The organism is Clostridium sp. AF27-5AA, from assembly GCF_003478415.1.
GTDB lineage: Bacteria > Bacillota > Clostridia > Lachnospirales > Lachnospiraceae > Otoolea > Otoolea fessa.
In genome coordinates, this window is record NZ_QUFH01000003.1 from 1 (window position 1) to 57671 (window position 57671).

Below are 57671 nucleotides of genomic sequence, written 5' to 3' on the forward strand. Positions count from 1 at the left end.
GCTTGTGGTGGTCTTATTTTAGTGCCTAATTTTAACCATGTAAAATTTTATATTTTTTTTCCCATTAAGTCTTGACTTTTTATTTGCAGGCTAAAGTAATGAGAATGCGGTGTGCCGTTTTTCAATCAAATTAAAAAGAGACACGGCATAAATTATTCTGATAGATTTTACATCAGATTGCTTTATGCCGTGCCTTTTATGTTATCATAATGATTGCTACATACATATAGCAGGCTTCACCCTCCGTTATACACCGGATTCGCATTGATTTTCGGTACGAAGGCAACAGCCGTTCCGCAATTTTCACCATCCTCCCCATACTTCTTCATAGATCTGTCCGGCAGAAAATACCCAGGATGGATGTTTTGCCAAGTATACCAATGTTGCAAATTCCCGACGAGTCATAGAAATCAACTCACCGTTTCGGTATGCTGTTCTCTCCTTCAGCCGAAGCTCCAAGCCCGGAAAAACAAGAGTGTTGCAAGGATGGGATGTCACAATATGGTCAAATCCTGGCTCGACCGCAATAATCTCCATAATTCTACTGAGTATATATTCTTCATGGTCGGTAAGCGACAGTACCAGAAACTTGCCCATATTGTTCACATCCCTCTTTATTGATATTATTTTTGCATTACATTACGGGTTCATTTTTCATCTGTCGGATGCGGTATTCACCGCCATCGTCCCGTCTGCATAGAAGTAGTACCACTTACCATCAATCTGCTTCCAGCCTCCGGCAAACATCATTCCGGTGACCTTGTCCAGCCAGTACCACTTCTGATCCTCGGAGAGCCAGCCCTTCACTGACTCCCCGTTTCTGTAATAGTTCCACTGTCCGCTGTCATTCTGCTGCCAGCCGTTTGCGGCCTGCGGGTCAATGACGATTTCCACAAACCGCCGCAAAACCGTGGCGACCTCAGCGCGGGTGGCGGTTCCCTTGGGGTCAAACTTATTTTCATTCTTCCCGGTCAGGATGCCCGCCTGCTGCATGGACTTGACCGCATCCTTCGCCCAGCTGCTGATCTGTGTGTTGTCCGCAAAGGTCACAGCCTTCAAGGTCTGGGGCAGGTCATAGCCCAGCTTTGCAGCGTAATTTTTCATAATCACCGCCATCTGTTCCCGGTTGATGTTGGTGTCCGGTGCAAAGGTGGTGGCGGTAACGCCCTCCACAATGCCGGTCTGCGCCGCCCAGTTCACATAGGGGGCATAGTAAGCGTCGGCTTTCACATCGGTGAATTTCCCGGTCTGGTAACTGTCCGGGTTGATGCCCGCCAACCGCCCCAGAGCTGTCACAAACATTCCTCTGGTCATGCCGGTGTCCGGGCTAAAGGTGGTGTCGCTGGTGCCGGAGAGCAGTCCCCGGCTGGCTGCAAAGAGGATGTTATCTGCTGCCCAGTGGCCGGTAATATCGGTAAAGGCCGGGGCAGGGTTCTTGTAGCCCACGCCGTAAACGCTGAAATGACCGGTTTCAAAAACCACCGCTTTCAGGCTGGCATTGTAACTGGATTTGGTGATCCATTCCACCTTGCCAGCGTCATCTACATAGACTGCATAGAGATTACCTGTCTGCTCACCCTTTGCCGGTGTGTAGGGCAAACGCACCGATATAGTGTGACCATTTAAGTTGGCAATCGGTGTTTCTTTGCCGCCGGAGAGGTAGACCAGCGACAGGTCATAGGTCGGTCTTGTGCCGATGGTGGCTTTGGCCTCAGTGGAACGCAGTGCATCCACCTTATCTGCCCGGAGAATGATGTCCCCGCCAGCGGAGGCGGTATCCAGCTGCTTCAGAGTATCCAGGCCGATATTAACCGAAACCAGATGGTCTGTTGCTACGGTAAACTGCCGGACGTTTTCTTTAACCAGCAGATCCAGTGTCTGCGCCTTGATGGTCACGTTAAAAGAGGTCTGGCCTGCCGCCGGGGTGATGGGAACCGTAACGCCAATCCCTTTCTCTGTGGTGCCGTTCTTTTTCGCATCCTGTTTGGCCTTGTCGATGGCGGACTGGACAGAGCTGTTATCCACTGCCGCATTGCCGTTTTTATCCGGCTGTATGGGTTTGGTTTCACCGGTGACAGGGGCTTGAGGCTTGTCCTCCGGCTGGTTGGTGTTATCATTGCTTCCGGAACCGTTAGAACCGCCGGAGGATGAGCCTCCACCGCTGCCCGAACCACCAGAGGAGGAACCGCCGTCGCTGGAAGATTGCTTGGAAACAGTCAACGTTCCAGAAACATAGGTGATCGCATAATTGTCATTTGACAGCGTACCAGTAATGTTGATCGCAGTTTTGCCGGTTTTGCTCATATCCGGTGTCTGTGCGTAGTCCAGCGTTACCGTGCCGCTCAGGGTATCTGCACCAACCAGACCTTCCACCTTGTAATCCTTATCTGCTTCCGGGCTGCTCAGATCGGGCGCGGCGCTGCCGGTGTAGGCGCTCTTATCAAGCGCCGTAACGGTAACTGACTTTTTCGCTACGGTCACAGTCACGTTCTGTTCTGCCACATCTGCGTACTCTGCGTTTCCCTGAACCTTATACCAAACAGTGTATTCCCCGGCATTTTTCGCTGTGGGGAGCTGCTCACTCCACTCAGAATCGCCAAGCCGGTAGAGCATTGTGCCGCCAGTGGTCTTGCCCGCTGTAACCAGAGCCTGTTCTGCACCATTGTAGGTCAGTGTATTGACCGTAGGTGCCGTAACAGTGGGGACAAGCTTGTTGGTCGCATTAACATTGACGGTCAGCGTGATGTCCTTATAGTTCGTGCTCTTGATCACTACGGTCACTGTGCCCACAGAGCCGGTGGTTTCCACGTCATTTTTCTGAATCGGCAGGGTCAGCTTGCCGTTTTCCACCTTCGCGCCGCTGGTGTAGTAGCCGTCATTGAGTTTGATTTCGACGATCTCATAGGTGGGTGCACCGTACTCTTTGGGCGTTTCCAGCTTGGGCAGGGCGGGGAGCGTCACAGTGTAGGTCTTTTCGTGGCCGTTTACAATGGTCAGCGCGGTTTCCTTGGTGAAGTCAGGCGCAGCGGCCTTGATGATGCTGCCAGTCGTAGGGAAGCTGCTCTGCTCCAGGGCGTAATTCTTCGCGGCCTGCCCCGTCAAGGTCACTGTGGCAGTGACGTTCTTGCCGTTGCCCACACTGGCATCGTCAAAGCTGGCGGTCACGGTGTAGTCTGTGCCTCGGTTCAAGTTCATGCCGTCGAAGGTTACGCTGGTAATGCCTGCGTCTGTCGTGCCATCATAGGGCTTGGACACAGCCGTTACCCCGCTGATCGTCAGCGGTTTCTTTCCAATGCTGACCTCCACGCTGGCGGGTGCGGTATCATTGTGGTTTGCATCGCCAATCACCCGATACCACACGGTATACGTTCCGGCATCGGTGCCGGCAGGGATGACCTGGCTGTATGTACCGTTCTCGGTCAGGCTGTACTGCATAGTGCCATACTTCGTCACGCTACCTGCGGTAATCAGCGCCTGCTCCTGGCCGGTATAGGTCAGGTTTTCCTGCGCTATGGGCGGCGTGATGAGGCTTGCGCTGATGTTGGCCTTTTGTACCGTCACAGCAATATCCTCGCTCATCTTCTCGTAGCCGTCGCAGGTGGCCAAAAAGCGGAAGGTGTGCTGGCCTGCGGACAGCTTTAGCGCAGAAAGATCAAATTGATTCCTTGTTGTCGCACTGCCGACCACTGTGGCCTTGCCGTCCTCCACCTTGTACCACTGGAAGCTTACAGCGCCTGTGCCGGTTTCCTTCGTTACATTGACAAGAAGTGTCCCCGCACCGCCATAAGTCATGCTCATCTCGGTGGGATAGTTCATGCTCTTGATGGGGATCTTGGCCATAGAAACATTGGTCAGCTCCGTACTGCTAAGGTCGCTGATCCAGGTACTGCCGCTCTTAAACACGTAACCCTCCGGCAGCAGGGATGCCAGCGTGACATCTCCGGTGACGGTCAGTTTTGCCGCCGTCTTACCGTTCAGATCCAGCTTGAGCGGGCTGCCGATGGTGATCTCGCCTGCATTTGCCAGCAGCTTCACCGTACCGCCGCCGGCTGCGGCGATGGCGTCATCTGCCGTCAGATGGTAGGAAATGCTGCCGTCCGGCTTTGTCACCTCAGCGGCACAGCCGCAGTAGGGGCAAACCTTCCCGCCGGAAGGGTCATCCGGGTGGCTGCACTTCACAACGGTTACGGCGGTATTCTCCTTCATCTCCGACAGCTTGAGCAATGCGCCGCCTTGCTTCTGATAGGCATAGCCCCCTGCCAGCAGGGACTGGTAATCTGCGTCATTCCCGATTTGGATGCTGTCAAAGGAGCCGCCGGACAGGGTCACTGAAATATTGTCAAGAAGTCCCAATTCCAGCTGAGCCGCGCTGCCGCCGGACATGGTCAGCGCTCCCTCCGTGTAGATGCCGCCGATGACCTTGCCGCTCATTACCACGGCTTCGTTCCCGGTACAAATGAAAAGCCCATGTCCACGGGAACCAGTTCCGCCGTCCATACTGCCCTTCAGAATGACATTGTCCAGCGTCAGCTTTGCGCCTGTCTGTTTAAGTTTTCCAACCTCCACCGCATGATGGGGTTTGTTGGGATAGGTGTTTTGCACTGTGCCGTTCGCTATGACTACATTGGAGCCGAGGATACAAAGAAGCGCCTCCTCACGGGATTTGCTCAGGGTGTGTCCATTCAGGTTCAGTATAATATTTTTGCTGACCTCGATGGGGTCTGCGTTCTCGATGTCCAAAGGCCCCCGCAGCGTGATAGTGTCACCGTTCTGCGCGGCAGCCAGCGCGTTTTCCAGACTGGTGTATCGTGTGCCGCCGGTTTCAAATGCCTCCACCAGCATCTGGCAGCGGGTGCAGTAACCGGCGCTGTCCACCTTGCCCGCATGGTCGCAGATTCTGCCGCAGGCGCATTTGCCGTTATGATATTGGTCGGTATGCGCGACCACCTTGACCATTCTATCCGGAATATCTACATGGGAAACGTTCAAAATTTCGTCGCTATCAGCGTCTGCAAAGGCATATCCGTCCGCCAGCAGAGCCAGGGCCTCCTCACCAAGTGCTACATTGATTCCACCTTGGAACGTGCCGCCCTGGAGCTGGGTTTTCCCGAGGAAATTCACCTGACGCTCAAACACGCAGTTGCCCTTTACCGTCAGGGTAACCAGGTTACTAACGACATTCCCGTATGTTGTTGTAACGCTGTCTAATATCAATACCGTGGGGCCTTTGGTGGTAATGACCTCTCCTCTGCTCTCTATCGTGCCGTTTTTGATGGTGACGCTGTTGTACGGGCAATTTTGCAAATCCAGCGCCTTGACCTTGTGGCCCTGCAGGTCCAGCGTAAGGTCCTTTTTGTTCGTCCCATCGTCTCCCGTTGTCCCCGCTCTCAAGATTACGTCAGTATCCCGCACAAAATAAAAGGTTCCGCCGGAGACCAGAATGCCCCCAACCTGAGAGCCATCGTTATTGCGTTCAAACGAATAGGGGATACCATCTTCGTCAATAAAGAGCACATCCTCGCTACACGGTTCGCCGCACCGTTGGCATTTGCCGTCGTGGGTGTATCTTTCATGGGGGCAGGTGTTAAAGGTAACGGCGACCGTGTCTGTCTTTACGGTATAGCTCTGATAGGACAGCTTGCAGTAGACCTGGCCGCTGTACTCCCAGTCCTTGCTCTCCGTTGTGGCCAGGTCGGATTGGGTCAGGGTGATTCTATTGCTGCCGCTGCCTGTGCCTTTAAATTCCTTTCCGTTCACATACCACTGATAGGTGATATTACCATTCGTACCGCGGTCCAGCTGGGCCCTTACCCAGACATCCGCCTTAAATTGCCCATCGCCTTTCTTATAGCTGACCTGCGGCTGCGTTCTTATGGTAATGGGGTTTTTGGGCGCGGCGGCGACGGTGACCGTTGCGGTGGCGGTCGCCTTGTTAGGATTGGTTCCTTCTACGCCGTCTGCGGTCAGCTTCAGCTTATAGCGGCCCTCCTTGACGGTGTTGTCGGCGGTAACGGTGATGGTCGCGCCGTTATCGGACTTTTGGAACGCCAGACCGGTGTGCTCGCCCACCCATTCCACGTTCAGGGTATTCATCTGGACCTTGCTGCCGGTCACGGAGAAGGTCGCCGTCTGACGGCCTAAGCTTTCCTGTATGGTTCCCTGCTGCGCGCCGACGGTCAGGCTTGCTCGGGGCGCCATCTTGGCGATGTAGATGGTCTTGACGTCCCCTTCTCTTGTCGTATCGGCCGCTGTGCCGACCGACATATCGTCTGTGTTTGCATTCTGTTTGTCCGAATACAGAACGGTCAGGTTGCTGTCAATGTTTCGGGTCTTTCCATGTGGACTATTCGAAATCGCACCATATTTTCCGGTGGCGTAAAGGGTTCCTCCGCTCATGGTCAGGGATTCAGTGTCAATACCGTAACCGGAATTTTTTAGATTCAGCGTTCCATTCTCAATCACGATGGTTTTAGCGCTCAAGCCGAACGAACCGCCGTTGGTGGTTATCTTTGCCCCGCCTTTTATGGTAAGCGTCCCGCCGGCGGTGTCGCCGTAATTGCTATCCGCAATACCATATTTCCCTTTAGGAACAATGACCGTCAGACTGCCGCTTCCCTGAATGGTCAGACTACGATAATTCATTTCCAGAGCGGAGACCTCAGCAGTATCGGAAATTGTAATGGAATTCTCGCCTCTCAGCGTGATTGTTGTGTCGCCCTTCAACGTCACCGGGGTAGTTATGGTCCGGTTGTCCCAGGTAACATTGCCGGAGATGGTTCCATCGTCTGCCGCAGCTGCCATCAGGGGCGTTGCCTGCTCTGTTCCCTTGCAGGCAGAGAGATCCGCATCTTCCGCAGAGCAGACCGGACAGTCGGAATTGACCGCCTCTTTCTCACAGCGGATTTCGCAGATGCACTCCGCCGGAGCATTCCCGGACACGCCGGGAACAAGCCCACTGTCCTGAGAATTACACTGCTCACAGATATACCCGCAAGGCGTCCCCTCTGTGGCCGGGATGTAGCCGCAGCTTTCGTCATGCTCATGGGGACAGCTTAATTTTTTTGTGATACAGCCGCTTTCCTCACTGCATTTATGGGTACACTCGGTCGGCTGGACCTCCTCTACTTCAGATGAGGTCGCCGTATTTTCTGATACGCTGCCTTCCAAAACAGGGTAACAGCTTTCGTCATGTTTATGGATACACTTCTCCACAAGGGTGTAGCAATCCTCAGTATGCTCATGTTTACAGGCTGCCCCTTCGGTTCCTTCCGTATATCCGCAGTCCTCTGTATGTTCCGGGTGATGCTTGCACAACCCCGTATGGACGGCGGATACACCCGCTTCCACCGCAGATGCCGGAACTCCCGGCATCGTAAAAATCATTGCCGCCGCCAGTAAAAATGCGGCCGGCCGTTTCCATTTCCATATCATTTATTCATCCTCCTCACGCGGTTCGTTCCTTCTCGTTGTTTTCTGAAGCAGCTGGGATACCGCCTCCCGCAGCTGATATTCTGTCACAGGCTTTACCAAAAAGGTGTCCGCCTGCATCCTGCGGCTTTGGGGTTCAAATTCTGCCTGGTCGCTGATCCACAGGAGCGGGACATCCTTGCTGTACCCTCGTATGCTCATGCAGAAATTCATTCCCCTGGCTCCGTCCTCCATGACCACCACAGCATCATAAGGTCCATCCCGCTGCATGGCATAGACGCAGAATACGCCATTGTCAAAGCGGTCTACTTTGCCAAGCTTCATCAGTAACGCCGTTTCTTTCTCCTTCTGACTATAACTGCACAGCGCAATTCGCATTTTCGCACCTCCATTTTGTGATGGGTTTTATCGCCTCATATAGCTCCTGATCGGAGCAGTCTGCCGAAAGGAACGCAGGGATACGCAGGTGATATGCGATCAGGGCGAAGTTTTTATCATCGCTCCACCAGACAAGCGGTATTTCCGGTGCCAGCTGCTTTGCCTGAATGGCAGCCTCCAATCCCCTTGCCCCGGTCATGGCGATGACAACCGCATGATATCGGCTCCGCCGCAGTGCCTGAGATAGCTGCTTCTCATTCCATAGCTCGTCGATGACAAGCTGTCCGTCCCCAGCAAAAAGGGAGCGCAGCCTGCTCTCAAACCATTCTGCATTCCTTAATTCCGTACAAAGTGCGATTTTCATGCTGAGCCTCCTTTCCTGAAAAGAAAAACAAGAAAGAATGTGCCTTGGCACATTCTCGCGCCGAGCGCGGTCGCTTGCGACATGTTTCTTCTTCGCGCGAGTGCGCATCCCGCGGAGCGTTTTTATGTCATAGGACGTTCCTATGACATAAAAAAACCAGACCTTCTCATCGGAAAGTCTGGTAGTATAATTAGAGTAGCATCTTGTCAAGGGAAATGCAACCGACTTTGTTTAAGACGCAGGTTTCCTGTTTAAGACGCAAGTTTTTTCCTGCGGTTTTATGTTATACTAATATTGGATTATTGTGCAAAGGAGATGGCACGATGCAGATTGCGATTGTGGATGACAGAGCAGAGGACAGAGAAGAACTGTCTGTCTGCCTGGAAAATTATATGAAAAAGCATCAGCTGGACTATACGCTGACAGAATTTGAGGACGGAGAGAATTTTCTGAAAGCTGCCGCCCAGGTCAATTTTCAGCTTGTCTTTATGGACATCTATATGGAGAACATGGATGGAATAGAGGCCGCCAGAAGGCTGCGCCAGAAAAACAGGCTTTGTAAGATTGTTTTTCTGACCATTACAGAAGATTATGCCCGGATGGGGTACAGCCTGTCCGCCAGCTATTATCTGCTGAAGCCGCTTTCGCTCCATCAGGCAGATTTTGAAGAAGCGATGGAGCTGTGCCAGCTAAAACCGCCCTATGAAGTGATGACACTTTCGGTTATGGCTGACCGTCAAAAGCTGGAACTTCCCACAGAGAAGATTCTATACATAGATTATCAAAACCGTATGACACGGATTCATACGGCAGAACGCGTGATACCGGTAAGCGGAGGCTTTCAGGAGGTTACTGCCGCATTGCAGAAGGACAAGCGTTTTTTGCCCTGCTACCGGGGCATTTTAATCAACATGGATTACATCAGCCAGGTTGACAGTCAGACCTTCCGTTTGATAAACGGGGAGGAACTTCCGATTGCCCTCCGCAATGGAAAACAGCTGCGGGAAACCTACCGTCAATATGTTTTCTCTGGAATGGGGGGTATCGTATGAGAATGAAGCAAATGCACAGGCGTATTCTGGAGGGCTGTCTGGCCTGTCTCCTCTGCTTCACCTGCAGTATCCCAGCATTTGCCGCCGAAACTGCAACCCCATCCAATGCCGATGAAAGAAGGGAGATTTTGCCGGATTTAGAAAGCGAGACTCCAGGGACACTGGAGAGCAAAACCCCGGAAGCATCGGAAGAAGTATTCCTCGTCCTTGTCACAGAAATACAAAAGGAAGACGAACTGCTCTCCCTGCCAGATTTCACCCTGCCCCTTAGAACCACACCGTCTGATGATGACCTGGAGGAAATTTATCAGCTGGCCCTTCGGTATCAAACCGTCCGCGCCACGGTAACAGCAGGTGAAGAAATCCGGCAGGAAACATTTTCTGTCGCATGGGATTTTTCGGACATTGACCAGACCACTCCAGGCAAATATACCGCAGCAGGCCGGATTGAACTGCCGGAGGGGTATGCCTTTGGTGAAGCTGTCTTGCAGGAGCTTCAGATTTCCGTCCGGGTGAAAGAAATGTCGCCTGCTGTCATCACCTCCATAGAGCAATGGTATCCTTATACGGACGCGTTTGCGGTTCAAGAGGGCAGCGAAACCGAAACGCTGGAAAATTTGTTTGCCTTTTCCCCTTACTATCTGGAATGCTATGCGGAAAATGGAACCAGCTACACCGCTGTGGTGGAATGGGATTTTTCTGGTATTGATTTGAATACTGTGGGACTGTACCATGCAGCAGGAAGGCTGACTGCACCGGAAAATACCATATTTGCGGATCGTGTCGATTTCCCTGAAATTTCAATTCCTGTTTCTGTTCAGGCTCCGGGCAGCCCAGACATCAACTGCTTCCTGGTTCGCAGAGGAAGCCTTTATTTTCCCTGGGTTACACCTCCGGGGAATCTGGACAAGGTCAGTATATGGCTGTCCGAAAACAGCGGTTCATGGAACCGTCTGGAAAGTGGCGTTTATGTGGGTCAGGAAATGCTCTCGATTGCTACCCGTCTGCTGATGCCGGGCAGCAGTTACCGCCTTCAGGTGGATTATGACGGCGGACAGACCGGCATCCTGTCCTTTACCTACGCAGATGGAATTGTCCTTGAAGGGTATCATGAAGGCGACCGGGATGGAGGGGATGCAGGCGGAAATCCTCCCGATACCATCATTCAACCGCCTCCTGAAGATACCGACGATCAGGATGACGGTTTCGCAGACAGGCCCTCCACAAAGCCTCCAAAACCGCCTGCAACAAATGGCGGCAGAGTGGATTCCAACGATTCTGAAAAAACACCACCTGTCAGTGAAGAAAATGATCCTGCGGATCATGAACCATCCCACAAGTCTTCCGAGCCATCCTGGGAGGGAAAGGATGATTCCATAGATATAGATAAAGACGATTTCCCATCGGAACAGGCAAACGGTGATACAGAGGAAGATGCGGATTCCAAAAGCCCTGATTTTTCAGAGTTCTTCGATGAAACCACCGACCGGATTTCCGGCACGCGCTTTTTGATGATGCTGCAAACAGGGGAGCAAAGAGCCGTCTTTTCCAAACAGGGAATCACTATCAACATACCAAAAGACGCCTTGCCGGAGGGCATCCAAAACGAAGATCAGATTGAAGTCATCATCCAAAAGGATACGGACGGCGGTTTTTCTTTTTCGTTTTCCATCAATGGAACTGCGCTCAGCTCCCTGCCGGATGTTTCTGTCATGCTGCCCTGTCCAAATGACCCGGCAGCCGGCACATGGTTCCTCTGTGATGAAAGCGGCGTGGAAATTCCCATGACCGGTTATGACGATGCGGCAAAAGCCGTCTCCTTTCAGATCAGCCATACAGGGGCATACACCATTGTGGGAAAGGAAGATGCCGTTTCCCTGGCACAGGCCGCCGACACAGAGCATAGCCGGTCGCCCATACTCCTTTTGATTCCGACCTGTCTGCTTCTTCTGTCTGCCGGTGTGTTTTTCCTAAGGAGGAGGCGAAAATAAGATGGTATCTTCTGCGGTAAAAAAATATGCTGCCTTATGTATGGTCTGCCTGTGCTCATCCCTGTTTTTTCTTGGCCTGTATCAGTTCAATAATAAATATAGCCAGAACACAATCCAGGCGGCAAATGGGATTCTGGCGCTTTCTGAGGAAGAACTTCAAAAGTCACCGGTGCGCTTTCTGGTATCCGGCTGGGCATTTTATCCTGACGCGCTTTTGACCCCGGAAGAAATACGGGATGAAAGCCATTATATGCGCTACCTTTCCATCGGAGAGCAGACCAATTTCTCCAGCCCTGCAAACCCTTCTCCCTATGGCTGCGGGACTTATCAGATGACATTCTTTCTGCCGGAACGGAAGGAAACATATGCGCTGGAAATCCCAGAAGTGTTTTCTGCTTACAACCTTTATCTGGATCATGACCTGATCCTGCAAATGGGGGAACCGGCACAGGGGACACCATTGGTTCAAAACCGCATGGTCACTTTTCATGGCGGAAAACCGGTCACACTCACCATAGCGGTCAGCAACTATGACCACTTTTACGGAGGAATTGTCTATCCGCCTGCTTTCGGAACGATGCTGGCGGTCAATACAACCAGAGGAATCCGGTTTGCATTCTGCCTGTTCAGCTGTACAGTTACCTTTGTCTGTGCGCTGCTGTCCTTTTATTTCAGCCGCCGGATGAAACAGAAAAATACATTCCTGTTCGGACTGATCTGCCTTGCCATGTGCGGCCTGTCATCCTATCCTGTGCTTCATATGCTGGCTGCGGTTCCCGTATTCCCCTGGTACACGATTGAACTGTTCTGTATCTATCTGGTTACCTGGCTGATCGTAGTTCTGCAAAACCGGATATGCAGACCGGGCTTCCTGCCTGCGGCCATCAGTAATGGGGTGGGCGCTGCTTTTCTGGTATATGCGTTTGTGTATGGCATGATGGCTTCCCATCTCTCCCTTGGAGCCATTCGCTTTTTCTCTGCATCGGTCTTTTGTTATAAGGCGGCATCTGCGCTCTATCTGCTTATCATCGCTGTGCTTGCCATTCACAGAGGAGAAAAACGGAGCAGGCCGATCTTCTATGCTGCGGCAGCCGCAACCTGCGCCTTTATATGGGATCGCCTTCTGCCGGTTTATGAGCCGGTTATCGGCGGTTGGTTTTTGGAATGGGGCAGCTTTTTCATAGCAGCAGCCATCGGTTATTCCCTCTGGCGCGATGTGATAGAAGGATATGGAAACAGCCTGATTTTCCAGGAAGAACGCAAGCAGGTCATCCGTCAGCTTTCTATGCAGACCGAATACAGCCGTCAGGTTTCTGAAGCAGCGGCAGAAAACAGAAGGCTGATCCACGACATCAAACACCATCTGCGCACCATAGACCGCATGGCCTCTGAACGTGGGCAGACGGAGATCTGCTCCTTCCTGTTACAGGTAGAGGAACAGGTTGCTGCATCATCGGGTCACTCCCCTGCCCAGTTCTGCAAAAATCCCGTCGTAAATGCACTGATTGAATACTACTACGGCATGGCGCAGACACAAGGGACAGAATTTCAGGTGCGGCTCGATCTTCCCGATCATATGCCGCTTACCGATGTGGAACTGTGTACGGTGCTGGGCAATCTTTTGGACAATGCCGTTGAGGCGTGCAGCCGCCAAAAGCAAGGGGTGCGCCGCGTTTTCATTGCAGGCGAAACCAGAGGCAATATGTACTTTTTGAAGATTGAAAACACTTACGACGGTCTGGCCTTGCAAGAGGGAAAAACATTTCTCTCCCGAAAGGGTACATCTGCTGATCATGGAATCGGGCTTTCCTCTGTCCGAAAAATCATTGAAAGCCATGGCGGTGATCTTGATCTTGTTCCCGGTGAGGAATCCTTTCTTGTTGGAATTACAGTGGGTTTATAAACATTGCTCATACAAAAGGACACCATTACTTACATTTGCATAAGCAATGGTGTCCTCTCTATTTTCCAAGTTCTTCTTCCATAATATTCCTAATCGCTTTAATACCCGTAAAAGTCAATTTTATTCCACGATTATACATAGCCAGTACTTCATTCAGATTTTCAACAAGTACCTTATCCAACTTTTTATGTATCGTTACAGGCTGTTCCTGAATCGTATGAACATGGTCAAAATATTTTTCAATAACAGGAAATGTATTCTGTATCAAAAAAGCATTTTCTTTCCCTGCAAATAATCCAATCACTATCGTATTGCATTTACCATATCGTTTCTTTTTCTTTTCAACGATTTCCTTGTATTTCTCAGCTTGTGAGCTAATTGGTATCATCCAATACAATTTTGGATTTTTTCTATCCTGAATTGCATAGTAATGAGGACGATAGTTCCCCTGTTCCTTATTACTCATCAAATATTTATCCTGAACCAAGTCAAAAAATTCATCCTTGATATGATACGAATATCCCTGTTGTATCTCCATAAATAACCTTTCCTATGTGATAAAATTCCCCATCAGCATTCACTGATGGGGAACATTTACAAACTATACTATTTTTATCCCACCTGTATAGCAAGTGGCTTCATTTACGAACTGAATTATTTATACCCCGCACCATCAGCAAGCGGCAAACATTTACTTCTATCTTTAGTATATACAGTTTCTCTGAATTTAGCAACCTGTTTTTTAAGTTTAGAAATATTTTTTACTATATCATAGCTCATCATTTGTCGTAAAATACATGCATTTACTTTCTTAATACAGCTTAGCCCCAGCAGGAATTGCGTCATCTAACATAAGCAGATTCAATCCTTCGTGTCCGTCATACTCATACACTGCTGAAATCAACATTCCTTCTGATGGGATTCCCATCATCATTCTGGTAGGAAGATTTGTGATCGCTACGCATGTCTTTCCAACAAGCTGTTCCGGCTCATAGTACTCATGAATACCGCTTAAAATCGTGCGTTTCTTGTCAGTTCCATCATTTAATGTGAACTTTAGAACGCCTCAATAAACTGAGGCTAAAACTGTCCATTCCAGTTAAACAAATTTGACCGCGTTTTATTTTCTATATTCAACTTACTTTGTGATATTTCTTCTCGATTAATTGGTATTTCGTCAAAGTCAATTCCCTGCATCTATTGGTTTTCCTGCCTTTCTATGACCACTTCAATAACATCTTCTATTCCACAGTCTAATGCATAGCATATTTTAACAATCGTATCTAATGAAACATATTCGTTCTTACTCATTTTAGCAACTGCATTTGTGCTAATATGTGCTATGTCTTTTAGCTGAGTCTTATTTATATTCTTATCCACCATCAATTTCCAAAGGCGGTTATAACATATTAGGGATTCAGTGCTCATAATTCACCTCTCTTAAATTTGCTTTTGCAACTAATGCAAGTATATCATGATTCTCATTCTTTTTCAATTATTTCTTGATATATATCAAGAACATCTGCACATATACTCATTTTTAAATAAGGCAAAAAATAGACTCCTATTTCTAGGAGTCCTATTAAACGTGTTCTCTTATTCTATTAATACAACTTTGCTCCTGCCGGAATATGGTTATCCACCATAAGAAGATGGAGTTCTTCATCCTCTGAATCTTTAAGATTATTTACTGCTGAAAGTAACATACCGCAAGATTCAATTCCCATCATTGCTCTAGGTGGAAGGTTTGTAATAGCAATAAGTGTCTTTCCAACTAATTCTTCTGGTTCATAATATGCATGAATACCAGAAAGAATTGTTCTATCTACACCTGTACCATCATCAAGAGTAAATTGTAAAAGCTTTTTGCTCTTTGGTACTGCTACACATTCCTTAACCTTAACACAATGAAGCATGCCTCAAATCCGGAACACAGCGCATCAGCCAATCCACCGCCAAAAAAAATCGTAAGCGCCGATGCCGCAATAACCTTTCCCAAAGCATTTGTAAGATCATCCAGTCTTTCATCCAAAATCACAAGGATTTTTTCTTTCAGAGCTTCTACAGGTATCGGGGAATCGATGCAGTCACAGCAAAGGCGATAGAGATGGTTCAATTTGGACAAGTCCATTGCATCCCGCCTGATTCTTCGACTTTGAGTAACCGCTTCCATTCCCCGAAATTACATTGTTATAAGAATACTGGATGTAATCGCATAAACATTCATGTGCTCTGCACCATACGCTTTGCCCAGCCTGTATAAAGTCTCCTCTATACGGCTGATCTCTGCACCTGCATAATACATTGCTTCACCAATATTGAGCATTTGACGTATAAGCAGATCCATGTCGCTTTCATTGGCAATCAGCAGATCGGCATTCAAGACCGAAAGCGGAACCAATCCGCACAAGCTCTGAGAGCCTCATCCGGGTCTTTATAGAAATCGGCTCCCCACAGGCTCAAAGAAATAGTATCCTTGTAGCCAAGCTGCTCTAATTCCTCCAGACGGCCTGCAAATGCAAAATCACCTTTACCCAAAGCTGCATACCCTTCTTTTCGGTCTGCAAAATGCACATGGGCAGGAAGCCCCAGACGGCTGCAAAAATCTGAGATCGTCTCCGCATTATTCTCTGCCTGAATCAAATCAAGACCGGCTTTAACCCATGGAGAATTCACAGACTTAATTAACTTTTCCAGATGGCTCAGATCTCTGGCAAATAAGGAATCAGCTGCAGACATTTCTTCCATCACCATCACTATTCCCAATTCTTCTGCCTTTTCGGACAATATCTGAACCGATTCTACAAGTCGAAGAAAATTATCTTCCGATGGCGAGTCCACATATTCCCATCCGGGATGCAGCATCATTTTATCGGTTTCAAACGCAGCTGTATCCTCCAAATACTGTTTCATCATATTAATACTGTAATTTCTCACATACGGAATAGGAGATGCAATATTAATCGGATATTGTCTGCACTGTTCCGGATGGAAAACAGTCATTTTAAGTCCTCGATCCTTAAGCATCTGGTTGATCTCCCTGATCCGGGCAGTATGGCCCTCAGGTGTATCATCATCCAGGCAGAAATGAGGAGATGCTCCCCACAATTCTATAGACCGGAAACCATTTGCCTCAATTGAGTCCAGGCCATACGCAAACGTGTGGTGAAGAAAAGGCGCTGTCAAAATGCTGATCTGTTCTTTATTCATAATACTCATACAAGTTCCCCTCCATCAAAATGCTTTCTGAGAGTTTCAATATTTGCACGGTAATGTGGCTCCGGATCCAGCCTATATGCACCATTAGCCATTTCCATGGTTATCGTACCTTTGTAATTATATTTTCGCATCGCATTTAAATGTTCATCGAGGTTCTGGAACCCATCTCCCCATTTCATATGTCCAAATGGACGTCCATCGTTCAGGTGAATATGAGCCAGTTTATCCCCCAAAACTTCAAAATACTGTTCCAGCGTTTCTCCTGTGTATGCTACCGGAACCGTGTCCACGCAGCACTTCAGATTAGGAGAATCAATATCTTTTACCACACGAAACTGGTCAAATCTGGTTGTTGCTAACGGAGACTCTCTTTCATTCAGGTTTTCATACATCAAAGTAATGCCATACTTTTCCGCGTGCCGTGTCAGCTTTTCCACAGAATCTCTTCCATGCTTATAACCTTCCGACAACGGCCTGTCCCAGTAAGGTCTTCCAGGGCAAAGCAACATCTGTGGGCACTCCAGTTCCACTGCTGCCTCAATAAATTTCTTATACTGCTCTACAGTTTTATTTCGGATATTGTCTTCCGGTGCCGCAATATTAATTGCATAAGTATTTTCCTCTGGCATCAGAGAAACAACACTAAATCCCCGCGCTGACAATTTTTTTCGCATATTGGCAGCCATATTGGGATCACCGTCATACATATGGAAATGATGGCTGCACCCATATAATTCCAGTCTGTGAACCCCCAGCCGATCCATAGAATCCAGAAAATAATCAAAAGAAAATTTCTTATATACCATATTTGTCGCGGCCAATTGCGACATTAAAAGCTCAGACATTGTATATCTCCTTTTTCTTATCCAAAATACATTCTCAGATTGCGCATATTTCTCTTGTCATGATAAAATGGATCTGCAAAATATTTTCCATCTGTCAGTTCCTAGGTAAATTTTCCCGTATAGCCATTATTCAGCATATCCAGAATATCTTGTTTGAGATTACGGTTTCCATCTCCCCACACAAAATGTCCATAAGGATTACAATCCTGAAAATGACTGTGAATAATATTTTCAGTCCCGAAAGTATCAAACCACTGCTGAATGGTTTCTCCTGCCACAGACATAGCTGTCAGGTCAATCATGACCTTAAAGTTCGGATGATTCACCTCATCAAACAAATGCTTGATCTGATCTATACGCCACCCTATCAAAGATTCCTGTGGGCGCAGCGACTCACATGCAATCATCATATCATTTTCAGCCGCCACTTCACTCAGCCTCTGAAACATTTCTACTGAACGCTTGAATCCTTCCTCTTCCGGTTCATTCCAGTAGCCCCAGCCCGAGTTTGCTTCAAGGATCGTTGCCCCCAGCTCGTGCCCAAATTTAATTCCATTTGAGAAGTAGCGGAAACAGCGCTCCTTCAGTTCCGGTTCTTTTGCTGCAAACTGATAGCCATAAGAACAGTTTTCCGGTGTAAATACAGGACATGTCAGACCGTGATCATCCAGTTTCTCCTTGATCGGCACTGGATCCTGATAACCATGATCATCAAGCCACAACCCCTGATGCGCAGCAAGCAGATCTACACATTTCACTCCCAGCTCCTGCTGACAATCAAGGAAATAATCCCAGTAATCTTTTCGTTTTCATTTTTTCCTCCTTGTTTTTCTGCATGCTGATTCATTCTTTTGCACGTATTTTCTAATATCGATTCAAAATGAATCTTTTTAATATTTTTTGCAAATTTATATTATCATTATTTGCAATATATGTCAATATGCTTCATTTTTATTTGTTAAAGAAAATATTTTTGTTCATTTTTTTCAATTACTGGCATTTCTTTGCATTTCCCTCCATTCTTCTATGCATTTTTCACGTTCAAAGTTCAAAATACAATCAAAATAATACAGCCCCTCTGCGTCAGACGCAAGAGAGTTTCCTTTTTCCGTTTTCCGCAACCCAATCCCGGTTCAAGCCCGGTTTAGGCCTATTTTTTGCATACACAAACAGAGCCAAGTATGATATAATCCCATCTTTGACACTTGAAAATAGTAAAACAGCCATAACGCCAGTATTTTATCAGCGTTGTGGCTGTTCTTTGTCTTGCATCGATATGTACTATTTTTGGATTTGTGCTATTTTTTCTGTTTTGTTTCTTTTATAATCGACCTCATGGAAGATTTGGATATGAATTCGTAGTCTGTTCGGAAGCCAAACGCATTATGCAGGGCATCCGTAAGTTTTGTACGTTTGTAGGAAGGTATATATCCACTGTCTTTAGACAGCAGTGTCATATTCAGACCCCTAAGGGTTTCCAAAATCTTACTGCAGGTAAACTCTTTACCCAGTTTTTTCTCTAACAGGCGGTAAACCAGCAGGCTGATGTGGCAGGTTAAAAAGTGAGCCCTGATTCTGTCTTCCCGCCTCACAAATACAGGTCTTGCTTCGAATTCTGATTTCATGATGCGGAAGTTTTCTGGATGAAACGGGCAGGATCATTGGGATTTTTACCTTTTCTGGATTTTCCGGGAGACTGCATCATTTTCATAGCTCTTTGAATCTGTCCTTCACGGATTTTTTGCTGGTAGGCTTTATATTTGGGGGAGTATGTGATGATAACAGTTTCATCCATATCTCCTGTAACAATCGGATACTCTGCATTATACTGATACTCCTGCGGCTCAGCAACCATTGGAGAGTATACTGCCTTTCATCGGCAGTTTAATCAGTCTTATTCCTCGTTGCTCACACATATATGCTTTCATTATTTCTATATTCTCGTCAGCACTTCCTGACTCAATAGCCAACTTTTCTGAAGGTATGTATGTTTCAAGCGGAACTCCAAGCAATCGGTCAGAACCAAGTTCTGCTTTCAAGCCTTTCTTATTAGAATAATAGCTGACAGCCAAAGCAGGAAATAGAGATAAATATTCTTGCTCACAAATTCGGCAGCCTTTATTCAATATCGTCCTTTCATTTATCTTCATACTCCATGAATGACCGTGCCTGCATTTCCACCACGATCTCTTTGCTGAAGTTCGTGATACTTCTGTCGGCTTCAATTTATTCTGTTCATAATCCCATTCACTGAGAAGCTGACTGTCTGTTGTCGCCAAATCATTATATCCGGCAGAAGCGTTGCAAGGTCATTAAATCCTGCCAACACTTTATTATGGGAACAATACGGGCAGCCTGTCCTATTTATCGTTCTGCTCTTAACGGCAGCTTCCCACTCGTGTCCTTTCTCACATCTCCAAATCACTTTCTTATGAGAACCAATAGAAACCTCTGTCGGTTTTATCTTATTCTTTTTCGACCACTGTTTTACCAGTAATGGCTCTAATGTCGCCAAATCGTTAATACCTGCAATCACTCTCGCACCGGAACATATTGGGCATTTTTCTCCATTAGAACGAGCCTTAACGCTTGTCTGCCATTCGTGACCGCAAGCACCTCTCCACCATACTTTTTTATTTGAACCGAAAGTAATGTCATCAGGTGTAAGCGGTAAGTTCTTCTCCGACCACTCCGAAACAAGCTCCGGGTGTACTTCTGCTAAACTGTTATTCATAGCCAAACCTCAACCTCCTTGTGCTTAGAGTATATGAAGTTTTGGCTTTATCTTGTAGTTTGCGAATATCCGTATAAATAGAAAAAGCCCCTTGAGAAAGGGATTTCTCCTCTCTCAAAGGGCAAGTTGGCAAACTGGAATTTGGTGTGTGCTTTATAAATTTTTTCCGATCCACTCAAGTTCGTTCATGGAATCCTTATTTTTTTCAAGTTCATCTCTGGCTGTTGCGTAATATGATTTTTTGAAAAGCATATCCCATGAAAGATATTTTGCCATACAGTCAAACTGCTTATCAATCAGCTCATACTGGATACTGCCTACGGGAGAACCACCTACAACAATTGTGCCAACTTTTTTGTTTTTTAACTGCAATCCACGGCAGTAGCACTTATCAATGATAAGTTTCAATTGTGCTGACATTCCCCACCAATAAACTGGTGTAGCAAAAAGAATCATATCTGCGGCAGCAATTTTATCAATTGTAGAATTTGTATCATCCTTGTCGACGCATCCCTTAGAGCATTGACAGACACCACATCCCTTGCATGGTGCAATGTTGAGTTTGTCGGGTTCAATGATTTCAATTTTATTCTTTTCTGACGCTCCTTTTATAAATGCATTGATTGCTGCCAGCGTATTTCCTTTTCTGGCACTTCCATTAATGATTACAATTTTCATGCGTGTATCCTCCAACTTCCGATTTGTATTTCTGTTTGTTTTAAAAATGGGCAACTCCGATTGGAATTGCCCACTCATTGCACTAATTATGCGATTTTTTCTTGCTTGCACCGATTTCTGCATCAATTGATGTAAGTTTGATGTAAATCGTTGTTTTTTTAGTTTTTTATCAAATGAAGTACGTCCCGTCTATTCGGTAAAATGGTACATCTTTACATCACGTCGACTGGCGTCTCCGTGCGTTTTTCGCCTTATGTCGGTGTTCGCAAGCGCACACCGCCGCAAGGCTCAGTTTCTCATCTTAATAGAGCTTTGCACCTGCTGGAATGTGGTTATCAACCATCAGAAGATGAAGCTTTTCTTCGCCTTCTTCTTCATGAATAGCACTGAGGAGCATACCGCAAGAGTCAATGCCCATCATAGCTCTCGGTGGAAGATTTGTGATAGCAATAAGAGTCTTTCCAACCAGTTCTTCCGGCTCATAAAAGCTATGAATACCGCTTAAAATGGTTCTGTCTGTGCCTGTTCCGTCATCAAGAGTAAACTGTAACAGCTTCTTTGACTTCGGTACTGCAACGCACTCTTTAACCTTTACTGCACGGAAATCTGACTTGCTGAATGTATCAAAATCAACCATTTCTTCAAACAATGGCTCGACTTTTACCTTAGAAAAATCAATCTTTTCAACCGGTTTTTCAGCCTCTGCCGGAGCTGCTTCGGAAGTCTTGGAAGCTTTCTTATCAGCGTCCAGTGACTTCATCGTCGGGACTTTCTCCGACGCAATTCCGAAGCCACTCATATTCCTGAGCAACTCCCTACTTTGCTTTTTTCAATCAGATAAAAAGCCTTGTTTACCTTTAAAATTGATTACTTTCCGCATAAGCAGTTGTATTATTTGATGTATTTGATGTAAATCCCGATTGAGAGAATGGGTTCTTCAATCGGATTGCTTACTAAATTATAATCTTTATTTTTGAATAAGTCAATCAGACCAAAAAAAGCAGCGTACCAATTTTCATTTTAAAGTACGCCACTTTTTCCTACGCTATTGAATTATTAAAGTATTTATCCAGTCCATCAAACTCGGTTCTTTTTAGTTCCTTTGTTACATCAGTATAGATATTTAAGGTTGTTGTTATATCCTTATGTCCGAGTGTATCCTGAATAACTTTTATATTTACACCTGCTTCACACATTCTTGTTGTAAATGTATGTCTGAGCGAATGACAACTAAAATGCGGCAAAAGCACTTCTGGATTTTCTGTTTTCAAAAACTGCTCATCGTTGCAATCACGGATTATGCGTCGGATTGCCTTATTCAAAGTCGATTGATGTTGTGGCTGTCCGAAGCGATTGAGAAATATAAAATCTGTATATCCATCTATGGTTGCTTCGCAGTGAACCCCTAGCAGTTCTTGTCTTTCTTTTTCCATAACAAATGCTTCTTTAACAAAATCGAGCATCGGGACTTGTCTATTTCCAGCTTCTGTCTTTGGAGTATTCACATTGAAATAGCAGCCCTTTTTTCCTTCAGAAGTTCTGTGGTCATAATAAACCAACGTGTGATTAACATCTATAATCCCATCTTCCAAATCAATATCACACCATCTGAGTCCTGTAACTTCTCCAACTCTTAATCCCGTTCCAAGCATTACTGCAAACACCGGATACCAATACACTGCTGTATTAGAGTTCTTCAGATAATCCATAAACAATTCCTGCTCAGGTCGAGTCAGTCCCCTGCGTTTCTCTGTCTTGAAGCAATGAGCTTTTTTCAATTCCCTCAAAACATTATTTGTCGGATTGTTTCTGATATAGTTATCATCAACCGCCATATCAAATATCTGATGAAGAATGTTGTGGACACCATCAACCGTTGCTGGCTTCAATCCTCGCTCATCAACCAGATAATTATAAAATCTCTTAATATCTGATTTCAAAAATGTTGAAACTCTCTTAGAACCGATTTGCCGACGTACAAAGGTTTCATAAATATATTTGTAATTCTCAAAAGTGTTGTTTTTCAATCCTCTCTTCAGGTCTTTCCACAACTCATATAAATCATCGAGTGTAACATATCGTGCTTCCGCTTTTATGCCATCACTTTTGTCTTTCTCAATTGCTTCCTCTTTAATCCTGAGTGCTTCAAGCGTTTTTGAATAGACATATCTTCTTTTATGGTTTTCATCAGTCCAACTGTACTGATAACTTCCATCACTTCTTTGAAGTTCTCCCGTGCGAAGAACTGTCCTTGTTTTATCTTTTCGTTTTGGTCTTGCCACGGCTGTTCCTCCTATATTTCATTCCTGCTATTTAAAAATTCCACAAATTTGTCGATGATGACATACACCTGATAACCGTCTGTCGTCATAAAATTGCAGTCTTTCTTTTTCATCAGCTCTCGTATTTTTCCCCTTCCGATACCTGTATAAGCGGCTGTTTCATTTACCGACAAACATTTCTTTTTCCAAAATGGCTGCTCTTTTTTCTTTTCTATAAGGCTTTCCCGATAAGCAATCATTTCTTCATCTGCAAAATCCACATTCATCGTTCCACCTCCTAAATCTCATACATTTTTTCAATGTACTCATCAAACAATTCTCTTTTTATCATTCGGCGTTTTCCCACCCATAACACAAATGGACAGTCAGCAAACCTTGTCATTTCACGAAGTTTTTCTCTGCCAATGCCAGTATAGGCAGTAGCTTCATCAATGGTCAGATACGGCTTATGCCATATCGGTACTTCTAATCTTTCTTTTTTTACTGGATTACTCACAATAATACCTCCTCATATCGAATACTGCTTTTTTATAAATTCAACAAATTCTTCTCTCTTGATAAGTCGCTTCGAGCCATTCCACAAAACGAACGGACATCTTTCATTATCGGTAAGCTGTCTGATTTTTCTGCTTCCAACACCTGTATAAGCTGCGGCTTCATCAATTGTAAGCATTACTTTCTCCCAAAGTGGGACATTATAGATTGTTTCTTCTTTTTCGTTGTTCATATGCTGTAACCTCCTTTGCGTGGTTACAGCATACTCAAAAATATGCACTGAGCCAACGATGCGAATTTACTCATCGCAAATTTGACTTTTTCATTAAATAGAATACTGATTTGCAATATATTCCTCAAAAATTTTTCGCTTTATCATTCGGCGGCTTCCTATCCAAAGTACAAATGGGCAATCTTGCTTTTCCGTCATTTCATAAAGTTTTCCTGTTCCAATATTGGAATATATAGATGCTTCTTCAATCGACAAATTAGGCTTATGCCAAAGAGGTACATTATAACTCAGCTTCTTTACACTGCTATTAGACATTCTTGCACCTCTTTTCTTTCTTTGATGAATATCTATCGGTAACAACATAATCCCAACCATCTCCATCACACTTATCACATCTGTCTTTTCGCTTTGCAAATGGGTCAAGTCGCCTTACGATATAGTCCGGATTGTGGATGTAATCATTCAGGCACTTCGGGCATAGGCAGCGAATATTTTCTTTCCCCTCCGGCTTGTAAACCCAAAGTCCAAAAGTCTTTTTCAAAGTTGCATTTATCTGTCTGAAAAGTTTATCGTCATCTACCGTACCTATGTATTCACGCAAATCCTCTCTATTGACTGTCCGTATCTGTTCCAAAAGAACCATTGACGGTTTCTTCAGTCCAAACTCCTCGCCAAGAATAATGTGCGATGGCAAATATCTTTTCTTGATTACACTTGTAACCGCTGCAACAATAATCGTCGGAGCATTCTGGTTATAATCGTCCGCCTGAATGACAAGCACCGGACGTTCTCCGCTTTGTACTGAACCACTGTTATCTCCAAAGTCATAGTAGAATAAATCCCCACGACAAATCATTTTTTCTTTCATATACATAACCTCACAAGAATCAAATTTTTAAAGTGTCATTCGTATCCGGAATGAAATAACCCCTTCACTCATTTGGACAAAGGGTGCTGAAATGCACACCCAAAATCAGAGATTTTTATAAAATTTGATAAAGTTTTTCTTTGCCGCAGCAATGGACTTATCCACGGAGCTGTAATATACGCCCTCCTGCTTTGCAATCGCTCTGGAACTCAGACCGCAGCACACATTCTTCATAAGGCGTTCCCTTTGAAGTGGCTGCAACATTGAAAGTGCTATTCTTGCTTTTCTGATTTCACACTGACGCAATTCTTCTCTTTCCAGTTCAAGCCTTTCTTCCTCTGCTCTTTCAAACGGGTCGTCAAACATAATGGCAAGTTCTTTATGGAACTGTGAGGACATTTCATCGTCATATCCATAGCAGTCGAGTGTGCGACTGCTTCTCTTTGCATACTTGTCCTCATTTCGGTTTGCATCGTCAATTACCTCTCCCTGTGCAATGGAAAGATGAACAAACGGAGAATATCTTTCTATAACAAGGGGATACTTCTCCCAAAGCTCTTTTACAGATAATTCCGTAATAATCGCCCATCTTTCATCTCCGGTATAACCGTTATATTCGTATTTAAGGTTTATCAGTTTACAATCCTTTGCAAATAATTCTTCTTGTTCTGTTAATGTAAGTTTGTTTGTCATTTCCGTAATCTCCTTTGAATTTTGAAAAATTGATAAGTTTCAAAATTCGGAGATTACGGGTATTTAGCTATCTGGCACTGCCATGCGTTATAAAACATAAAAGTCCTTTCCCAAGTAAGGGAAAAGACCTAATACTGCACGAAGCATAATCGAATAAAACAGCAACAAAAAAGCACCGTCGAATCTGGACAGCAAAGAATACTTCTATTCTTCACTTATCCGGCTTCGTACGGTGCTTGGTAGTTTAGCAAATAAATTGCTTATCTCCGCTTACTCGATTAGAAATCGTTTCAATATTTACTTGTAATCTTCATCGCCTGCAATTCCTGCCATATCCGTTCCTACGGATTCTTCGGAAGTAAGCGAGATTTAAGATATGGACATTCTTGCATTTTTGACACTTCACACTCAAATGTCCGGTTGCGTCTGAAAAAACTCTCTGTATCCTGAACCCGCAAGTCGGGCAGAGAATATCACGCTCTTTCAGGCTTTCTGCTTCTACTCTTGACAGAAGCAATCTCTTTTGTATTTCAGGTGCTACCTGAGTCTGTAACCTCATTGCGAAACACCTCCAAGATTTAATTCATTGGAAATGTACTCAAGGATATTGTGATACTCAAATAGTCCCATATCTCTCAATCTGATAACCAAAGCTGTATAGGATACTCCGATATAAGCTGCCATTCTACGGATAACTTTTTTATCCTTTGAAGTGATGGTATTATCGCCATAAACTTTTATCGGATTTGACTGATTATATTTCGCCAAGGCATTTTCAATAATTCTTCTCGGCATAAGAAGCGAAGCTCCCATTGTATCTGCCTGCCACTCAACAGACGCAAACATCTGAGCCAGTTCCTCTTTGGAATAACTACGCTCACTGTCATACTCTGCATGAAAGCGTCCTTCACTCGGCATTGCATACATCTTACTCAAGATATGATGTGACGCTTCGTGTGCCATTGTAAACCTGCGACGTCCCTGCTCCTTTTCAGCAAGAAGAAATTTATCAAGTACGATGGTATCTTTCGGGAAAACAAAGGGAATAATTTTTCCGTCCTGATGTACCAGCAGTGGTGTTGCTCCATCTGCCAGAAAACCAATCCTGCCTGCATCATCTTCTGCGAAAGAAGCGTATTCAATTCGTAACATAAGAAATTCTGTAATGAAATGTTCTATGTCGATGGATTGAATCACTCGATTGCTAAACTTATTAGCATAAGCTGTTATCAAGCCTTCGCTGATTTCTTCCAACTCGGCTCTTGACATATAAATACTCAAGTTGTGTCCACCTCCGACTCCACCTTGTCCGGTGGTGCAACTCCTCCGGCAAAGTTCTGTTGTATTTCCGCACTATCCAAATTGATTAGATAGCGAATTCCTTCAAGTGTTCTCATTCGTCTGCCCTCTGTTATAGTTCTTTGATGATGTGACAAGCCACACCCTGAATGCAGCACTCATCTACAATGATGTCTTTCATCTTCTTATTTTCCGGATGGAGAATGATTTTCTTATTCTCATCATCTCGGAAGTAGCGTTTCAATGTATTTTGATTATCCACAAGGGCAACTACTATATCGCCCTCATTGGCTTCTACCTGCTTTTTGACAACTACAAGGTCGCCGTCATCAATCCCTGCTTCAATCATAGACTGACCGCTTGCTCTTAATATAAAGAAATCTCCTTTGCCGAAAATAGCAGTAGGAAGCGATACATACTCTTCAATATTTTCTTCCTCATACTGAGGACTGCCACAAGGAATAGAACCCACAATCGGTGTCTGTGTCTGTTCGCCACTGTACTTACGGGTCACATTTGTACTAATTTCCTGCCCGTCGTACTCAATCATATTCTTCTCAGCCATCTCTACCAAGTATTTGTATGCTGTACCTCTGGCAATACCAACAGCTTCAGCAATCTTTGTAGTCGATGGGGATTGTCTGTTTTGCAGGTAATAATCCTCGATATACTTTTTAATCTCACTCATAAGTTCAGGACTCTTGCTTCTCATACCTGCACCTCGCTTTCTTTTCTATTGGAAGCAGTTTGCTTTCGATAGTTTTATTATACCTGATACGAAAATTTTTTCAAGTAGGTTTTTCGCAAAAGAAAAGAGGTGTCGCAATTTGCTAACACCTCAGTATCTTTCAATATTTTCATTGAAAAATTCCGCCCATAAAGGCTTTTTTGTTCAATGAACTTAGATTTTGCAATTTGTGCAGACCGTCTGCACAAATTCTATTCTGTTTGCAAGGTTTGTTCGGCTATCCACCAAAGTAAGCAGCATACCGTCTATCTTAATATCCGGATTGATATACTTCTTTACTTTAGAAATGGTCTGCACAAGCTGTGTCATCCCCTTTGCAGGCAAATACTGAGCCTGAACCGGAATAATAACACTGTCTGCCGCCGATAAAGCATTGAGAGTAACCATACCAAGTGAAGGCATACAGTCTATAATTACATAATCATATCTGTTTTTCACTTGACTCAAATAATTCTTGAGTGTAGTTTCTCTGCTCATTGCGTTTACAAGGTTAAATTCCATTGCTGAAAGCTCAAGGTTTGCCGGAACAAGGTCAACACCTTCTTCGTGATGCAGGATACCAACCATAGGGTCTGTCATCGTTTCATTGATTACATCTGTGAGTTTCGTTGCAAGCGTGATACCCAAACCGTCTGTATCCTGCCAACCAAGACAAGTCGTTAAATCGCCCTGCGGGTCTGCGTCTATAGATGATAGGTTTTCTCTCTCATTGGCTGTCCCTCCATCTTTCAAATGTATTTTTGATTATCTCCACATCTTCCTCAGTATCGGAAGAAATAAATATATGTACGCTCTGAAGAGCTTTCTTTAAGCTATTGGCATAATCCAGTTCTGTGCCTTTCATCGGCAGCTTAATCAGCCTTATCCCTCGTTGCTTACACATATATGCTTTCATTATTTCTATATTCTCGTCAGCACTTCCCGACTCAATAGCCAACTTTTCTGAAGGTATGTATGTTTCAAGCGGAACTCCAAGCAATCGGTCAGAACCAAGTTCTGCTTTCAAGCCTTTCTTATTAGAATAATAGCTGACCGCCAAAGCAGGGAACAATGACAAATACTCCTGCTCACAAATTCGGCAGCCTTTATTCAATATCGTTCTTTCATTTATCTTCATACTCCACGAATGACCGTGCCTGCATTTCCACCACGCTCTCTTTGCTGAATTTCGTGATACCTCTGTCGGTTTCCATTTATTCTGTTCATAATTCCATTCGCTGAGAAGCTGACTATCTGTTGTCGCCAAATCATTATATCCGGCAAGGACTTCTCTCTCTGCACAAACGGGGCATACCGTACCTTTTACACGGGCATTGATAACAGATTTCCACTCGTTACCGCATTTACTGCACTTCCACCAGATGTTTTTCCTCGACTTTGCATTTACTTCATCAGGCTTCAATGGCAAGTTCTTCTCCGACCACTCTGAAGCAATTTCAAGGTGTGTTGTCTGCAAATCGTTAAACCCTTTCAGGAATATGTACCCACTGCAATACGGGCATTTGCTACCACCGGAACGGGTAGAAATAAGGGTGTTCCACTCTCTGCCGCAATCCTTACACTTCCACCAAGCCTTACGATTGGCAAAGACCGTAACCTGAGTTGGAAGTGTCGGATAATTTCTGTCCGACCACTCGGCTGCTATATCCGGCAGAAGTGTTGCAAGGTCATTAAAGCCTGCCAATACTTTATTATGGGAGCAGTACGGGCAACCAGTTTTATTTATTGTCCTGCTCTTAACGGCAGCTTCCCACTCGTGTCCTTTTTCACATCTCCATATCGCTTTCTTATGAGAACCAATAGAAACTTCTGTCGGTTTTATCTTATTCTTTTCCGACCACTGCTTTTCCAGTAGCGGCTCTAATGTCGCCAAATCGTTAATCCCTGCAATCACTCTCGCACCGGAACATATCGGACATTTTTCTCCATTGGAACGAGCTTTAATGCTTGTCTGCCATTCGTGACCGCATGCACCTTTCCACCATACTTTTTTATTTGAACCGAAAGTAATGTCATCAGGTGTAAGCGGCAAATTTTTCTTCGACCACTCCGAAACAAGCTCCGGATGTACTTCTGTTAAACTGTTATTCATAGCCAAACCTCAACCTCCTTGTGCTCAGAGTATATGAGGTTTCGGCTTTTTCTTGTAGTTTGCGAATATCAGTAAAAATAGAAAAAGCCCTTTGAGAAAAGTATTTTTCCTCTCTCAAAGGGCTTGCTAAACTTGAAGTTGTATCATCACTTATCTTTATCTTTTTTTGAAAAAATAAGACTGCCAGATATGCCAAAAGATATACCCAGACATATTCCGATTCCAATTCCTGCCATGCTATTTAATGAGTTTATGAAAACAACGCTCCAAAGTATTGCTGCGATTATTCCGATAGTGACTCCTATAATTACCTTTTTGATTTTCATTAGTTTTATCCTTTAATTCCCGATTTTACTTTGTGACTATGACTTTTCCTTCCGAATCCAGAAGAGGTGTAATACTGGCTCCAAATCCAGAGTTCCAACAAAGGTAATTAACCCCAGTCTTCTTATCTACAAGGATTTGACGAATTCCTTCATCTTTAAGCCAACTTCCGTCTTTGAATGTAACTTCAAATCTTTCTTCTTTCTTTGCCATGTTTATTTCTCCTTTTTTCAAGCGTTAAATACCGATTTAGTGTCCTTTTATAACGGTTGCATCATCTCAAGAATGATTCCATCCGGGTCTCTAAAATAAAAAGCTCTACTTTCCCCAAATCCATCTGCTCTAAAATCGAAATACTGCGGTTCAGACAAGCACTCCACATTATTATCTACGAGATGTTTGTAAGTAGAATCAATATCATCTGTATAGAAACATACTTCCGAGATGGATGTTGTAAACAAATCAGAGGGAACTTTCTTTACTTCGTTGTTTACAAACTGAATCAGCTCAACTGGCGGTGCCTCAACAGCCTTGGAGCCATTCAAATAAGCGACCCTTGCTTTGCAATTTACTCTACAAAACATTTTATCTGTTTCTTCGCCTTCCATAAAAATCTCTCCTTGAAACTCAAGCCCAATGACATCTCTGTAGAATGCAATTGAGCGTTCCAAATCAGAAACCGTTAGTCCTACATGATAAATTCTTCCAACCATATATATTCCTCCTGTAAATTCCAATATGTATTTTTGTTTGTTTTAAAAATGGGCAATCCCGATTGGAATTGCCCACTCATTGCACTAATTATGCGATTTTTTCTTGTTTGCACCGATTTCTGCATCAATTGATGTAAGTTTGATGTAAATCGCTGTTTTTTCAGTTTTTTATCAAATGAAGTACGTCCCGTCTATTTGGTAAAACGGTACATTTTTACATCATCTTAATAGAGCTTTGCACCTGCCGGGATTCTGTCATCTACCATCAGAAGGTTCAGTCCCTCGTGACCGTCTTCCTCGTGTACTGCTGAAATCAGCATACCTTCGGAATCAATTCCCATCATCTTTCTCGGTGGCAGATTTACGATAGCGATTGCTGTCTTTCCAACCAGTTCTTCCGGCTCGTAATAGTCGTGAATACCGCTTAAAATCACACGGTCCTTGCGTTCTCCGTCATCTAATGTAAACTTCAGAAGCTTCTTTGACTTCGGTACTGCTTCGCAAGCTAAAATCTTAACTGCACGGAAATCAGATTTTGCAAATGTATCGAAATCTACCATTTCTTCAAAGATTGGCTCAATCTTCACATTGGAGAAATCAATCTTTTCAGACTCAGTTTTTACATTTTTTTCAGGTGCTTCAGAAGCTGTATTATTTACATCATTTTTCTTATTTACACCATCTAAGGACTTCATTGTCGGGAACAGCAGTACGTCACGGATTGCCTGGGAATCGGTCAGCAGCATAACCAGACGGTCGATACCGTATCCGATACCACCTGTCGGCGGCATACCGATCTCCAGTGCATTCAGGAAGTCTTCATCCGTATGATTTGCTTCCTCATCGCCAGCAGCAAAAGCCTCTTCCTGTGCTTTGAAACGTTCTCTCTGATCGATCGGATCATTTAACTCAGAGTATGCGTTACACATCTCGCGGCCGTAGATATACATCTCGAAGCGCTCAACCAGCTCCGGATTGGACGGTTTTCTTTTGGTCAGCGGAGATACCTCAACCGGGTGATCCATAACGAAGGTCGGCTGAATCATCTTCTCCTCGCAGAACTCCTCGAAGAACAGATTGATGATATCACCCTTCTTATGGCGCTCCTCAAATACAACATTGTGCTCTCTTGCGATTGCCTTTGCTTCCTCGTCAGTTTTAACAGTGTTGAAATCAACGCCGGAGTATTTCTTAACTGCATCGATCATGGTGATGCGCTCGAACGGCTTGGACATATCAATCACAGTGCCGTTATAGCTGATGACAGAGCTTCCGCAGACTTTCTCAGCCAGGTAGCGGAACATACTCTCGGTCAGTTCCATCATGCCCTCATAGTCGGTGTATGCCTGATACAGCTCCATCAGGGTAAATTCCGGGTTGTGACGGGTATCAACACCCTCGTTACGGAATACACGGCCAATCTCGTAAACACGCTCTAAGCCGCCTACGATCAGTCTCTTTAAGTAGAGTTCCAGAGAAATACGCAGTTTTACATCTTCATCCAGAGCATTATAATGGGTCTCAAACGGACGTGCAGCCGCACCGCCGGCATTAGCTACCAACATCGGGGTCTCCACTTCCATAAATCCGCGTCCATCCAGGAAATTGCGGATCTCCTTGAGGATCTGAGAACGTTTTACAAAGGTGTCTTTTACTTCCGGATTCATGATGAGATCCACATATCTCTGACGATAACGGATATCCGTGTTGGTCAGTCCGTGAAATTTCTCCGGCAGAATCTGCAGACTCTTGGACAGCAGTACGATGGACTCTGCGTGAACGGAGATCTCTCCCATCTTGGTGCGGAATACGGTACCTTTGATTCCGACAATATCACCGATATCCATCTTCTTGAAATCTTTATAAGCCTCTTCGCCTACGCTGTCTCTGGCAACATAAGACTGGATATTGCCCTTTAAATCCTGCACATTGCAGAAAGATGCCTTACCCATCACACGTTTGGACATCATACGTCCTGCGATCGTAACCTCTTTGCCATCCATCTGCTCAAAGTTATCCTTGATCTCGCTGCTGTGTGCAGTTACATCAAATTTTGTAATCTGGAACGGATCCTTTCCGTTGTCCTGAAGGTCTTTCAGTTTCTCGCGACGCACCTTTAATAACTGATTTAAGTCCTTCTCCTCGTTCTTATTCTGCTGATTCTGCTCTGCCACTTTCTCTTTCACTCCTTCGTCTCTTTATGATACTCGCTGGATGTCCAGGATCTTGTACTGGATAACGCCCGCCTGTGTCTCTACGTCTACGGTCTCGCCAGCTTTCTTGCCAAGCAGGGCACGACCAACCGGAGACTCGTTGGAGATCTTACCATCTAAGCTGTTTGCCTCGGTGGAACCTACGATCTTAAATTCCATCTCTTCATCCTCTTCGACGTCCAGTACCTTTACCTGGCATCCGATGCTGATCTTATCCAGATCGATCTCATCCTCAACAACAACCTCTGCGTTTTTCAACAGTTTCTCAAGGTCTACGATTCTTGCCTCGATGTCTCTCTGTTCATCTTTTGCTGCATCATACTCAGCGTTCTCAGACAGGTCGCCCTGCTCTCTCGCCTCTTTGATCTTCTGTGCGATCTCCTGGCGTTTATTTACTTTCAGATCATGAAGTTCATCTTCATACTTTTTCAATCCTGTGTAAGTTAAAATGTTCTTCTTTTCTGCCATGACAGCTATCCTTCCTTCTATCGATTCATCATTGAATCCCCTAATAATTGCATCGCACTATTATACATGATTCTTGGTGTAATGTCAAGAATCACAAAGTGCCATAATGGCTTTAAAAACAAGGGAAAATCCTACATTTTCGTGCTTTTTCTGTGCCTTCCGATTTCGTCCACCCATGTAACACAACCATCGTTTTGATTCCACACATTCATCCTTCTCTTAAATTCTCTCATCCACCAGCCGTTCCAGCTCCTCCAGCGTCTCCACCTGATTTATATCATTGCGAAGCGCCGACGAATGTGGAAATCCTGCCGTATACCATGCCACGTGCTTACGCATCTCCCGCATTGCGATCTCCTCGCCGCGAAATTCCGTCTGAAGCGTCCCATGGCGGACAATCATCCTCTTTACTTCCTCCGCAGTCGGCGGCGGCAGAAGTTCTCCGGTTTCCAGATAGTGGAGAATCCGTTTAAACAGCCATGGATTTCCTTTCGCGCCGCGCGCCACCATGATGCCGTCGCAGCCGGTTTCTTCCTTCATTCTCTTAGCATCTTCCGGTGTAAATACATCACCGTTTCCCCAGACCGGGATTGAAACCGCCTCTTTGACCTGACGGATGATGTCCCAGTCCGCCTTTCCGGAATAATACTGCTCTCTCGTCCGTCCATGCACGGCTACCGCCGCCACGCCGCAGCTCTCTGCCATCTTCGCAAACTCAACCGCATTGATATTCGAATCATTAAATCCCTTGCGGAATTTGACCGTAACCGGTTTATGAAGTTTCTTTACCATCGCCGTCAAAATCTGCTCTGCCAGCTTCGGATCCTTCATCAGTGCCGAACCTTCGCCGTTATTGACAATCTTTGGCACCGGACAACCCATGTTGACGTCGATGATGGCATACGGTCCTTCCTCCAGCTGCAGCGCCATCTCGCTCATAATCTCCGGATCGGAGCCAAACAGCTGCACCGCAACCGGCTCTTCTTCCGGCCGCGTCTCTAATAACGGCTTTGTATTGCGGTTCTTATAAAGAAGCGCCTTCGCGCTGACCATCTCCGTGTACATCAAACCACATCCCTGCTCCTTACAGAGCAGACGGAACGGCAGATCCGTCACACCTGCCATCGGCGCAAGGGCGATTGCATTTTTTAATTCTACGTTTCCAATCTTCATTTTATTTCTAATCTTCCTGATACCGTTCCATCTGCTCGTCGTCTAACAGTTCGTCCGCCGGGATTCCCAGCACCTTCACCTTATAATACAGCTCCAGCGATTCCAGCAGCTCACGCTTCTCCGCCTGATACTGCTTGATTTTAAGCGCGCTTCCGATCTCGTCAAAGAGGTAATCATTCTCCTCCGCCTCAACCTTAAACTGCAGTCTGCCATCCGGCATAAACTCCAGCAAAATAATACCGCCGATGTCCTCTGTGTACATGACACACATGATCTGCAATTCCTGCTTAATTGACTCCGGCAGCCCCGAAAACTGCTCATTCAGATAATATTTTTCCACATACGAATTCGCACCGCAGAGTACGGTGGAGTCCCCATCTGTATTGGGATTCTGCATTTCTGCCATTTTCTTGCACCTCCATCTGTTTCATTTTCCATTGCCCACAAACAGGGCTGACGCACGAACGGAGAGCAGGCTCTCCCTTTATCCCTGAGAAGCCTGTTCTCCGTTCATATGCCAGCCCATCTCACAAGCAGCCATCAAATTCCTTAACGAATCAGCAGCTTACTAATCTCATACTGATCTTCCGGAATATCCTTCTTCATATTCAGCGCCTCCTGAATATCAAAATCCAGAAACTCGCCGTGCTTATACGCTACCACGCGGTTGGTCTTTCCTTCTTCCAGCAGCTCCACCGCCTTGGCGCCCATGATGGACGCATAGACGCGGTCTTTACAGGTCGGCGCGCCGCCTCGCTGCATATAACCAAGGATCGTCGCACGTGTCTCGATGCCGGTTGCCGCCTCGATTCGCTTCGCCATCGACGCGGAATGTCCGATGCCCTCGGCATTAATGATAATATGATGTCTCTTGCCGCGTTTCCGGTTATCGATGATGCGGTTGATCAGCATCTGCTCATTGCCATCGTACCGCTCCGGAAGCAGAATATCCTCGGCGCCGTTAGCGATACCGCACCACAGGGCGATATATCCCGCGTGGCGTCCCATAACCTCGATGATACTGCAGCGCTCATGGGAGGTGGAAGTATCTCTTACCTTATCGATCGCCTCCATCGCCGTGTTGATCGCGGTATCAAACCCGATTGTATAATCGGTGCAGGCAATATCCAGATCGATCGTGCCCGGAAGACCTACCGTATTGATTCCCAGCGCGGATAACTTTCCGGCGCCGCGGTAGGAACCATCGCCGCCGATGACGACCAGACCGTCAATGTTGTGCTTGCGGCAGATTTCTGCGCCGCGCTTCTGACCTTCCTCGGTCATAAATTCCGGACAGCGGGCTGTGTATAAGATCGTACCGCCACGGCCAATCGTATCTGCCACGCTGGTTCCGTCCATGTCCACAATCTCTTCCTGCAAAAGTCCAGCGTAACCACGCATGATACCTTTTACCTTCATGCCCTTGTTGATCGCAGTCCGGACCACTGCACGGATCGCTGCATTCATACCCGGCGCATCGCCGCCGCTTGTCAGTACACCAATCGTTTTAACCTCTTTTGCCATCGCTTATTCCTCCGTCCTAAGGCTTTCCGCTTCACATCCCCAACCGTGAACCAGCCGTTTTATTTTCGAATCTTTTGACCCTTCTGATACCAAATTGTTCTGCACTGCGTGCTACCACAATTTTCAAACAATTTTATTGTAATTCATTTTATAGGTCATTTCAAGATTTTTTATGATATTTTTTTAACATGTCGCCAAAGCGTGTTACTGTTCACACATACGTGCCCAGTTACCAAAGCTTTCAATGTCCAATGCAAATTTTAACACTTATGAAGAAATCTTCCCCAGCGGCTTCTCCACCACCTTGACGTTCTTCTCGCCCAGCATCTCGCTAAGCGTCGTCACCAGCGCCTCGCCTGCCCGCACATTCCAGTTGCGCGGCAGAACCTTTTTCGCGCGCTCACGTCCCAGGTAAATGATCACGGTGTCATTTCCATCACTTGTTTTCAGGAGGTCGAGAAGTTCTTTCTCTCCCGCCAGATACGCATCCTTGTCCGCATACTGAATCCACAGCTCGCGCGGCACCTGCGAAAATGGGATAATCTGCTCGCAGATCAGTTTTCCGACCGGCTCATCGCCGACCGATGCGCGCCCGCGGATAAAAACTTTTTCATCCTTTATCAGCATATCGCGCCGTTTTTCATAATCCTTCGGGAATACCAGCACTTCCACACTTCCCGCCAGATCTTCCACCGTCAGGAACGCCATCATTTTGTTATTCCGGGTCGTCTTAACCGTTTTCTCGGTGATCATTCCGCCGATCGTCACATACGCGCCGTCGTGAACCACCGCCGAACCGGTCTCCTCATCCACAACAAAATCGGAGCTCTTCGCCGTCACATTTTTCTCCCAGGTGCCGATATATTCCTCCAGCGGATGCCCGCTGACGTAGACGCCCAGCATTTCTTTCTCGTATGCCAGATATTCTTCCCTCGAATACTCTCCGACATTCGGAAATGTGATCTGAAAACTCTTCTTGTCCTCTTCCGCTGCAAAATCAAAGAGTGACATCTGCCCTTCCATCGTATTTTTCTTCTCTTTATTCTTCTGATCGACCATCGAACCGCAGACCATACATTTCTGCTTGCGGGTTCCCGGCAGACCGTCCATCGCACCGGATTTGATAAAGCTTTCCAATGTACGTTTGTTGACCTCCCTGCCCGACATCCGGTCAATGAAATCTTCCAGTGAGCGGAATTTTCCATGTTCGGTCCGCTCCCGCACAATCTCATCCACCACCGACTGACCGATACTCTTGATCGCCGATAAACCATATCGGATCGCGCCGTCCGAAACAGAGAATCCGCCCTCGCCCTCATTGATATCCGGCGGCATGATCTTCATACCCATCTGACGGCAGCTCATGATATATTCCGATACCTTCGTAACATTATCCTTGACCGAGGTCATCAGCGCCGCCATGAATTCGACCGGATGGTAATATTTCAGATATGCCGTCTGGTAGGAGACAACCGCATACGCCGCCGCGTGCGACTTGTTGAAGGCGTATTTCGCAAAATCGATCATCTCATCGTAAATATGGTTCGCCGTCTTCTCGTCGATCCCATTCGCAATACAGCCCTTTACGCCCTCTTGTGCATTGCCGTAGACGAAATTCTGGCGTTCTTTCTCCATGACTGCCGCTTTTTTCTTTGCCATCGCACGGCGCACCAGGTCGCTTCGTCCCCAGGTATAGCCAGCCAGATCGCGCACGATCTGCATAACCTGCTCCTGATAGACGATACAGCCATAGGTCGGCGCCAGAATCGGTTCTAACTGCGGGCACTCATAGGCAATCGAAGCCTTGTCATTTTTGCCTTTCAGATAACGTGGAATGAAATCCATCGGACCCGGACGATACAGGGAAATACCGGCGATCAGATCCTCCAGGTTTTCCGGCTTTAACTCTTTCATGAATCCTTTCATGCCGGAACTCTCCAGCTGGAACACACCGTCATTTTTGCCGGTTCCAATCGAATCCAGCACCTTTTTATCGTTGTAATCGATCTTATCTATATCAAGCGGTTTTCCGGTCGTTTTCTCCACCAGGCGAACCGCATTCTGGATAACCGTCAGGGTTCTAAGACCCAGGAAATCCATTTTCAGAAGTCCCAGCTCTTCCAGCGTCGTCATCGTAAACTGGGTCGTGATCGAACCGTCAGATGCCCTGGACAACGGCACATACTCATCGACCGCCGCACGGCTGATGACAACGCCCGCCGCATGCATGGAGGTATGTCTCGGCAGCCCCTCCAGACGTTTACTCATGTCGATCAGATATTTGACCGAATCATCCGACTCATACGCCTCACGCAGATCCGGACTGGCTTTGAGCGCCTTGTCTAGCGTCATGCCAAGATCACCCGGAATCATTTTTGCGATCGCATCACACTGTGCATACGGCATATCGAGCGCGCGCCCCACGTCGCGGACGACACCCTTTGCCGCCAGCGTACCGAAGGTAACAATCTGCACGACGCGGTCTTTTCCGTATTTCCGCACGACATAGTCGATAACCTCCTGACGCCGTTCGAAACAGAAATCGACGTCGATATCAGGCATGGAAACTCGTTCCGGGTTCAGGAAACGCTCGAAAATCAGCTGATAGCGGATCGGGTCGATGTCCGTGATCTCCAGACTGTACGCGACGATACTGCCCGCCGCCGAACCACGTCCCGGACCGACCATGATACCATTTGATTTTGCAAAATGGATAAAATCCCACACAATCAGGAAATAATCGACATATCCCATCGAATGGATAACGTCCAGCTCATAGCTCAGGCGCTCCCGTAACGCCCCGTCGTCGTTTGGATAGCGCTTTTGAAAGCCATCCCTGCAGAGCTTCTGCAGATATTCCCAGGACGTATATCCGTCCGGGACATCATACTGCGGCAGCTTTGTCACGCCAAACTCGATCTCGACATTGCACCTCTCGGCGATCTTGTGCGTGTTGTCAAGTGCTTCCTGTGCATACGGAAACAGCGCACGCATCTCGTCCTCGGATTTGACATAGAACTGCCCGCCCTCATAGCGCATCCGGTTCTCGTCCGTGACTTTTTTGCCCGTCTGGATACAGAGCAAAATATCGTGCGATTCCACATCTTCTTTATAAATATAGTGGCAGTCGTTCGTCGCCACCAGCGGAATCTGCAGTTCCTGGCTCATCCGCATCAAGCCCTGGTTGACCGTCCGCTGCGCCGGTATGCCGTGATCCTGCAATTCCAGAAAGAAATTGTCCGGTCCAAAGATATCGCGGTATTTCTGCGCCGACTTGCACGCTTCCTCATACATGCCTCTCGACAAATACCTCGGGATCTCGCCCGCCAGACACGCGCTGAGTGCAATAATGCCTTCATGGTAGGTTCTCAGCACCTCGTCATCCACACGCGGTTTATAATAAAATCCCTCGACAAAGCCCTTGGAGACGATCTTCATCAGATTCTGATAGCCGGTATTATTTTCCGCCAGCAGAATCATATGATAATAGCGATCCTCGCCGCTTCCCGCCTCCCGGTCAAAACGCGATCCGGGCGCCACATAGATCTCGCAGCCGATGATCGGCTTGATCCCATTTTCCCTGGCTGCCCGGTAAAAATCGATCACGCCGTACATGACGCCGTGGTCGGTAATCGCCAGACTGTCCATCCCCAGTTCCTTCGCCCGGGCGGTCAGTTCTTTTATTTTACTCGATGCGTCAAGCAGACTGTACTCTGTATGCACATGCAGATGTGTAAATGCCACCTTTTTCCTCCCATTCAGATCTTTTAAGGGACTGCCGTTTCCCGCGAAACGACACCCCCTCGTCTATCAAAGCTCTTGTTTTGTGTAACTGTTACGTCCCTGTCTCTTTCCGAAAAACGGTCAGGAATCTGGATTTCTACTGATTGCTCAGATATTTCTCAATTCCCTCGATCGCACTCTCCTCGTCGCTGCCATCAGCCGTTACCTTTACGTGCGCGCCCTCTGCCAGTCCCAGCGTCATCATGCCCATGATGCTCTTTGCATTGACGCGTTTTTCTTCACTTTCCACATAGATGCTGCTCTCATACTGGCTTGCCACCTGCACCAGCATCGCCGCAGGACGTGCCTCCAGACCTGAACTCAAACCAATTCTGATTTCCTTACTTGTCATAATATCCTCCTCATCGAGCCCCGCTCGAAAAAAACGGCAAAATCCGCTGCCACTACTGTATCGCACGGAATTTTCCATCCGGGAAATTCCTGCCTGTGAACAATAACCTAACTTTACTCGCCCCGCTCTTCGCGGAGGCTTTCAGCTACTGCACTTATCTTTCTGAGCCTGTGATTGACTCCCGATTTTCCAACTGGATGGCTCAGATTCTCCCCCAATTCCTTCAAGGTCGCATCCGGCATCTCCAGACGGACCTGTGCTACCTCTGAAAGAAGCTCCGGCAAGTAATCCAGCCCGACCGTATCACGGATGTATGTGATGTCCGCAAGCTGCTTGACTGCCGCCGAAACAGTCTTATTGATATTGGCAGTCTCGCAGTTGACCTGACGGTTGACGCTGTTTCGCATTTCTTTCAGGATCCGGATATTTTCCAGCTCCATCAATGCCACATGCGCTTCCATCAGCCCCAGAAGTTCCACAATCTGACTGCCTTCTTTTATATATACCACATAATACTTCTTTCTGACAACTATTTTCGCATCGATGTCGAATGTCAGAATCACATTCTGAAGCTGCACCGCCTTCTCAAGCGACGCGCATACGATCTCAAAATGATAAAATTTCTCCGGATCGCTTAAGGATCCGGCTGCCAGAAAAGCGCCCCGGATAAATGCCTTCTTGCAGCACGCATTCTGAATCACCAGATTCCGCACCACCGAAAGGTTTTCCCCGACATTTCCCTGCGCATCCACCATCTTGACCGCCTCCAGCACCCGGAGTGCATTTTCGTGATCGCGCACCAGAAGCGTATAAGAACGGCTCTTTTTTAAAAATGCATTGCGCCGGATCGAAATGTCCGCCTTAATATTAAATGTATTTTTCAATAATGTAAAGTATTTTCGTGCAACCGCTACGTTTTCCGTGTGGATCCGTATGCTGAAATGATCCTCTTCATCGATATGAATCTTGCCGCAAAGGCTCAAAATCGCCGCCAGCTCTGCAATCTGGCAGTGCCTCGCCTTGCTCAGCTGATGCGACAGCTCTTCCTTTACCCGGGCTGAAAATGACAAAGTCCTCTACCTCCGTTTACCCTTTTGTCCGGTTATCCATCTCTATGTCCCGATGTTCCAGTTTAAGCCCTATTTCCGAGTGCTCCTTGAGGCGCTCATAGAGCCGGTTCGCCACCGTAACTGAACGGTGCTTTCCACCGGTACATCCGACTGCTATGACAAGCTGATTCTTTCCTTCTTTTACATAGTACGGAAACAGGAAGTCAATCATGTCATAGAGTTTATCCAAAAATACGTCTGCCGTCCCGCCGCGGCGCACAAAGTCCTGCACCGCCTTCTCATTGCCGGTATGGCTTCTTAAATTCTCATCATAATAAGGATTCGGCAGAAAACGGACGTCAAACACGAGATCCGCGTCCGACGGAATCCCATATTTAAAGCCAAAGCTTAAGATCGTCACAAAGAGGCTGGAAAAGCGCTCGCGCCCCATGAAAATCCGTTCCAGTTCCGCCTTGAGCTCCCGCGTCAGAAGCGTGCTGGTGTCCAGAATATAGTCCGCCCGCTTTTTCAGGAAATCGAGTTTCAGGCGCTCTTTCGCAATACCGCGGTCCAGCCGCTCTTTTCCTGCCAGCGGATGGGAACGGCGCGTTTCCTTATATCGCTTGATCAGCACCTCATCGCTGGCATCCAGAAACAGGATCTCATACGGAAACTGGATGTTATTCCAATCATTCAGTGTTCCCTCCAGCTGTGCCAGCTCGTCGCCGCTGCGTACATCGATTCCCAACGCTGCACAGCTTACCTCCCCGCTGCTGCTCTGCACCAGCTCCGCAAATTTTCCTACCAGCGGGATCGGGAGATTGTCAACACAGTAAAATCCCATGTCCTCCAGCATTTTCAGTGCCGCCGTCTTTCCGGCTCCCGACATACCGGTTACGATCACAAGCCGCATATTGTTCCTCCCTTTTCCATACTCTATATATCTTAATATCTTAAAAGCCCAGCATCTTTACTTCCGTCTCCAGTTTCACCCCAAACTGCTCATACACGCGCTTCTGCACCGTCCCACACAGCCCCGCGATGTCCGAAGCCGTCGCATGGTCGCGGTTGATAACGAAACCACAGTGTTTCTCCGACACCTGTGCGCCGCCCTCCTGATAGCCGCGAAGTCCGGCATCTTCGATCAATTTTCCGGCGAAATAGCCCTCAGGGCGCTTAAAGGTGCTTCCGGCACTCGGATATTCCAGCGGCTGTTTTTCCCGCCGTTTGGCTGCCAGTTCATCCATCCGCACCCTGATCGCTTCCGGATCACCTTTCTCCAGACGGATCCGCGCCGATAAAACGATATATCCGCGCTCCGGGATGCAGCTGTGGCGGTAACCCAGATCCAGTTCTTCCGTTTTAAGCTCTTTTACCTCGCCGTCCGGCGTCATCACGCGCACAGATTCCAGCACATCCTTTAATTCTCCGCCGTAAGCGCCCGCATTCATGACCGCCGCGCCGCCCACGGTTCCAGGAATCCCGGCTGCAAACTCAAATCCGGTCATTCCATCTTTCTGCGCCTCCCTGGCGGCACGCGAAAGCAGCACACCGGCGCCCAGCTCGTAGACGCCCGGTTCGCCCTCCGGACGAACCACCTCTGTAAACTGGCTTCCCAGAAGGATCATCACGCCCGGATAGCCCGCATCACTGACAAGCAGATTGCTTCCATTTCCTAATATGTAATACGCTTTCTCTGCCTCCCGGCACGCCGCCAGCACTGCCGCCAGCTCTTTTTCGCCCTCCGGGGTCACAAAATAGCGGGCTGGTCCACCAGCCCGAAAGGTCGTATGTGCGCTCATCGGCTCCTGCTCCCGCACGGAAGCAGCGCCGATGGCATCACAAAGTTTCTGATAAAAATTAGACATATCTATTTTCCTTTATTCATTTCATAACGGCTCCATCCCTTGCAAGTCGGGATTTCCGCACTAAATCACACGAATCAGACTGCGTGAAGCGTTCCATTAATCTCTTCTTGCCAGGTTCGCCTGTACCCGCTTGTACAGTTCTTTCGCCGCATTATATCCCATCTTCTTGGTACGATAGTTGACTGCCGCCGACTCTACGATGATTGCCAGGTTACGTCCCGGACGGATCGGGATTGAATGGCATACAATCTTGTTGCCAAGGAACTCGGTATACTGATCTTCCATGCCAAGGCGGTCATACTCCTTGTCCTTATCCCACTCTTCCAGCTTGATTACCATGTCAATCGACTGTGTATCCTTTACGCTCTCTACACCGAACAGCGTCTTGACATCGATAATGCCGATACCGCGAAGCTCGATGAAATGACGGGTAATATCCGGTGCCGAACCGATCAGGGTTTCATCGCTGACGCGGCGGATCTCGACCACATCATCGCTGACGAGACGGTGACCGCGCTTAATCAGTTCCAGCGCTGCCTCACTCTTGCCGATACCGCTCTCGCCCATAATCAGGACACCCTCGCCAAATACATCGACCAGTACGCCGTGAATGCTGATCATCGGCGCCATCTTGACGTTCAGCCAGCGGATGATCTCCGCCATCAGATCCGAAGTCGTCTTCTCCGATACCATGCACGGAACCCCATAATGGTTACACAGCTCCAGCACTTCCTCCTCCGGTGCCATGCCGCGGCTATATACCAGACATGGTATACCCGAAGACAGCAGTTTGTCAAACATTTCCCGGCGGCGCTGCGGAGTCAGGGTCGAGATGTACGCATTTTCCACATAACCGATGATCTGCACACGGTCCTTGTCAAAATGGTCGAAAAATCCAGTCAGCTGCAATGCCGGACGGTTCACATCCGCATGCACCAGCATAACATTGTCCGTCTCCAGCTCCGGCGTCATATTGCGAAGCCCCATCTTATCGATCAGTTCTGTTATCGTCACTCCACCCATACTTTTGTCTCCTTTTATTTTTACTATTGTCTACATCCTATCACATCTTCCCCTGCTTGTCATCACGGAAAAATATATAGACTGCCTCAGCGGCTGCCCGGTTCATCTGTGGCGCAGCTTCCAGCTCCTCCACACTCGCCTCCCGGACTGCTTCGATTGTCTTGAACGTCCGCATCAGAGACTTACGGCGCGCTGGTCCGATGCCCTTGATATCATCCAGCACGGAGCGCACCTGCTCCTTGCCCCTAAGACTCCGGTGGTACTCGATCGCAAACCGGTGTGCCTCGTCCTGAATCCGGGTGATCAGCTGAAATCCTTCCGAATGGCGATCGATTGGAATTTCCACATTCTGATAATACAATCCCCTCGTCCGGTGGTTATCATCCTTTACCATGCCACAGACCGGGATTTCCAGCTGAAGCTCTCTTAATACCTCCAGCGCGATATTAACCTGTCCGCGTCCGCCATCCATCATCAGCAGATCTGGAAAACGCGTAAAACTTCCCATCGCCAGATCGCCGCCCTCGGCTTGCAGTTTCTTCGTCTCCTCCAGGCCATGGGAAAACCGCCGCAGCAGCACCTCGCGCATCGAAGCGTAGTCGTTCGGTCCCTGAACCGTCCGGATACGGAATTTGCGATAATCATTGCGTTTCGGACGTCCATTTTCGTAGACAATCATCGAACCGACCGACTCAAAACCGCTGATATTGGAAATATCGTAGGCTTCTACCCGCTTGATTCCCGAAAGCCCGATCCACGATCCAATCTGATTCATCGCCCCGATCGTCCGGAGCTCCTCGCGCTTGATCTTCTCCTTATCCTGGGAGAGCACCATCTTCGCATTCTTCTCCGCCAGCTCGACCAGCCGCTCTTTCTCGCCCATCTTTGGCACGACAAAGCGCACCTTCTGTCCCCGGCGCGCCGTCAGGAAGCTGGCGATAACCTCCGCGTCCTCTAACTCCTCCTGCACCCAGATCTCATGCGGCACAAACGGCGTTCCCGCGTAAAACTGTTTGACGAAGCTGTTTAAGATTTCTGCCTTGCTCTCCGAGCCGGTCAGATTCATATGGAAATGTTCCCGCCCAATAAGCTTGCCATCGCGCACGAAGAACACCTGCACAACCGCATCGCGCTCATCCTTCGCCATCGCGATAATATCCCGATCTTCCATGCTCTGACTCGTAATCTTCTGCTTCTGCGCCACCTTTCTGACACTGTCAAGCAGATCCCGGTACTCAATCGCCTTCTCAAACTCCATCGTCTCGGACGCCGTCCTCATCTTTTCTTCCAGATATTTCATGACCGGCTCATACTGTCCATTTAAAAACCCGACCGCCTGCTTCACCGATTTCTGATAATCTGCCTGTGAAATATACCCCTGACATGGCGCGTCGCACTGGTGAATATGGTAATAGAGGCATGGACGGTCCTTTCCCATATCCTGCGGCAGCTTCCGGCTGCACGCCCGGATCCGGTATATCTTCCGAATCAGCTCGATTGTGTCTTTGACTGCTCCCGCGCTCGTAAAAGGACCAAAATACTTATTTTTATCCTTTTTCATCTGGCGTGAAAACAAGATCCGCGGGTACTCCTCCGAAGCCGTCACCTTGATGTACGGGTACGTCTTGTCATCCTTGAGCATCGTATTGTAGCGTGGGCGGTGCTCTTTGATCAGGTTGCACTCCAGCACCAGCGCTTCCAGCTCCGAATCCGTCACGATATACTCAAAACGTGCTATCTTCGAGACCATCTGCTTGATCTTCGCCGTCTTATCCCGGCTGCTCTGGAAATATTGGCGGACTCGGTTTTTTAGGCTGATCGCCTTGCCGACATAGATGATCGCGTCCTTCGCATCGTGCATAATATAAACGCCCGGCTGCCCCGGCAGTTTTTTCAGTTCTTCTTCTATTTGAAACATCTCAAACCATCCTGTTTTGTAATCTGCTGCCACCACGTTTTCTTACGGCACTTTCGGTTCCAAAAGTGCCTACCCGTGAACAGTTACCCAGACTCTTATGCCAGACAGCCGCTCACTTTCCATACCGCAGGCGCGGTGCATCGTACCTCTGCTGCATCCGGATGCACTGACGGATCGCGTCCAGCTCTTCCTCCACGCTTCCACCGACCGGATTCATATCCAGACAGAAGCAGAGACTGTCGAGATCCCGCTTGTCCACCTTGCCGCTCATTCTCTGGAGCACTTCCAGCCTGCCCTCGGTCGTTTCCTGATCCAGAAATTCTGCCACAAGCGGATGCAGCTCCGGTTCCTCCTGCGGTGTGTCCCAGGAATGAGTGGCTGCGTCAGCCATTTTCGAACGGCGTACACCTTCATTTACGGCATGAGTCGTTCTGGTTGTCCTTATTTCCTGCTGTTTCGAATTTTCCCACGGACCCGCCGCAATCCGCTCAAACCGGTATCTCTGCGCCGCCTCCGGATATTTTACCCGATCTACCTCTTCCATAAACATAGAAAGCGGTCTAACCCAGACGCCATATTCTCCATAGAGCGCCTGATAGACAACCATCTTTTCCCCCGTTTCCGAGTGGGTTGCCACCGCCAGAATCTGATATTCTTTATTTTTAAAATGCCGGTACCGCTCGCCCGGCTTTGGAATTTCCCGCATGAATGCTGATACCTCCTTAAAACATCTCGCTACGTGTTCACATTATATCACGATTCGCATCTTCGATGCTTACCGCTGCTGACGCAACTATCGTGATCGCCATTCGCCATTCGCCGTTCGCCTTAAATCTGCAAGCAGCTTTCTGGCTCACTTGCGCTCATTATATCATAAGAACGTATTCTCACCCGTCCACTCACGAACCCGCGCTATCGCGCTCCACCGCCCTGCTTCGCATGGCTGTTCGTTCGTTAATGGCGCAAGAAAAGAATATGTCTGCTTCGCAGCCGCATTCTTTTCTTCTGCGCTCATTATATCACATTTTGTATGCTCTTTTCTGTTTTTTATCAATTTACATCCAGATTTTCTTTCCTCCATCCCCATCGCCTGTACACAAAAATTTTCGCCAGAAAATATTACATTTCCGAAAACCAAATCCGTCATTTTTCCGATTTTAAAATTTTTTTATTTTCCCTCTACTCAAATAGACTTTTTTGTAGGATAATAGTACTAATTGTGATTCTTTGCGGTCTGCTGTGCTGCGTTCATTTCACACAAAGAGCATCGACATAAACAACTGCGAATGGCAGTCTGTGCCGGACATGGACTGTGACCTGGCGGCGCAATCATCCATACAAACATATGATTTTCATCCCACCAGATAGAAACCGGAACCTGCCCCCACCGCGATACCGGTATTCTGTGCGGGACGAAACTAAGAACGGAGGATTAGATGAAAATCGGTTTTGACAACAACAAGTACCTGAAAATGCAGTCGGAACATATCCGTGAGCGTATCAACCAGTTCGGTGATAAGCTCTACCTCGAATTTGGCGGAAAACTGTTCGATGACTACCACGCATCCCGGGTTCTTCCGGGCTTTGCACCTGACAGCAAGCTACGGATGCTTCTGCAGTTAGCGGATCAGGCGGAGATCGTCATCGTCATCAGTGCTGCGGATATCGAGAAAAACAAAGTACGTTCCGACCTCGGCATTACTTACGACGTAGACGTACTCCGTCTGATTCAATCCTTTACCGACAAGGGACTCTATGTTGGAAGCGTTGTAATCACCCACTATTCCGGGCAGAACACTGCGGATGTCTTCAAACACAAGCTCGAATCCATGGGCATCAAGGTTTACCGCCACTACACCATCGACGGTTATCCGGGCAATGTTCCGCTGATCGTCAGCGATGAAGGTTATGGTAAAAATGATTACATTGAAACCAAACGTCCACTCGTTGTTGTCACCGCGCCGGGACCGGGAAGCGGAAAAATGGCAACCTGCCTTTCCCAGCTCTACCACGAGAACAAACGCGGCGTCAAGGCTGGATATGCCAAATTTGAGACCTTCCCGATCTGGAATATCCCGTTAAAGCACCCGGTCAACCTGGCATACGAGGCAGCGACCGCTGACTTAAACGATGTCAACATGATCGATCCGTTCCATCTGGAGGCTTATGGTGTGACAACGGTCAACTACAACCGTGACATCGAGATTTTCCCGGTTCTGAGCGCTATTTTCGAGGGAATCTACGGCGAGAACCCGTACAAATCCCCGACTGATATGGGCGTCAACATGGCAGGAAACTGCATCATTGACGACGAAGCCTGCTGCGAGGCATCCCGTCAGGAAATCCTGCGCCGCTACTATCAGGCATTAAACCGCGTTGTCAAAGAGGATGTCGGCAAAGAGGAAGTTTATAAGATCGAACTTCTGATGAAGCAGGCAAAACTGACCACCGATATGCGCAAGGTTGTTCCGGCTGCCCTGAAACGCGCCGAAGAAACCGGTGCTCCGGCTGCTGCCATCGAACTTCCGGACGGAACCATCGCTACCGGAAAGACAACCAACCTGCTCGGCGCTTCCGCTGCCCTGCTTCTGAATGCTGTCAAGGTACTTGGCAATATTCCGCACGATGAGCACCTGATCTCCCCGATCGCGATCGAGCCGATCCAGAAGCTGAAAGTCGAGTACCTCGGAAGCCGCAACCCGCGTCTCCACACCGATGAAGTTCTGATCGCGCTGTCCATGTGCGCCGCTACCAACAAACACGCACAGATCGCCCTGGAACAGCTCGAAAAACTGCGCGGCTGCCAGGTTCACACCTCCGTCATGCTGTCGGAGGTTGATATTAAGACCTTCAAACGTCTCGGCATCGAACTGACCTCCGAGCCAGTATATGAGCACAACCGCCTGTACCAGTAATTGATATAATCCTATATAAATAACGGCTGTATCTCAGCAAAACAGAACTCATAGATTTTTCGTAACTGTTCAGTGCCTTCACAGTCACGCGCAAAAATCCCATTGCCTACGGCAATGGGATTTTTGCCTGCTAGCCCATGTTTTCGTACGGTCAGCGCAGTAAATGCGCAGACCTACTGAACAGTTACGATTTTTCAATATATGAATTCACATTGCTGAAATACAGCCGTTCTATTTACTGTATAAATATTTCTTTTATGCTATACATCACTTTTATTTCCGGTCGAACGAGCTTCCACCGCGCATCTCATCCTCATTTGGACTCTCTGCTGCTACAGCTTCTGCCGATTCCGGTGTTTCGTCCGCCGGTGCTTCATCCGCCGGTTTTCCTTCCAGCTTCTGCTGGTTCTGTGAGTTTTCCGCGTTCGTTTCCTCCGCAGTCTTTACCGGCTGCACCTCATCGCCTGTCTTCGCAGCCTCCGGCATCTCAATCCGGTCCTCGCCTTCCTGTTTCTTTTCCTCCAGCTCCGGAATTCCCTTTACCTCATGGAAAATCTTCATGAACTCTTTACCGGTGATCGTCTCTTTCTCAATCAGGAACGCCGCAATCTTATCAAGCGCCTCGCGGTTTTCACTCAGCAGGCGTTTTGCCTCCTCATAAGAAACCTTCAGAATATGCATGACTTCCTTGTCAATCTCTGCCGCTGTCATATCACTGCAATTCAGGACGGTTCTCCCGTTCAGGTACTGATTTTCCTGGCTTTCCAGTCCCATCAGACCGAACTTCTTGGACATACCGTACTGGGTTACCATCGCACGCGCGATCCGGGTTGCTTTTTCAATATCATTTGACGCACCTGTCGTTACCGTATCAAAAACGATCTCCTCAGCCGCACGTCCGCCTAAAAATCCGACCAGCATCGCGCGGATTTCCTTCTCAGTATTTAAGTACTTCTCTTCCTCCGGCACCTGCATGACATAGCCGAGCGCACCCATGGTACGCGGCACAATCGTGATCTTCTGTACCGGCTCCGAATCCTTCTGCAGGGCGCTGACCAGCGCATGACCAACCTCATGATACGAAACAATCCGGCGCTCTTCCTGGCTCAGGATGCGGTCTTTCTTCTCTTTGCCAACCAGAACCAGCTCAACTGCCTCAAATAAATCCTTCTGGGAAACGGCTTTCCTGCCATTCTTAACGGCTGTGATCGCCGCCTCATTCATCATATTGGCAAGATCCGCACCTACAGCGCCGGATGTCGCCAGCGCGATCTCCTCGAAATCAACCGTCTCATCCAGTTTTACATCCTTGGAATGTACCTTTAAAATCTGCACACGCCCCTTTAAATCCGGCTTATCCACGATAATCCGGCGGTCAAAACGTCCCGGACGAAGCAGCGCCGGATCCAGAATCTCCGGGCGGTTCGTCGCCGCCATGACTAAAAGACCCTTGGAGGAATCAAATCCATCCATCTCCGAAAGGAGCTGGTTTAACGTCTGCTCACGTTCATCGTTGCCGCCCAGACGCGAATCTCGGCTTTTACCGATCGCATCCACCTCATCGATGAAAATGATACACGGAGCCGACTGCTGCGCCTGCTTGAACAGGTCACGCACACGGGATGCGCCGACGCCGACAAACATTTCCACAAAATCCGAACCGGACAGAGAGAAAAACGGAACCTTCGCTTCTCCAGCTACTGCCTTGGCAAGAAGTGTTTTACCGGTTCCTGGCGGTCCGACTAACAGCGCACCCTTTGGCAGTTTCGCACCAATCTTCGTATATTTTCCCGGGTTATGCAGGAAATCAACAATCTCCGTCAGAGACTCCTTCGCCTCATCCTCGCCTGCCACATCCTTGAACGTAACGCCGGTTTCTTTCTGTACATATACTTTGGCATTGCTCTTGCCGACACCCATGATGCCGCCTCCTCCGCCCATGCGCTTCATCATCATATTGAAAATGACGAACATCGCTGCAATCGGAAGCACCCACTCGAGCAGAAGCATGATAATACTGCCTGTCGCGTCCACTTCTGCCTGTTCATAGGTCGTAACACCAGCTTCATCCAGCTTCTTTTCCAAATCCGGATCGTTGATCGGAATCGTGTAGTACTCCATTCCTACCAGATTTCCATATTTTCCCTGGCTGCCGCCATATTTCTTCGAATCTTCCTTCGGCGTGATCTGAATCTTTCCATTGCCAATCACAACCGATTCTACCTCGTGATCCTTAAGCATCTGATTAAACTCGCTGTACGGCATCTTATGCGTGCGGCTGCCTTGCCAGAGGTTGTGCATCATCGCCACGCAGAGAAGCGTAAACAGCATCGTCATGATCAGCACTGCATAATTCTGACCGCGGGGATTTTTTCCATTTTTATTCTGGTTTCCCTTATTATCCATACACTTTCTCCATTCTGTATCACTGTACATCCAGAATCTGCCACATCAGGTTACTCAAAAGCCCCTCTAAATCTGCCGCATCTGCTTCTCATCCGGCTTCATGCCCGCTTTTCTTCCCCATCAGCGCGCAAATTTCTGCGTACTCTTATCCATTATAGTGGCAGATTGCCTATAAATCAAGAAGTGAAAATATTAAAAACTTGTGAACTCCTTATAAAATATAGGTGTTTTCTCTGCATATATGAAATGCCATCAAAATCATCCGCTGTGTATCTCTTCCCGATACAGTTACCTCGTCACAGTTATTCGAAAAATTGCTTTTTAAAAAGTCCCTATTTACATTTGTGTGTCTGATGTATCAACAGTATAATGATACATTTCACGAATTGCGTATGCAATTAGAAAATCAAGTAGTCCAAATTCCATAAAATGAAATTTTAGGGCAAATTACAGACATTGGCTTGGCTGTAGTATTTTTAAACAACGTGTGTTAGACTACTGTTATACAAATCGGGATTGACCGAACTCTTTGAGAAAAATAGGAGGAAGCAGCTTTTTATGTTGTACTTAAAATCAGCTAATTTGGAAGATATTGAAAAGGAATACGAATTTATTACTAATACCCCTTCCAATGAAAATGGATTTACGAATTTTGCGTCTGGATGTTCAAGAAAGGAATTTGAAATAAAAATATTACCTGGTTATATTAATGCTGAAAAGGGAATTGATCTGGCTGATGGATGGATTCCAGAAACGGATTTTTTCTTATGGGATGATGAGAAAATAGTAGGATTATTTCGCGTGCGTCATTACCTTACTCCTGCACTTGCAAACGGAGGAGGCCATATAGGATATGGAATAAAGAAAGAATTCAGAGGCAAGGGATACGCCTCGGAAGGGTTGAGATTGACAATCGAAAAAGCCTGGCACATTATTAAAGAAGACGAAATATATATGTCTGTTCATAGGGATAATATGGCATCTTTACGTGTGCAGATTAAAAATGGGGCCTATATTCATCACCAAGATGAAAAAGAGTTTTATACCAGAATAAAACGATAAATTCCCGTTTATTGGGAAGTCACAGAGAACGAAAAATCGGAATTTGGAGGTGATTTAAATGGAAAACAAAATTGTAGGTGCTATTTTCTGTTTCATGTCAGCAGTTTTAATTTCTGCACGATATATTTCTGCTGCGATATTTATGAGTGGAGTAGCTTCGTGGAATGCCACTTTATTTGCAGCAGGTCTTGAATATGTAGGTCCTTTTTTAGCAATAGCGGCTGGTATTGCGTTTATTATTGGAATCCTGTTTCTGGGATATGGGCTGTATCAGGATATTAAAAAGATAAAGAAGTAGAACAATTCCAGTTTGTCAATTACAGGTGACATTGAAAGAGTCAGCCCATTCAAGGTGCCGGCTCTTTCAAAAATTCCATTCTAAATAAATTGCATGATAACTTAGAGTAAAAATGAATACCCATTAGCCGGAAATGAATAGAAAACGAATAAAAGTGTGGTGTTTCGTATAATTATGAGTTAGTATGCATCAGACACACTTTTGTAAAAAGGGAGTTTCAAAAAAACATTCTATCATTTTTGATCTATGATATAATGTGAACACTTGACGAGGTATTTTCGAGTCTAGTGAGAACATATGCCTGACCACTTAATGAGGTGTTTCACGAATTTAGTGGTCATGGTATAATGAGCCCAGAAGAAAAGAATGCGGCTGCGAAGCAGACATATTCTTTTCTTGCGCCATTACCGAACAAACAGCCATGCGAAGCAGGGCGGTAGCGCGCGATAGCGCGGGTTCGTGAGTATCATGTCCATGCACCAAATGAAGCCAGATCAAAGTCGAAAATTGATTTCGTATTTATTATAATTGACAACAATAATCCGCAAAAAGGAGGTTCCACCATGCCATCCCACATCATCCACCCAATCCCGCCTGTTTTTGACGCCGACTCCCGCATCCTGATCCTCGGTTCCTTTCCGTCGGTCAAATCCCGAGAAAGCTGTTTTTTCTACGGGCACCCACAGAATCGTTTCTGGAAGCTCTTAGCGCGCCTGCGAAAGGAAGACGTTCCATCCTCCATCGAGGAAAAGAAGGAATTTCTGCTGCGGAACCACATCGCCGTCTGGGACACCATCCATAGCTGTTCCATCGAAGGATCCAGCGACAGTTCCATCCGCGATGTTGTTCCAAACGACCTCGCCTCTATCCTGGATCACGCTTCCATCCAGGCGATTTACACAAACGGCGGGCTGTCCGGAAAAATGTACGACCGCTTCTGCCGTAAACAGACTGGCATTGAGGCAATCAAACTGCCGTCCACCAGCCCTGCCAACGCTGCCTGGAACCTCGACCGGCTGACAGATGCCTGGAAATGTATCAACCAGATCCTGGGGAAACCCGGATCTGAAACAAAAAACACTGTTTCCGATGGCAACGCACGCGAGGCAAAAACACGCATCATCTAAACAAACACCATCTGCACCAGAATCATATAAAATACAGTCCCTGCCGGCCAATGGCGCTTCTGTCCGATCCACTGTTCCGTAAAAATCATTACAAACAGTGCCGTCAGTGCAAAGTCCAGCCCTTTCGTATTAAATGTAATCACATTTGACACTGCTTATCTTTCTTAGTAGAATAAATACATTATAACGATCGATTTTTCGGATTCAACACAGATTTGAACTATGTAAAAAAGCTTTGAAGGAATTACCTTTACAAAAAATCTTATAAAAAAAGGAAGCAAAACCTATGAACACATATATTCCCCTCCCTAATTCAAGTGCCGGCTCGCCTGTCCAGTTCTCTGAACCAGCCGCCTACTCCTACGAAAGCTGCCATTGCTGTCCGCGAAATTGTCAGATCAACCGCACCAAAAAACAGGGCTGGTGTCACAGCCCTGCCGGTATCCGGGCGGCACGCGCGGCGCTTCATCCGTGGGAGGAACCGTGTATCAGCGGTCTGCACGGAAGCGGTACCATCTTTTTTTCCGGCTGCACGCTGCGCTGCTGTTTCTGCCAGAACTACCAGATCAGCAGCGAAGGCTTTGGAAAAGATATTTCTGAAACGCGCCTGGAGGAAATTTTTCTGGAACTGCAGGCACAGGGCGCGCATAATATCAATCTGGTGACACCGACACAGTACCTTCCGTCGCTACTGCCTGTCTTAAAACGGGTCAAACCGCAGCTTTCCATCCCGATCGTCTACAACTGCGGCGGTTATGAGACGCTGGAAGCGGTTGATGCGCTGGCTCCCTATATCGATATCTGGCTGCCGGATTTAAAATATTACTCTTCCGAACTGTCCGCCCGCTATTCCGCCGCCCCGGACTATTTTCCGGTTGCCTCCGCAGCAGTCAAACGGATGATCGAGCACACCGGTCCGCTGGTATTGGAAGATTTCTCTGAAAATGGTCAGGCCTGCCAGCTCATGAAGCGCGGCGTGATCCTGCGGCATATGGTTCTTCCGAAACACAAAGACGATTCCATCCGCCTGCTCCACTGGATTCACGACAACCTCCCGGAGGGGCATTTTCTGGTAAGCCTTATGAGCCAGTACACCCCCTTCTACCAGAGCAACAAATATCCGGAAATCAACCGTCGCATCACAAGCTACGAATACCAGAAAGTCGTCGATGCCGCGATTGAGCTGGGACTCACACAGGGCTTTATGCAGGAAAAAAGCAGCGCGAAAGAAGAATACACGCCGCCGTTTGAGTTGCAGGGGATTTGATATTTATATAAGAAAAAATCCTTCTTGATACTTTTCCATGAACCAGAAAAAAGGGTATCGATAAATTGACATTTTATCGATACCCTTTAAACTATCTCGTCCATTGGATGATACCTCTTTCTTTGAACTTTTCCTTTATTCAATTTTGATTCCTTTTTCAACAATTTCTGAATCGTTCAATCTTATTTTTTCTTTTTCCACTTATCTATCTCTCTTTTAAAAAACGCTTCTTTTTAATGATACTTTCTCGTCATATCACTAAACCGAATCCTGTTTCTAAATATGTATGATAGACGATTGACTGATTTTTACTTGTTGATTTTGGTTTTCCTTTGTTCAATTTTTTTATTAAAAAATTGAACCAGTTTTATGTTTTCGGTGGAATCAGCTCCCTTCTTTTTTTGTTTTATTTCTTGTTTCTTTTGATGGTTTTATTCTAATACATATGTCGCATTTTGTCAATACTAATTTTGTATTTTCTTGTTATTTTTCAGTTTTATTTCCATCATGAATGCCAGATATTAGTTTTCGTCTCGCAGTCGCGCCATCTTATCTCTTTATTTACCATCGTTCACACATTATGAGCATCATGCAAACTGTTACTGGGAACGTATGCGTGAACAGCAACAAATCCGCAACCAGAACTTCACTTTTCCCCTGTTATTTTTCTTGCCAATCTTCCCATTTTCCAGTATAATTATGATATCGGTGCATTTTGGCACCTGCTTCTTTATATGCAGGCAATTTTTTCACATCTTACTGGTTCCTGCGATTCTCATGTTCAGTTTTTTCGATGATTTCCATGACTATTTTCATACTTACGCACTCAAAAGGTAAACGCTAAATCTCTGAACTTTTTATTTATTTTTTAATCACTAAGCAATCTTTCTTCACATCTCAAACTTCATGACTGCTTCTTGATTTGATTCCTTAAAACTTATTCACACGGGGAAACTGTTTCTCATCTTGCTGAAATTCATAACCTACATGAGCAAGCGGACATCCCCTATCTGCAATTTTATTTCAGGAGGTACTTTATGGTCTATGAAACTTTTTTGAAAACAATCCAGTCGATGGTGCAGACGCGCCTCAATAAAAAAGCCAACGTCTCCCTGCGGCGGGTTCTGAAAAATAATGGACTGATGCTCGACGGGCTGAGCTTTACGAAACCCGGCTCACGGTTATCACCGACTGTCTATCTGAACGCCTACTATAATGAAGCGGAGGAAGGGATGCCGCTCTCCATTATTACTGATCAGATCCTGATGGTGTATGAGACAAATCCAGGATTTTCGGAGGATATCTGCGAGGAACTGCGCGATTTTGATGCCGTACGCAGCCGGATTGCCTACAAATTGATCCACGCCGCTAAAAATAAGGTGCTTCTCTCCCACGTCCCACATATTCCGTATCTCGATCTGGCGATCGTTTTCTATCTGATCCTCACTGACAATGAGGAGGGGCAGATGACGACCCTGGTACACAGCGACCATCTTGCCCTGTGGGATATTTCTCTGGAAGAACTCGGCATACTGGCGGAAAAAAATACACCTCGCATGCTGCCGTACCACATCAGCTCCATCGAATCCACCCTCAATCAGCTCGAAATGGAGGACATCGTTGAAACGGAAGCTCTTCCATCGGTCGCTCTCTACGTTCTGACAAATTCGCGCGGCATCAACGGCGCTGCCTGCATGCTCTATCCCCGCGTCTTAAAAGAGTTTGCCGAAAGCCTGGGCGAAGATCTGATTATCCTTCCATCCAGCATCCATGAAGTGCTTCTCACTCCCAGCAGCGTCTCCCTTCCGCCGGAAGAACTCAATGAAATGGTTCAGGCGATCAATCAGTCGGATGTGCCCGCTGAAGACCGCCTGTCAGATCATATTTATTATTTTAGCAGGATTCAGGGCTGTCTCTACCTGCCGCCCAGTTCCACTACGACGCTTTATTCCGGAGCAGACGGAACAGTGAATCCACAATAAAGATGGCAACCGCCATCGCCCCCGCTATCTGGATCGTCTGGATCAGATAAAAATTGTACCATTTTGTCTGTCCCTGTATCAGAAAATAGACGCTCCGGTAGATCGATGCGCCCGGCACCGTCGGCAGGATTCCTGCCACCAGAAAGATCGTGACGGGCGCTTTTAACACGCGTGCAAATACCTGGCTCAGCAGAGCCGCTGCCAGACTGGAAAAAAATGCCGCCGCCACCTGCGAGGTTCCCACCTGCATTGATACCAGGTACGCCAGCCATCCGGCACCTCCGGTAATGCCCGCATAAACCAGATATTTCCGTGGCATATCGACCAGCAGGGAAAAACCAAAAACCGCCAGAAATGCCCCCACGCTCTGGATCATCAATTCTCTTATCATCTCTGTCATACCGATCCTCCCGCCAGCCGGACTGCTACGATCGCCAAACCGACGCCCGACGCAACCGCCAGCGCCACCACGACTGCCTCCGCCATCCGCGCGACTCCCGAACTGTAATCTCCATTCAGCGTATCGCGGATTGCTGCCGTAAATGTGACCCCAGGCACCAGCGGCATGATTGCGCTGATAATCACTACATCCAGGCTCATTCCCAGAAATGCCCCACGGCGCAGCAGATACGCCGCAACCGCCAGTGCAAACGAGCCAAGTGCATTTTGACAGAAATCATTCAGCATAAGGTTGGACGCCGCCCGCAGGACAAACGCAAGAACGACTCCCACGACAGCCGCCACCAGGCATTCGCCCGGACCGCCTCCAAACATCACCGCAAAAAATCCCGTCGTTGCCGCATAGCCAATGCATTTCTTCCAGAATCCGTATAATGTCGTATTAGCAATCCGATCCAGTCGTTCCTGCGCCTCCCCGACGGACAATTTTCCGCTGCAAAATTCCC

53 protein-coding genes and 5 pseudogenes (1 of these 58 running past the window's edge) are annotated in these 57671 nt (G+C 47.0%); 9 read left to right on the plus strand and 49 right to left on the minus strand.

The genetic code is table 11. The annotated features are described in order from the left end of the window. Positions 1 to 303: 303 nt before the first annotated feature. Genes DWY89_RS04205 through DWY89_RS04220 form a run of 4 tightly spaced genes read right to left on the minus strand, consistent with a single transcriptional unit; the run spans position 304 to position 8170 of the window. Positions 304 to 597: a winged helix-turn-helix domain-containing protein gene (locus DWY89_RS04205; protein WP_243022722.1), complete on the minus strand. Its 294-nt coding sequence runs from the start codon at positions 595 to 597 to the stop codon at positions 304 to 306. A gap of 57 nt (positions 598 to 654) precedes the next feature. Further along, positions 655 to 7431, minus strand: coding sequence for an S-layer homology domain-containing protein (locus tag DWY89_RS04210; RefSeq protein WP_118524408.1), 6777 nt, complete (start codon positions 7429 to 7431; stop codon positions 655 to 657). Next, a complete protein-coding gene (locus DWY89_RS04215) occupies positions 7432 to 7806 on the minus strand; it encodes a hypothetical protein (protein ID WP_118467306.1) in 375 nt (124 codons plus the stop codon). Then, on the minus strand, positions 7781 to 8170 hold the full coding sequence (locus DWY89_RS04220) for a response regulator transcription factor (protein WP_118523189.1): 390 nt from the start codon (positions 8168 to 8170) through the stop codon (positions 7781 to 7783). The genes DWY89_RS04215 and DWY89_RS04220 overlap by 26 nt, the downstream gene beginning before the upstream one ends. A 323-nt stretch (positions 8171 to 8493) precedes the next feature. Here DWY89_RS04220 and DWY89_RS04225 point away from each other — a divergent pair, with 323 nt between their 5' ends. Genes DWY89_RS04225 through DWY89_RS04235 form a run of 3 tightly spaced genes read left to right on the plus strand, consistent with a single transcriptional unit; the run spans position 8494 to position 13116 of the window. Beyond that, on the plus strand, positions 8494 to 9222 hold the full coding sequence (locus DWY89_RS04225) for a LytTR family DNA-binding domain-containing protein (protein ID WP_182434495.1): 729 nt from the start codon (positions 8494 to 8496) through the stop codon (positions 9220 to 9222). After that, on the plus strand, positions 9219 to 11213 hold the full coding sequence (locus DWY89_RS04230) for a hypothetical protein (protein ID WP_118523191.1): 1995 nt from the start codon (positions 9219 to 9221) through the stop codon (positions 11211 to 11213). Before DWY89_RS04225 ends, DWY89_RS04230 begins: the two co-directional genes overlap by 4 nt. 1 nt (position 11214) lies before the next feature. Further along, a complete protein-coding gene (locus tag DWY89_RS04235) occupies positions 11215 to 13116 on the plus strand; it encodes a GHKL domain-containing protein (RefSeq protein ID WP_118523192.1) in 1902 nt (633 codons plus the stop codon). Positions 13117 to 13174: 58 nt separating this feature from the next. On the opposite strand, the gene DWY89_RS04240 is transcribed toward DWY89_RS04235, so the two are convergent. The 41 genes and pseudogenes from DWY89_RS04240 to DWY89_RS04445 form a co-directional block, all read right to left on the minus strand. Beyond that, positions 13175 to 13654: a hypothetical protein gene (locus DWY89_RS04240; RefSeq protein WP_107001034.1), complete on the minus strand. Its 480-nt coding sequence runs from the start codon at positions 13652 to 13654 to the stop codon at positions 13175 to 13177. Positions 13655 to 13927: 273 nt separating this feature from the next. Then, positions 13928 to 14179: pseudogene (locus tag DWY89_RS04245) on the minus strand (hypothetical protein); the annotation flags it as partial. Between the two features lie 134 nt (positions 14180 to 14313). Next, positions 14314 to 14544, minus strand: a complete 231-nt coding sequence (locus DWY89_RS04250) for a helix-turn-helix transcriptional regulator (RefSeq protein WP_107001035.1) — start codon at positions 14542 to 14544, stop codon at positions 14314 to 14316. A 176-nt stretch (positions 14545 to 14720) separates the two neighbouring features. Further along, positions 14721 to 15020 (minus strand): annotated as a pseudogene (locus tag DWY89_RS04255) (hypothetical protein); the annotation flags it as partial. After that, positions 14999 to 15463 (minus strand): annotated as a pseudogene (locus DWY89_RS14535) (threonine/serine exporter family protein). The pseudogenes DWY89_RS14535 and DWY89_RS04255, both read right to left, overlap by 22 nt. Before the next feature lie 32 nt (positions 15464 to 15495). Beyond that, positions 15496 to 16335: a sugar phosphate isomerase/epimerase family protein gene (locus tag DWY89_RS04270; RefSeq protein WP_118524411.1), complete on the minus strand. Its 840-nt coding sequence runs from the start codon at positions 16333 to 16335 to the stop codon at positions 15496 to 15498. Then, a complete protein-coding gene (locus DWY89_RS04275; protein ID WP_107001037.1) occupies positions 16332 to 17180 on the minus strand; it encodes a sugar phosphate isomerase/epimerase family protein in 849 nt (282 codons plus the stop codon). Before DWY89_RS04275 ends, DWY89_RS04270 begins: the two co-directional genes overlap by 4 nt. A 101-nt stretch (positions 17181 to 17281) precedes the next feature. Continuing rightward, a complete protein-coding gene (locus DWY89_RS04280; protein ID WP_182434499.1) occupies positions 17282 to 17938 on the minus strand; it encodes a sugar phosphate isomerase/epimerase family protein in 657 nt (218 codons plus the stop codon). 863 nt (positions 17939 to 18801) lie between these two features. Next, on the minus strand, positions 18802 to 19035 hold the full coding sequence (locus tag DWY89_RS14540; RefSeq protein WP_233430239.1) for a hypothetical protein: 234 nt from the start codon (positions 19033 to 19035) through the stop codon (positions 18802 to 18804). Beyond that, positions 19025 to 19330 carry a hypothetical protein gene (locus tag DWY89_RS14545; RefSeq protein ID WP_243022748.1) on the minus strand — a complete coding sequence of 102 codons (306 nt, stop codon included), beginning with the start codon at positions 19328 to 19330 and terminating at the stop codon, positions 19025 to 19027. Before DWY89_RS14545 ends, DWY89_RS14540 begins: the two co-directional genes overlap by 11 nt. Before the next feature lie 12 nt (positions 19331 to 19342). Further along, positions 19343 to 19405 (minus strand): annotated as a pseudogene (locus DWY89_RS14550) (zinc-ribbon domain-containing protein); the annotation flags it as partial. Further along, complete coding sequence (locus DWY89_RS14555) at positions 19402 to 19914, minus strand: zinc-ribbon domain-containing protein (protein ID WP_243022747.1); 513 nt, start codon at positions 19912 to 19914, stop codon at positions 19402 to 19404. The pseudogene DWY89_RS14550 and the gene DWY89_RS14555, both read right to left, overlap by 4 nt. A 153-nt stretch (positions 19915 to 20067) precedes the next feature. Further along, the gene (locus DWY89_RS04295) at positions 20068 to 20592 is read right to left on the minus strand and encodes a flavodoxin family protein (RefSeq protein WP_055176454.1); all 525 of its coding nucleotides are present in this window, start codon (positions 20590 to 20592) and stop codon (positions 20068 to 20070) included. A gap of 301 nt (positions 20593 to 20893) precedes the next feature. Further along, positions 20894 to 21391 (minus strand): methionine--tRNA ligase subunit beta, encoded by a 498-nt coding sequence (locus tag DWY89_RS04300; protein WP_243022724.1) that lies wholly within the window; start codon positions 21389 to 21391, stop codon positions 20894 to 20896. Between the two features lie 241 nt (positions 21392 to 21632). Continuing rightward, positions 21633 to 22874, minus strand: coding sequence for a tyrosine-type recombinase/integrase (locus DWY89_RS04305; RefSeq protein WP_022146408.1), 1242 nt, complete (start codon positions 22872 to 22874; stop codon positions 21633 to 21635). Between the two features lie 11 nt (positions 22875 to 22885). After that, complete coding sequence (locus DWY89_RS04310) at positions 22886 to 23140, minus strand: excisionase (protein ID WP_227402221.1); 255 nt, start codon at positions 23138 to 23140, stop codon at positions 22886 to 22888. A gap of 11 nt (positions 23141 to 23151) precedes the next feature. Continuing rightward, a complete protein-coding gene (locus DWY89_RS04315; RefSeq protein WP_022146406.1) occupies positions 23152 to 23370 on the minus strand; it encodes an excisionase in 219 nt (72 codons plus the stop codon). Positions 23371 to 23382: 12 nt separating this feature from the next. After that, entirely contained in the window at positions 23383 to 23601 is a 219-nt protein-coding gene (locus tag DWY89_RS04320) for an excisionase (protein WP_118375183.1), read from the minus strand. Positions 23602 to 23694: 93 nt separating this feature from the next. After that, on the minus strand, positions 23695 to 23916 hold the full coding sequence (locus DWY89_RS04325; protein WP_022146404.1) for an excisionase: 222 nt from the start codon (positions 23914 to 23916) through the stop codon (positions 23695 to 23697). Further along, positions 23909 to 24469 carry a type II toxin-antitoxin system PemK/MazF family toxin gene (locus tag DWY89_RS04330; protein ID WP_024853350.1) on the minus strand — a complete coding sequence of 187 codons (561 nt, stop codon included), beginning with the start codon at positions 24467 to 24469 and terminating at the stop codon, positions 23909 to 23911. Before DWY89_RS04330 ends, DWY89_RS04325 begins: the two co-directional genes overlap by 8 nt. Positions 24470 to 24574: 105 nt before the next feature. Next, positions 24575 to 25162, minus strand: coding sequence for a sigma-70 family RNA polymerase sigma factor (locus DWY89_RS04335; protein ID WP_118375184.1), 588 nt, complete (start codon positions 25160 to 25162; stop codon positions 24575 to 24577). A 555-nt stretch (positions 25163 to 25717) separates the two neighbouring features. After that, positions 25718 to 26443, minus strand: coding sequence for an ImmA/IrrE family metallo-endopeptidase (locus tag DWY89_RS04345; protein WP_118375185.1), 726 nt, complete (start codon positions 26441 to 26443; stop codon positions 25718 to 25720). A gap of 130 nt (positions 26444 to 26573) precedes the next feature. Further along, on the minus strand, positions 26574 to 27173 hold the full coding sequence (gene lexA, locus DWY89_RS04350; RefSeq protein ID WP_055057002.1) for a transcriptional repressor LexA: 600 nt from the start codon (positions 27171 to 27173) through the stop codon (positions 26574 to 26576). A gap of 216 nt (positions 27174 to 27389) precedes the next feature. After that, a pseudogene (locus tag DWY89_RS04355) lies at positions 27390 to 27896 on the minus strand (AAA family ATPase); the annotation flags it as partial. Between the two features lie 19 nt (positions 27897 to 27915). Beyond that, on the minus strand, positions 27916 to 29301 hold the full coding sequence (locus tag DWY89_RS04360; RefSeq protein WP_118524413.1) for a zinc-ribbon domain-containing protein: 1386 nt from the start codon (positions 29299 to 29301) through the stop codon (positions 27916 to 27918). A gap of 146 nt (positions 29302 to 29447) precedes the next feature. Then, the gene (locus DWY89_RS04365) at positions 29448 to 29627 is read right to left on the minus strand and encodes a hypothetical protein (RefSeq protein ID WP_054752407.1); all 180 of its coding nucleotides are present in this window, start codon (positions 29625 to 29627) and stop codon (positions 29448 to 29450) included. 25 nt (positions 29628 to 29652) lie between these two features. Next, the gene (locus DWY89_RS04370) at positions 29653 to 29838 is read right to left on the minus strand and encodes a DUF6440 family protein (protein WP_118524414.1); all 186 of its coding nucleotides are present in this window, start codon (positions 29836 to 29838) and stop codon (positions 29653 to 29655) included. Positions 29839 to 29885: 47 nt separating this feature from the next. Continuing rightward, complete coding sequence (locus tag DWY89_RS04375) at positions 29886 to 30338, minus strand: VOC family protein (protein ID WP_118524415.1); 453 nt, start codon at positions 30336 to 30338, stop codon at positions 29886 to 29888. 224 nt (positions 30339 to 30562) lie between these two features. Continuing rightward, positions 30563 to 32512, minus strand: a complete 1950-nt coding sequence (gene lysS / locus DWY89_RS04385) for a lysine--tRNA ligase (RefSeq protein WP_118524466.1) — start codon at positions 32510 to 32512, stop codon at positions 30563 to 30565. A gap of 24 nt (positions 32513 to 32536) precedes the next feature. After that, positions 32537 to 33019 (minus strand): transcription elongation factor GreA, encoded by a 483-nt coding sequence (gene greA, locus DWY89_RS04390; protein WP_107001044.1) that lies wholly within the window; start codon positions 33017 to 33019, stop codon positions 32537 to 32539. Between the two features lie 219 nt (positions 33020 to 33238). After that, positions 33239 to 34192 carry a tRNA dihydrouridine synthase DusB gene (dusB, locus tag DWY89_RS04395; RefSeq protein WP_117795850.1) on the minus strand — a complete coding sequence of 318 codons (954 nt, stop codon included), beginning with the start codon at positions 34190 to 34192 and terminating at the stop codon, positions 33239 to 33241. Between the two features lie 7 nt (positions 34193 to 34199). Beyond that, positions 34200 to 34598: a DUF6145 family protein gene (locus DWY89_RS04400; protein WP_022359305.1), complete on the minus strand. Its 399-nt coding sequence runs from the start codon at positions 34596 to 34598 to the stop codon at positions 34200 to 34202. Between the two features lie 143 nt (positions 34599 to 34741). Further along, a complete protein-coding gene (pfkA, locus tag DWY89_RS04405; protein WP_117795852.1) occupies positions 34742 to 35716 on the minus strand; it encodes a 6-phosphofructokinase in 975 nt (324 codons plus the stop codon). Between the two features lie 267 nt (positions 35717 to 35983). Further along, a complete protein-coding gene (locus DWY89_RS04410) occupies positions 35984 to 39460 on the minus strand; it encodes a DNA polymerase III subunit alpha (RefSeq protein WP_118524416.1) in 3477 nt (1158 codons plus the stop codon). Between the two features lie 136 nt (positions 39461 to 39596). Beyond that, on the minus strand, positions 39597 to 39851 hold the full coding sequence (locus tag DWY89_RS04415; RefSeq protein ID WP_107001048.1) for an HPr family phosphocarrier protein: 255 nt from the start codon (positions 39849 to 39851) through the stop codon (positions 39597 to 39599). Between the two features lie 113 nt (positions 39852 to 39964). Then, entirely contained in the window at positions 39965 to 40921 is a 957-nt protein-coding gene (whiA, locus tag DWY89_RS04420) for a DNA-binding protein WhiA (protein ID WP_022359301.1), read from the minus strand. 16 nt (positions 40922 to 40937) lie between these two features. Continuing rightward, on the minus strand, positions 40938 to 41813 hold the full coding sequence (gene rapZ, locus DWY89_RS04425) for an RNase adapter RapZ (RefSeq protein ID WP_022359300.1): 876 nt from the start codon (positions 41811 to 41813) through the stop codon (positions 40938 to 40940). A gap of 40 nt (positions 41814 to 41853) precedes the next feature. Then, complete coding sequence (gene murB / locus DWY89_RS04430; RefSeq protein ID WP_118522556.1) at positions 41854 to 42768, minus strand: UDP-N-acetylmuramate dehydrogenase; 915 nt, start codon at positions 42766 to 42768, stop codon at positions 41854 to 41856. 96 nt (positions 42769 to 42864) lie between these two features. Then, positions 42865 to 43791 carry an HPr(Ser) kinase/phosphatase gene (hprK, locus tag DWY89_RS04435; RefSeq protein ID WP_022359298.1) on the minus strand — a complete coding sequence of 309 codons (927 nt, stop codon included), beginning with the start codon at positions 43789 to 43791 and terminating at the stop codon, positions 42865 to 42867. Positions 43792 to 43831: 40 nt separating this feature from the next. Further along, entirely contained in the window at positions 43832 to 45709 is a 1878-nt protein-coding gene (gene uvrC / locus DWY89_RS04440) for an excinuclease ABC subunit UvrC (protein ID WP_117795858.1), read from the minus strand. A gap of 112 nt (positions 45710 to 45821) precedes the next feature. Continuing rightward, entirely contained in the window at positions 45822 to 46415 is a 594-nt protein-coding gene (locus tag DWY89_RS04445; RefSeq protein WP_118523230.1) for a DUF1653 domain-containing protein, read from the minus strand. Positions 46416 to 47145: 730 nt separating this feature from the next. On the opposite strand from DWY89_RS04445, the gene DWY89_RS04455 reads away from it, so the two are divergent. Beyond that, positions 47146 to 48624 (plus strand): DUF1846 domain-containing protein, encoded by a 1479-nt coding sequence (locus tag DWY89_RS04455; RefSeq protein WP_022359314.1) that lies wholly within the window; start codon positions 47146 to 47148, stop codon positions 48622 to 48624. A 273-nt stretch (positions 48625 to 48897) separates the two neighbouring features. Here the strand turns inward: DWY89_RS04455 and ftsH are convergent, their stop codons facing one another. Then, a complete protein-coding gene (gene ftsH / locus DWY89_RS04460; protein ID WP_118523232.1) occupies positions 48898 to 51030 on the minus strand; it encodes an ATP-dependent zinc metalloprotease FtsH in 2133 nt (710 codons plus the stop codon). Positions 51031 to 51588: 558 nt separating this feature from the next. Between ftsH and DWY89_RS04465 the strand changes: the two genes are divergently transcribed. From DWY89_RS04465 to DWY89_RS04475, 3 genes are all read left to right on the plus strand, one after another. Beyond that, the gene (locus DWY89_RS04465; protein ID WP_118523233.1) at positions 51589 to 52092 is read left to right on the plus strand and encodes a GNAT family N-acetyltransferase; all 504 of its coding nucleotides are present in this window, start codon (positions 51589 to 51591) and stop codon (positions 52090 to 52092) included. 58 nt (positions 52093 to 52150) lie between these two features. After that, positions 52151 to 52390, plus strand: coding sequence for a hypothetical protein (locus DWY89_RS04470; RefSeq protein ID WP_107001055.1), 240 nt, complete (start codon positions 52151 to 52153; stop codon positions 52388 to 52390). Positions 52391 to 52953: 563 nt separating this feature from the next. Next, positions 52954 to 53517 (plus strand): DNA-deoxyinosine glycosylase, encoded by a 564-nt coding sequence (locus tag DWY89_RS04475; RefSeq protein ID WP_118492342.1) that lies wholly within the window; start codon positions 52954 to 52956, stop codon positions 53515 to 53517. Here the strand turns inward: DWY89_RS04475 and DWY89_RS04480 are convergent. Continuing rightward, positions 53514 to 53660 (minus strand): hypothetical protein, encoded by a 147-nt coding sequence (locus tag DWY89_RS04480; protein ID WP_243017769.1) that lies wholly within the window; start codon positions 53658 to 53660, stop codon positions 53514 to 53516. The two genes, DWY89_RS04475 and DWY89_RS04480, sit on opposite strands and share 4 nt — an antisense overlap. Positions 53661 to 53803: 143 nt before the next feature. Here DWY89_RS04480 and DWY89_RS04485 point away from each other — a divergent pair, with 143 nt between their 5' ends. Further along, complete coding sequence (locus tag DWY89_RS04485) at positions 53804 to 54784, plus strand: radical SAM protein (protein ID WP_118524417.1); 981 nt, start codon at positions 53804 to 53806, stop codon at positions 54782 to 54784. 1037 nt (positions 54785 to 55821) lie between these two features. Further along, the gene (locus DWY89_RS04490; RefSeq protein ID WP_118523234.1) at positions 55822 to 56766 is read left to right on the plus strand and encodes a DUF5688 family protein; all 945 of its coding nucleotides are present in this window, start codon (positions 55822 to 55824) and stop codon (positions 56764 to 56766) included. Here the strand turns inward: DWY89_RS04490 and DWY89_RS04495 are convergent. Together DWY89_RS04495 and DWY89_RS04500 are read right to left on the minus strand one after the other, a co-directional pair. After that, positions 56720 to 57166, minus strand: coding sequence for a threonine/serine exporter family protein (locus DWY89_RS04495; RefSeq protein ID WP_227589434.1), 447 nt, complete (start codon positions 57164 to 57166; stop codon positions 56720 to 56722). The two genes, DWY89_RS04490 and DWY89_RS04495, sit on opposite strands and share 47 nt — an antisense overlap. Then, positions 57163 to 57671, minus strand: the 3' portion of a protein-coding gene (locus tag DWY89_RS04500; RefSeq protein ID WP_107001060.1) for a threonine/serine exporter family protein. It continues 262 nt past the right edge of the window; the window shows 509 of its 771 coding nt (coding positions 263-771); its start codon lies beyond the right edge, outside the window; it ends in the stop codon at positions 57163 to 57165. Before DWY89_RS04500 ends, DWY89_RS04495 begins: the two co-directional genes overlap by 4 nt.

Excerpts from the sequence above, each read along its gene's own strand:
- DWY89_RS04205 (WP_243022722.1), bottom strand. The coding sequence starts at position 597 with ATGGGCAAGTTTCTGGTACTGTCGCTTACCGACCATGAAGAATATATA.
- DWY89_RS04210 (WP_118524408.1), bottom strand. The coding sequence starts at position 7,431 with ATGATATGGAAATGGAAACGGCCGGCCGCATTTTTACTGGCGGCGGCA.
- DWY89_RS04215 (WP_118467306.1), bottom strand. The coding sequence starts at position 7,806 with ATGCGAATTGCGCTGTGCAGTTATAGTCAGAAGGAGAAAGAAACGGCG.
- DWY89_RS04220 (WP_118523189.1), bottom strand. The coding sequence starts at position 8,170 with ATGAAAATCGCACTTTGTACGGAATTAAGGAATGCAGAATGGTTTGAG.
- DWY89_RS04225 (WP_182434495.1), top strand. The coding sequence starts at position 8,494 with ATGCAGATTGCGATTGTGGATGACAGAGCAGAGGACAGAGAAGAACTG.
- DWY89_RS04230 (WP_118523191.1), top strand. The coding sequence starts at position 9,219 with ATGAGAATGAAGCAAATGCACAGGCGTATTCTGGAGGGCTGTCTGGCC.
- DWY89_RS04235 (WP_118523192.1), top strand. The coding sequence starts at position 11,215 with ATGGTATCTTCTGCGGTAAAAAAATATGCTGCCTTATGTATGGTCTGC.
- DWY89_RS04240 (WP_107001034.1), bottom strand. The coding sequence starts at position 13,654 with ATGGAGATACAACAGGGATATTCGTATCATATCAAGGATGAATTTTTT.
- DWY89_RS04250 (WP_107001035.1), bottom strand. The coding sequence starts at position 14,544 with ATGAGCACTGAATCCCTAATATGTTATAACCGCCTTTGGAAATTGATG.
- DWY89_RS04270 (WP_118524411.1), bottom strand. The coding sequence starts at position 16,335 with ATGAGTATTATGAATAAAGAACAGATCAGCATTTTGACAGCGCCTTTT.
- DWY89_RS04275 (WP_107001037.1), bottom strand. The coding sequence starts at position 17,180 with ATGTCTGAGCTTTTAATGTCGCAATTGGCCGCGACAAATATGGTATAT.
- DWY89_RS14540 (WP_233430239.1), bottom strand. The coding sequence starts at position 19,035 with ATGGTTGCTGAGCCGCAGGAGTATCAGTATAATGCAGAGTATCCGATT.
- DWY89_RS14545 (WP_243022748.1), bottom strand. The coding sequence starts at position 19,330 with ATGAAGATAAATGAAAGGACGATATTGAATAAAGGCTGCCGAATTTGT.
- DWY89_RS14555 (WP_243022747.1), bottom strand. The coding sequence starts at position 19,914 with ATGAATAACAGTTTAGCAGAAGTACACCCGGAGCTTGTTTCGGAGTGG.
- DWY89_RS04295 (WP_055176454.1), bottom strand. The coding sequence starts at position 20,592 with ATGAAAATTGTAATCATTAATGGAAGTGCCAGAAAAGGAAATACGCTG.
- DWY89_RS04300 (WP_243022724.1), bottom strand. The coding sequence starts at position 21,391 with ATGAGTGGCTTCGGAATTGCGTCGGAGAAAGTCCCGACGATGAAGTCA.
- DWY89_RS04310 (WP_227402221.1), bottom strand. The coding sequence starts at position 23,140 with ATGAATGTGGATTTTGCAGATGAAGAAATGATTGCTTATCGGGAAAGC.
- DWY89_RS04320 (WP_118375183.1), bottom strand. The coding sequence starts at position 23,601 with ATGAACAACGAAAAAGAAGAAACAATCTATAATGTCCCACTTTGGGAG.
- DWY89_RS04325 (WP_022146404.1), bottom strand. The coding sequence starts at position 23,916 with ATGTCTAATAGCAGTGTAAAGAAGCTGAGTTATAATGTACCTCTTTGG.
- DWY89_RS04330 (WP_024853350.1), bottom strand. The coding sequence starts at position 24,469 with ATGAAAGAAAAAATGATTTGTCGTGGGGATTTATTCTACTATGACTTT.
- DWY89_RS04335 (WP_118375184.1), bottom strand. The coding sequence starts at position 25,162 with ATGACAAACAAACTTACATTAACAGAACAAGAAGAATTATTTGCAAAG.
- lexA (WP_055057002.1), bottom strand. The coding sequence starts at position 27,173 with ATGAGAAGCAAGAGTCCTGAACTTATGAGTGAGATTAAAAAGTATATC.
- DWY89_RS04360 (WP_118524413.1), bottom strand. The coding sequence starts at position 29,301 with ATGAATAACAGTTTAACAGAAGTACATCCGGAGCTTGTTTCGGAGTGG.
- DWY89_RS04365 (WP_054752407.1), bottom strand. The coding sequence starts at position 29,627 with ATGAAAATCAAAAAGGTAATTATAGGAGTCACTATCGGAATAATCGCA.
- DWY89_RS04370 (WP_118524414.1), bottom strand. The coding sequence starts at position 29,838 with ATGGCAAAGAAAGAAGAAAGATTTGAAGTTACATTCAAAGACGGAAGT.
- DWY89_RS04375 (WP_118524415.1), bottom strand. The coding sequence starts at position 30,338 with ATGGTTGGAAGAATTTATCATGTAGGACTAACGGTTTCTGATTTGGAA.
- greA (WP_107001044.1), bottom strand. The coding sequence starts at position 33,019 with ATGGCAGAAAAGAAGAACATTTTAACTTACACAGGATTGAAAAAGTAT.
- dusB (WP_117795850.1), bottom strand. The coding sequence starts at position 34,192 with ATGAAGATTGGAAACGTAGAATTAAAAAATGCAATCGCCCTTGCGCCG.
- DWY89_RS04400 (WP_022359305.1), bottom strand. The coding sequence starts at position 34,598 with ATGGCAGAAATGCAGAATCCCAATACAGATGGGGACTCCACCGTACTC.
- pfkA (WP_117795852.1), bottom strand. The coding sequence starts at position 35,716 with ATGGCAAAAGAGGTTAAAACGATTGGTGTACTGACAAGCGGCGGCGAT.
- DWY89_RS04415 (WP_107001048.1), bottom strand. The coding sequence starts at position 39,851 with ATGACAAGTAAGGAAATCAGAATTGGTTTGAGTTCAGGTCTGGAGGCA.
- rapZ (WP_022359300.1), bottom strand. The coding sequence starts at position 41,813 with ATGCGGCTTGTGATCGTAACCGGTATGTCGGGAGCCGGAAAGACGGCG.
- murB (WP_118522556.1), bottom strand. The coding sequence starts at position 42,768 with ATGTCTAATTTTTATCAGAAACTTTGTGATGCCATCGGCGCTGCTTCC.
- hprK (WP_022359298.1), bottom strand. The coding sequence starts at position 43,791 with ATGGGTGGAGTGACGATAACAGAACTGATCGATAAGATGGGGCTTCGC.
- uvrC (WP_117795858.1), bottom strand. The coding sequence starts at position 45,709 with ATGTTTCAAATAGAAGAAGAACTGAAAAAACTGCCGGGGCAGCCGGGC.
- DWY89_RS04445 (WP_118523230.1), bottom strand. The coding sequence starts at position 46,415 with ATGCGGGAAATTCCAAAGCCGGGCGAGCGGTACCGGCATTTTAAAAAT.
- DWY89_RS04455 (WP_022359314.1), top strand. The coding sequence starts at position 47,146 with ATGAAAATCGGTTTTGACAACAACAAGTACCTGAAAATGCAGTCGGAA.
- ftsH (WP_118523232.1), bottom strand. The coding sequence starts at position 51,030 with ATGGATAATAAGGGAAACCAGAATAAAAATGGAAAAAATCCCCGCGGT.
- DWY89_RS04465 (WP_118523233.1), top strand. The coding sequence starts at position 51,589 with ATGTTGTACTTAAAATCAGCTAATTTGGAAGATATTGAAAAGGAATAC.
- DWY89_RS04470 (WP_107001055.1), top strand. The coding sequence starts at position 52,151 with ATGGAAAACAAAATTGTAGGTGCTATTTTCTGTTTCATGTCAGCAGTT.
- DWY89_RS04475 (WP_118492342.1), top strand. The coding sequence starts at position 52,954 with ATGCCATCCCACATCATCCACCCAATCCCGCCTGTTTTTGACGCCGAC.
- DWY89_RS04485 (WP_118524417.1), top strand. The coding sequence starts at position 53,804 with ATGAACACATATATTCCCCTCCCTAATTCAAGTGCCGGCTCGCCTGTC.
- DWY89_RS04490 (WP_118523234.1), top strand. The coding sequence starts at position 55,822 with ATGGTCTATGAAACTTTTTTGAAAACAATCCAGTCGATGGTGCAGACG.
- DWY89_RS04495 (WP_227589434.1), bottom strand. The coding sequence starts at position 57,166 with ATGACAGAGATGATAAGAGAATTGATGATCCAGAGCGTGGGGGCATTT.